Consider the following 54,630-nt stretch of genomic DNA (forward strand, 5'->3'; position numbering starts at 1 on the left):
GACCCCCGCCCCATGACCGCCCCGCCCGCCGACCCTGTCACCTCGCTCTTTGACATGATCGGCAGGGCCGCCTCGGGGGATCCGGTGATGATCCGCAATCTGGTGGCGGTGCTGGGCTCGTTCTCGGTGCGCATCCTGGTGGCCGGCCTGATCCTGGCGGGGACGTTCTGGCTGGCCAAGCGGCTGGCGGGGGTGGTCCGCAGCGGGGTGGCGCGGGTCACCCGCCACCAGCCGGCGGACCCCACCCTGGGCCTGTTCGTGTCCGGGTTGGTCAAGTACGTGATCATCGCCATCGGCCTGATCGCGGTGCTGCAGCAACTGGGCGTCCAGGCCACCTCGGTGATCGCGGTGCTGGGCGCGGCATCCCTGGCCGTGGGCCTGGCCCTGCAGGGCACGCTGAGCAATGTCGCCGCCGGGGTGATGCTGCTGCTGCAACGCCCCTACCGGATCGGCGACCGGGTCGAGCTGAACGGCCGCCAGGGCGTGGTGGCGGGCATGGATCTCTTCAACACCCGCCTGCTCGACTATGACGGCCTGACCCTCTACCTGCCCAACGGCAAGGTGTTCGGCGACATGATCGTCAACATCACCCGGGCGGGCCGCCGGCGGATCGAACTGTCTTTCGACATCGACTACGAGGACGATCTGGACGTCGCCCTGGCCACCTTGCTGGACCTGTCGTCCGCCGACAGCCGGGTGCTGGCCCACCCCGCGCCCTGGGCCCGGGTCACCGGCCTGGTCGACAGCGGCGTCAGCGTCACGGTGCGCTGCTGGACCAGTCCGGACGACTGGCTCGACACCAAGTACGACCTGGTCAAGACGATGAAGGAAGGCCTGGAGGCCGCCGGCCTGACCTTCCCCTATCCGCATCAGGTCAATGTCGAGCGCGCGGCGGTGCGGCCCCCTGCTGCGGCGGCCAAGGCTTTGGCGTCCAAGGCGGCCAAGGATTGATGGAACAGGCGCGGGCTGGACGAAGCGCTCGCGCGCCTACCCCAACCCCGGCGCCGAATACCGCCGCTCCGGCCGCAGCGCGCCGGTGATCAGGAAGAACGCCACCCCCGCCAGCAGCACCGCGCTGGTCGCCACGCTGGCCTCGGGGCCGAAGGCGCCGCCGGTCAGCCACCAGGGCGCGCCTTGCACCGGGGCCAGGTCGACGACCAGGCTGTCGACGGCGACGCGCGCGCCGCTGACGTCCAGGCCAAAACCGACGCCCAGCAGGGTGTTCCAGGCGCTATGCCAGGCGCAGACGCCCCACAACGAGCCTTCCTTGATCGCGTAGAGGCTGATCATCACGGCGAACAGCACCAGATTGACCATGGCCAGGCCCAGTTCGATCGACGGCTTGATATTGCCCGCATGCAGCAGGGCGAAGATCAGCCCGTTGACGACGATGGCGAGGATCAGGCTATGGCGCGAGGCGACCAGCTGCATCAGCCAGCCGCGAAACATGATCTCCTCGGTGGCGCCCTGGACCATGAAGCCGGCGAACAGGGCCAGGATCGGGATGAACAGCGCCGGGCTGGGCGCGCTCCATATGCCGATGCCCTCGATGCGATAGGCGCCCAGGGCCCAGGCCAGGCCGATGGAGGCGATCAGGAAGCCGGCTCCGACCAGCAGGCCGCGGCCGTAGCGGACCAGGGCGTCGCCGTTCAGGCCCAGGGCGGCGGGCGATCGCCGCTCGAACAGCCAGGCCCAGGCGAAGATCATCAGGGCCGTGAAGCCAAAGCCCAGAAGCTGGACCGTCGGGGGCCGCCACTGGGTGCTCAGATCGGCCTGGTGAAAGCCCATCGGCTTGAGCAGGCCAAAGATCGTCAGCAGCTGGCCGGCGATCAGGAAGACCACCATCAGCACGGCGGCGGCGGCGGACCAGGTGCGGCGGTGCCGCGTGGTGCGCGGCGCGTAGAGTTCGATCTTGCTCATGGGGATATCGGCGCCGGGAACGCCTTGCCAATCTTTCAGGACAGGTTGAAGTCGCGGCCATTAGCGACAGGTTTCCCGGAACTTCTATTTAAATATCTGTCACTTGATCGCGCCGGCCTGGGTCGTGGCCGTTGCTGTGCTTTTAGGGCTTCAAGGGCTGTGCGGTGTGGTCGTTGTGGCATTTGCACTCTGGACGCGAACCCGAATCACGCGGCGTGATGATCTCAGGGACGTGCGTTCAGTGAAAAGTCGAGGCGTGGTCATGTCTAGCGTCGAGCAAAGGCCAAGTCCTCCCGTGACTTGGTGGCAACGGCACCCGGTGACGGGTCTGCTGGCGGGATGGGGTCTGATTCTGGCGAGCCTGGCGGGGTGGACCTTCCTGCACTGAAGGGCTGTCGCGCCGGTGGCGCGATGACGGGGATGGCGATCGCGCCGTCCCCGGTCCGGGACGGGGATCAAGGATCCTTCTCCCCCTTGCGGGAGAAGGTGGCGCGCAGCGCCGGATGAGGGGTCGATTGATCTCTCGGGATGGGCGCGCGGCGTTGCGGGATTAGGCTTTGAGGGCGTCGCGACCCCTCATCCGTCAGCCTTCGGCCGACCCCTTCTCCCGCAAGGGGAGAAGGGGGAGCGTGACGCTGGCGCGGGACGCTGACGAGCGTCCGGACAATCGACGCAGCCCCCCAAAAATCTCCCGTATTCTAACCCCACCTCGTCGCGGGGAAGGGCGCAAGGCCAGCGACCGAAGCGGCGGCGGGGTGTGGTCGAGCGGGAAGCTCTCTCGATGGCGGGTAAAGGCCGCCAACCTCTTTTGGTCTCTGGCGGCGGTCGGCCTTGCAGCACAGAAACGACGTGATCAAAACGAGGGTCGGTTAGCAGCAGGCGGGCTGAAAGGTCCGCGGTCCGGTGGAGGCGCTCCTCCATCCGCCCGTCGGGGGCGCGGAGGGTCAGGCGATAACACCGCCCGGCCGGACGCGCTTTCGGATAACGGCGACGCGGAGCGCACGGCTTCGTCGAAACGGTAATCTCTATCTCTCATCCGGGCGAGGCCCGGACGCTCCGCAGCCCTTCCCATCCCTTCAGCGGGTTTCCGCGTGAGGTTGCGGACACTTGCCCCCACCGGACCGCTTCGCGGTCGTCCGCCCCCGGAGGGGGCGGATGAAATCATCTTCCCCCTCCGGGGGAGGAGGGCCGCAGGCCCGGAGGGGGCGAGTCTGGCGGACCCCACGTCCCCTCAACGCAACCTTGCCCTCAGCCCGCATTGCGTTAACGTCTGCTCCAAACAGAACAATGATAACCTAGGGAGTGAGACCATGACGCCAGCCGATGGCGCGTCGCCCCTGCGCGATGTCAGCAAAGTCCCGTTCAAGCCCCTGCCGATGAAGGGCCCCGACGTCAGCGTCGAGCATCGCCCCGACGGCAGCATCGTCATCACCTCCAACCACGCGCCGGGCGAAGGCCCGCGCTCGATCGCCCATCTGCTGGCCCAGAAGGCGGCCGAACATCCTGATCGGCCCTATCTGAAACAGCGCGAGCCGGGCCATGGCCCCTGGCGCGGCGTCACCTACGGCCAGGCCCAGCGCGCGGTCGAGGGGATCGCCCAGTTCCTGCTCGACCAGGGCCTGACCGCCGACGACAGCGTGATGATCCTGTCGGGCAATTCGATCGAGCACGCCCTGATGACCCTGGGGGCCTATGGAGCCGGGGTTCCGGCCGCGCCGATCAGCCCGGCCTACAGCCTGATCTCCACCGATCACGCCAAGCTCAAACACTGTTTCGACAAGGTCGCCCCGCGGGTGGTGTTCGCCCAGAGCGGCGCCCTGTTCGAGAAGGCTCTGGCGACGCTCAAGGCGCTGGATCCGACCCTGACGGTGATCACCGCCGACGGAACCGGTGACGGCGCGCTGAGCTTCGACGCCGTGGCGGCCACCGTTCCCACCGCCGCCGTCGCGGCCGTCCGCGACACCCTGGGCCCGGCCACCGTGGCCAAGTACCTGTTCACCTCCGGCTCGACCGGCCTGCCCAAGGCCGTGCCCCAGACCCACGGCATGATGGCGGGCGTGATCGCCGGCCAGGACGGGCTCAAGCTGGACGAGCCCGAGACCGGCGAGGTGTCCCAGAGCCTGGAATGGATGCCGTGGAGCCATATCTCGGCCGGCAACATCAATTTCAACGCCGTGATCTGGGGCGGCGGCACCCTGCATATCGACGAGGGCAAGCCGCTGCCCGGGATGTTCGAGACCACGATCAAGAACCTCTATGAGGTCTCGCCCGTGGTGTTCGGCTCGGCCCCGATCGCCTTTTCCATGCTGGCCGAGGCGATGGAGAAGGACCCCGTGCTGCGGGCCTCGTTCTTCAAGAACCTGCGCTACATGGCCTATGGCGGGGCGACCCTGTCCAACGACGTCTATACCCGCATCCAGGCCCTGGCCGTCGCCGAAACCGGCCATCGCATCCCGCTGGCCACCATGTACGGCGCCACCGAGACCCAGGGCGTCACCGTCACCCACTGGATCACCGAGCGGGTCGGACTGGTGGGTCTGCCCCTGCCGGGCCTGGCTTTGAAACTGACGCCCAGCGGCTCGAAATACGAGGTGCGGGTCAAGGGCGTGACGGTGACGGCCGGCTATCACAAGGATCCGGACCGGACGGCGGCCGCCTTCGACGACGAGGGCTTCTACTGCCTGGGCGACGCGGCGCGGTTCGTGGATCCGGACGATCCGGCCAAGGGCCTGGTGTTTGACGGTCGGGTCACCGAGGACTTCAAGCTCGACAGCGGCACCTGGGTCAGCGTCGGGGTGCTGCGCCCCGACCTGGTGGCCGCCTGCAGCCCTTATATCGCCGACGCGGTGATCTGTGGGCAGGACAAGGGCTTCATCGGCGCGCTGCTGTGGCCCTCGCCCTCGGGGCTGATGGCTCTGGTCGCCGATCCGGGGCCGGGCACGCCGATGGAGAAACTGGTCGCCTTCCTTCGCGAGCGCCTGGCCGCCTTCAACGCCACGGCCGGCGGCTCGTCGCGGCGGATCAGCCGCTTCACCGTCATGACCGAGCCGCCCTCGATCGACGCCGGCGAGATCACCGACAAGGGCTATGTCAACCAGCGCGCCACGCTGGAGCGGCGGGCGGCCCTGGTCGAGGCGCTGTTCGCCAATCCGCCGGGGGAGGGCGTGATCGAGGTCTAGGGATCAGCCGACGCGCCACTCACCAGGCCAGCCGGGCATGGGCCAGGACCAGGGTCTTGTCCGACAGGCCGGTGGCCATCAGTTCAGGCGGCTTGGCGGCCGGAGGTTGGGCGCCTTGCGGCCAGCCTTCGCGCCGTTCCAGCACCGCCGCCTCGACCCGGCCCGAGGCCCGCGCGGTGAAGCTGAGGGTCACCCCGTTGGGGTCGGGGGCGTAGGCGACCACGGTTGACCAGCCGTCCGGCCGGGTGACCAGGGTGATGGGCCGGCCGTTCAGGCGCGGATCGGTCAGGGCGGTGGTGGCGCGGATCTTCAGGCTCAGCGCCTCGGCCCCGGCGTCAGGCACGACCCGGATCAGCAGGCGATCGCCCGAGCGCTCGGCGGTCAGGACCGGCGGGACCACCTTGGCCAGGCGGGTTTCGGACATCCAGACCGGATCCGGATTGAACGGCGGCAGGGCCTGTTTGCGTGGCGCGGTCCCGCCGTCGGCGATCAGGGTGGCGCGGGTCCAGGCGTCCAGCCGGGGCATGGACGACACCCGCCAGGCCTTGCCGGTCGACGGGTCGGCCAGATAGTGGGCCTCGGTCAGGTTGGGGCGCTGGGGCGAGGCGCCGGGCAGGGCGGCGAACACCGTCAGGCCCGATCCGACGACCAGCAGAGCCGCGACGCCGCGCCAGCTCCAGTCCGACTCGGCGAAGTCGAAGGTCAGAGGCACCAGGGCGGGCGCGGCCAGCAGCACGAACACCGCCAGGACAGCGGGCTCCATCAGACCGACGCCGGCGAAGGTCCAGGCGCCCCAGGCGGCCAGTTGGGCGGTGATCAGCACGGCGAGCAAGCCGATGGCCAGGGTCACGGCCAGGGCCACCCGGCGGTCGCGGGTGCCACCCAGGCCCAACGCCAGGGTGGCGCCGAGGCCGGCGATCAGCAGCGGCCAGGTCAGCATCACGGTGGCGCCGGGGGCCAGGATCTGGGCGGTCAGGGCCAGCAGGAACAGGACCTTCAGGCCGCCGATCCACACGCCCAGCACGCCGATCGGCCCGCCCAGCGCCGCCCAGACCAGCACGGCCACGGCGACGCCCAGGCCCAGGCCCACAGGATCAAAGCCGCCGACCGCGCTGCAGGCGCCGCCCAGGGCCAGGGCGATCAGACTGGGCCAAAGGCGTTGCAGACCCCGGGCCTGGGCCGTGATCACCGCCAGCCCGACCCCGGCGCCGAGGGCGGCGGCGCCCAGCAGCAGCAGGTTGAAGCGGCCCAGCAGGTCATACAGTCGCTGCTCGCTGTCGAGGCTCAGCAGTCGGCCCAGCAGGTGCAGGACCAGGGCGCTGGCCAGCAGCAGCAGCAAGGCGCCGGCGACGCCCCGGGCGATCTGCGTGAGGCTGGTCCCCTTCAGGGTCAGGGCGCGGAAGGCGACAAAGCCGATCATCCCGGCGGCCAGGACCAGGAGACCCCAGCCCACCGCGGTGGAATAGCTGATCAGGAACAGGCCCAGCACGTCGGAATAGATGGCGTTGGGCGTCCGGGCCGGCAGGGCGGCGGCGCTGGCCAGGGCGCGGGCGGTCGGCAGGACCTCGTCGCCGATATGCTGCAGGCTGCCCTGGTCCAGCCGGTCGGGCGTCGACAGCGGCGTGTGGTAGGCCAGCTGGTTGTCGATGATCGCGAAGTTCAGGCCTGGAAGGTCCGCCTTCACCGCATGGGTGAAATCGGTGTCGTTGGGCATTTTCTCATAGACGGTCGAGGCCAGGGAATTGGCCGAGGGCCGCTTGGCCGACCGGCCCATCAGGGCCAGAAGTTCGCCGTTGCCGGGTCCGGTCTGGAACATGGCCGCCCGGCCGGCGTCGCCGCGAGCCTCCATGTTCAGCACCACGCCCACACGGGCCACCAGCGGGTCGCGGGCGAAGAAGGCGTCGGCCCCCAGCAGACCCGCCTCCTCGCCGTCGGTGAACAGGAAGATGACGTCGCGGGCCAGGGGCGGGCCGGCCTTCAGCGCTCGCGCGATCTCCAGCGCCGCCGCCGCGCCCAGGGCGTCGTCGGCCGCGCCGGGCGAATTGGGCACCGAGTCATAGTGGCTCATGATCAGCACGGCCGGCAGGTCGCGCGACTGGCCCGGCAGGATCCCGATCACATTCTGCACGGCCGCGACGCCCAGCACGGTTCCGTCACGCGAATAGGGTCGGGCCCCGTCGCCGGGATGCACCGAGACCTCAAGTCCCAGTTCGCCGATCCGCGCCAGCAGGTGGTCGCGGACCTGGGCGATGGCGGCCGAGCCGATGGGGTGGGGGCGCTGGGCGATGGCGCGGACATCGACCATGGCCCGCACCGCCGAGAAGGCCGTGGCGGGGGCGGAGGCCTCGACCGGTTTGGGCGTCTTCTGGGTCAGGGCCCCCAGGCCCAGGCCCAGCGCCAGACAGATCCAGAAACCCAGTACCCTGATCGCCTTCACGGTCTTCGCCTCGCGCTTCGAATCCCCAGAGCCTTTTAGCTTCACATGGAAACATGTGAAGCGCTCAAAAAGGCTCTAAATCATACACTTAGAGCGCGATTGCCGCCGAAACCGCGTACACTTTCGGCTATCGCGCTCCAGGATAGGGTGCGTCGGGTCGGTCGTGATCGGAAGGCCAAAAGAAAAAAGGGCGACCTGGTTGCCCAGATCGCCCTTCCTTCATCCGAAAGCCGAAGGCCCTGCTCGCTTTGGAGAGCGGGCCCCCGGATCCCCTCCCGGTTAGAACTTCGCCCGCAGCGTCACGCCGTAGGTGCGCGGCGCGCCGAGGAAGGCGTCATAGGTGATGGTGTCCTTGGACGCCACATAGGTGGGGCTTGTGGCGCTGATGCCCGAAGAGCCTTGCAGGGTGCCGTTGAAGGCGACCTGCATATAGTCTTCGTCCAGCAGGTTCTGGCCCCAAAGCTCCACCGTCCAGGCTTCGTCGGCGTCACCCAGACCGATCCGGGCATTGACCACCGTATAGGCCTTCTGGACCTTGGGCGGGAACAGGTCCGAGCCGGTGTTGTAGGACGAAGAGTACTTGGCGCCGACATTGAAGCGCGCTTTCAGGCTGTCGCCGACCCGGTGCTCATAGGTCATCGAGCCCGAGGCCGAATATTCCGGCGCCAGCGACAGACGGCTGCCCGGCAGAAGCGCCAGAGCGTTGGTCGGATCGTTGGGAACCTTCTGGTCGCCATATTCGGTCTTGGCGTAGGTGAAGCCGCTCTGAACCGTCAGGCCGCGCACCGGGGTGAACCACATGAAGTCGGCGTCGACGCCCTGCGAGGTCACTTCGGGGATCGAGCGCACCGCGAACGAGGTGCCCAGGAAGGTGTTGAGCTGGAAGTCGGTGAACTTCTGGTAGAAGCCCGTGAAGTTCAGCAGCACCGAGCGGTTGAAGAGCGTGTTCTTCAGGCCGATTTCATAGCTGTCGACGAACTCGCCGTTGAACGAGGTGTCATAGATCGGCAGCACGCCGACGCCGCCGCTGGGCAGGCCGTTGGACGACTGGGTGCGGTCGAGGTTATAGCCGCCGCCCTTGTAGCCCCGGGCGTAGGACGCATAGCTGAACACTTCCGGCGAGAAGCGATAGGCCGCCTTGATCGTGCCCGACCATTCCTTGTCGGTGCGCGACTGTTCGGTGTGACGCTTGTCGAACAGGGGGTTGGCCCAGGGCAGACACAGATTGCCGACGATGGTCGGGGTGGCCGCCGCGCCGACGATGCTGGCGATGCGAGCCTGGCCCGCCGCGGACAGGGCCACGCCGCAGCCGACGCCGCCGTCCGAGTTGGACTGGTTGGTGGTCAGGTCCTTCTTGTCGATGCTGTAGCGCAGACCAGCGGTGATGCTGAAGGCGTCGGTGAACTGGTAGGTGTTGTTGGTGAACAGGGCGACCGTCTTGGCGCGCTGGTTATAGGAGTCATAGAGACCCTGGCCCGGCGTGAACGTGGTGTTCGGCGCGCGGCCGGTCAGCAGCGAGACGAAGTTGGCGACACCGCCGGGCGCCACCGAGGCTGACAGCAGGCGACCCAGATACTGCTCGTAATCATTGCCATAGAGGAAGTTGGCCTTGGTATCGAGGCGCTCATCGGCCAGGAACGTGCCGACCAGCCAGTCGAGGTTGCCGGTCTTGCCCGCCAGGCGCAGTTCCTGGGTATAGGTGGTGAACTCGCTGTAGTTGGTGCCGTCCTTGTTGCGATAGGCGAGGTCGGCGGTGCTGAAATCGCTGTCCTGGCCGTTGTCGGTGCGCCAGTTGCGGATGGCGGTGATCGAGGTCAGCTCGCCGATCGGCAGGTCGATCTTGCCTTCCAGCGAAATGCCCTTGTCCTCGATCGAGGACGGCGCGCCGCGGTTGGAATAGGCGACGCGGTCGAAGGGCTTGGCGACGGGCGCCACGGCTTCGCCGCCGGCCAGCAGGTTCAGGACGCCCGCCGTCGGGCCAGTGCGGATCTGCACGGCGCCGCAGCAGTTTTCATCACGCTTGGTATAGTCGGCGATCAGCTTGAAGGTGGCCTCGTCGTTGGGGATGAACAGCAACTGGCCGCGGACGGTATAGAAGCCCTGATCCTGATCCTGATCGCGGTCCGTCGGGCCCTTGCCGTTGACGACGTCGATATAGCCGTCGCGCTCGCGCGCCGCGACATACAGGCGACCTGCCAGGGTGTCAGTGCCGAACATCGGGCCGGTCACCGAGGCCGACACGCCGTGGGCGTTGAAGTTGCCGACGGTGGCTTCGGCATTGGCCTTGAAGCCAAACTCCGGCTCCTTGGTGACGATGTTGATGACGCCGGCCGAGGTGTTCTTGCCAAACAGGGTGCCTTGCGGGCCCTTCAGGACCTCGATGCGCTCCATTTCGCCCAGATCGCCGAACGACACGCCGTTGCGGGGGCGATACACGCCATCGATCACGACGCCGACCGAGCTTTCCAGACCGGGATTGTCCCCGACGGTGCCGACACCGCGCACGCGGGCGGTGGTCGAGGCTTCCGATGTCGTCGAGGTGACGGTCAGGCCGGGGGTCAGGATCGTCAGATCCTTGATGTCCTTGACGCCGGTGTCTTGCAGCAGCTTGGCGCCGACGGCGGTCACCACCACAGGCACGTCCTGCAGGTTCTGCTCGCGCTTCTGCGCGGTGACGACGATGCTGTCGACGGTAAGGGTTTCGGTTTCCTGGGCCTGAGCGACGCTAGAGACGGTCAGACCAGCGAGCACGACGGCGGACGCCGTGCCGCAAAGCACCTGGGTAAAGCGCATTTCCTACCTCGGTTCATTATGCCGCCCGCGCTTGCATCGCTGGCGGCTGTTTTTAATTGGTCACCCGAACGATTGTTCGAATGGACACCCCAGAGTTACGGAGCGTCCCGCTGCAATTCAAGTGAAAACCCTTAGATATAAATGGTTCAGCATGGCCTGTTGCCCAGAAGCGACAGCGTTATGCGGCCATTCCGGAAACCGTAAGATTGCGTTCGAGCGCCTTGTCAGACCGCGTCGGGAGGCTCATCTGCGAGCCATGAGACCCTCGTCCGCCTATCGTCCCGATCCGAAGTTCATGACCTTGGGCGGCGACTTCGCCGATCCGGTGGCCGCCGCGGACTTCCCCATGACCCGCCTGCGCTTCCGAAATGATCGCGCGGCGGCGAGCGTGGGGCTGGACGGCCTGACCGATCCTGAGTGGATCGCGACGTTTGGCCGTTTTGAGCCGTTGCCGGACAATCAGCCCCAGCCCCTGGCCATGCGCTATCACGGTCATCAGTTTCGCAGCTACAATCCCGATCTGGGCGATGGGCGCGGCTTCCTGTTCGCCCAGCTTCGCGAGGCGGGGACGGATCGGCTGCTGGATCTGGCCACCAAGGGCTCGGGCCAGACGCCCTGGTCGCGACAGGGCGACGGTCGGCTGACCCTGAAGGGCGGCGTGCGCGAGATCCTGGCGGCAAGCCAGCTGGAAGCGCTCGGCGTCCCGACCTCGCGCGCCTTCTCGCTGGTCGAAACCGGGGAGGACCTGCAGCGCGGCGACGAGCCCAGCCCGACGCGCTCGGCGGTGCTGACCCGCCTGTCGCACAGCCACATCCGCTTCGGAACCTTCCAGCGTCAGGCCTATCTGGAGCGCCCGGACCTGATCACGGTCCTCGTCGATCACGCGGTCGAGACCTACTATCCGCATCTGGCCAATGAACCCGATCGGCCCGCCGTCCTGATGGCGGCGGTGGTCGCCGCCAGCGCCAGGCTGCTGGCCGGCTGGATGGCGGCGGGCTTCGTCCACGGCGTGCTTAACACCGACAACATGGTGATCACCGGCGAGAGCTTCGACTACGGCCCCTGGCGGTTCCTGCCGCGCAATGATCCCAATTTCACCGCCGCCTATTTCGACCACAACGGCCTCTACAGCTTTGGCCGTCAGCCCGAGGCGGTGTTCTGGAACCTGCAGCAGCTGGCCGCCTGTCTGACCCTGGTCACCGACCAGGCGGGTTTGCTGGCGGCGCTGAACGGCTTTTCCGACGCCTATCGCGACGCCCTGCGTGCGGCGATCCTGCGACGGCTGGGCCTGAAATCCCGCGATCCGGCGTCTGACATCGACCTGGTCAGCGCCGCCTTCAAGGCCCTGGCCGGCGGCGGCGAGGCGCTGCGCTGGGAGCCATTTTTCTTCGACTGGTTCGGCGGCGCCGCTTCGGATACCCGCGCCATGGCCGGCCCCCGCGCAGGGCTTTATGGCGAGGAGGCCTTTGTCGACTTCCGGCGGCGGCTGGCGGATTTCGAGCCCGAACGGCCACAGCGCCTGGCGCACCCGGCTTTTGGCCGGGAGGAGCCGGAAGAGTTGCTGATCGATGAGGTCGAGGCTCTGTGGGCCCCCATCGCGGCCGGGGATGACTGGGCGCCGCTGTACGCCAAGCTCGACCGGATCGAGGCCACGCGACAGGCCTATGGTTTCGGGAGCGCGAGCGACGGCGGTGGCTCTAGCAACGCGGTCTGAACTTTTCTGTTCGGGTCCGGAACAATTGTCACGGTTCGGGCTTATTGCTCTACATTCTGACGCTCGCTGAGGCTTTTCGGAGAGACCCCATGCGCTTCTTCCAACCCCTGACCCTTCTGTTCCAGCCGATCATGCTGGTCGGGGCTGTGGCCATGTCGTTCGTCGGCGCCCTGGGTATCCCAGGCTGCGCCCGCGCAATCAGCGAGTGCCTCAACGAGGCCCGCGAGGTCGCCTGAGTCCTGTCGGGTCAGACGGCCCGTCGTTCGCCTCGCTGAGCCGTCAGCCCGTCTTGGACCGGCGCTGACGCGCGCCCCGCCTCGCGAAGCGCGAGCGGGGTCGGTTGTGTCTATCAATAGGCTTCAAGCGGCCAGCGCCGCTTTCAGATCCGCCGCCAGGTCGCCCTTGTCGGCGACCCAGACATCCGCAAGCTTCAACCACTCGGCCATCACCCTGAGCTCCTGGGCGAGGGCGGCAGGCGTCTCGCCATTGGCGACCGGTTCGGCGTGCGTCGCCTGAACCAGGAGGCGGCCCGTCTTGCGGTCGGCCTTGAGGTCGACGCGGGCGGTCAGGACGTCGCCCTGCAGGAATGGCAGCACATAATAGCCGTGGGTGCGCAGATGGGCCGGGGTGTAGATTTCCAGCCGGATGCGGGCGTCGAAGATCCGTTCGGTCCGCTCACGAAACCAGATCAGGTTGTCGAACGGCGAGAGCAGGGCGCGAGCGTCGATCTTTCGGGGCCGCGCCGCGCCCTCGGCCACATAGGCCGTCTGGTCCCAGCCCTCGACCTTGGCGGGGGTGAGCACGCCCATCTCCACCAGTTCGGCGATGCGGGCGCGGCTCTCGGCGGGGCCCATCCGGAAATAGTCTCGCAGGTCGCGTTCGGTGGCCACGCCCATCGCCTTGGCGGCGCGAGCGATCAGCGCGCGGTGGGCGTCCTCGCGGCTCGGCGTGGGCGCATCGCGGATGACGGCGGGCAGCACCTGCTCGGGCGTGCCGTACACCCGCTCGAAGCCGGCCCGGCGCGTGGCGGTGGTCAGCTCGCCGGCCCAGAACAGGCATTCGACGGCGCGCTTGGACTCGCTCCAGCCCCACCAGCCGCCGGGCCCCTTCTTGGCCCCGATCTCCAGTTCGCCAGCCGAAAGCGGGCCGCGTCGGCGGATCTCGTCCAGCGCCTTGGCGATCAGGTCGGGATGGCTGTCGAGAAACCTGGCCACGCCCTTCCAGACGCCGACCCCGGCCCTGGCGTCGTCCATCCGCCAACGGAACAAGGGGTGCAGGTCGCGCGGCATCAGCGACGCCTCGTGACCCCAGTATTCGACCAGGTCAGGCTTTTTCCCCCAGGCGACGTCTTCCAGAAGGGTGCGCGGATAATCGCCCAGTCGCGAAAACAGCGGCAGATAGTGTGAGCGCGACACCACGTTCACCGAGTCGATCTGCAACAGACCCAGGGTGTCGATGGTCGAGAGCACATGCCGCCGGCCCGGCGCGGCGGGGCGCGCCTTGCCAAATCCCTGCGCCGCCAGCGCCATACGCCGCGCCGTCGTGGCGGAGAGTGTCTCGATCATGGCCGGAGTTGAGCATCGGCCAACGGACCTGTGCAAGCGGCCCGCGCCCAGACTTGTCAGCAATCAGGCTTGGCCCTACCCAGGCGCTCATGATCGTCTTGGAAAACGGCGCGGCGCGCCTTGAGCTTTCTCCCGAGGTCGGCGGCGCCGTCACGCGGTTCACCGTGGGCGGGCGAAACGTCCTGCGCCCCACGCCGGCGGGCGCGACCGACGCGCTGGATACGGCCAGCTTCCCCCTGGTCCCGTTCTGCAACCGCATCCCCCAGGGCCGGTTCGCGTTCGGGGGCCGCGCGGTGACCCTGCCGCCGAACCTCGGCGACCATCCCCACGCGCTGCATGGCCAGGGCTGGCGCGCCGCCTGGACGGTCGAGACGGCCACCGGGGCCGAGGCTGTCCTCGCCTATGATCACGCGCCGTCGGACTGGCCCTGGGCCTACCGCGCCGAGCAACGCATCGTGCTGGGCGAGGCCAGCCTGTCGATCGCCCTGTCGGTGACCAATACCGGCGATGAGCCGATGCCCGCCGGCCTGGGCTTCCACCCCTATTTCCCGCGCCGCGCGGGCGAGGTCCTCAAGGCGTCGGTCGACGGCGTCTGGATGATCGACCAGGACGTCCTGCCCACCGTCCTGCACAAGGGCGTCTGGGGCCCCGACTGGGCGCGCGGCGCGGCGGTCGAGGGCCATGACGGGCTGATCGACCATTGCTACACGGGCTGGACCCAGGCGGCCGCGCTGTCCGCGCCGGGCCTGCCGACCACGACGATCACCGCCGCGCCGGAGTGCCGCTGGCTGCACGTCTATGTCCCGCCGGGCGAGGACTTCTACTGCGTCGAACCCTGCGCCAGCCGGCCCAACCCGTTCGGCGCGGGCGAGTCGGGGATGGTGACCCTGGCGCCGGGCCAGAGCCATGCGGTGTGGATGGCGATCGCGGGGTGAAGCCGACGGCCGATAGCGCCACGTGAATGGCTTAAAACGAGGGAAGATCGTCATTGTCGCCCCGACCTCGCCGGGCCAGACGTCGAGCCTGGAGGTACGACATGGCTCTTGAACTCAGGCCCAACTGCGAATGCTGCGACAAGGACCTCCCGCCGGCCTCGGGCGAGGCCCGGATCTGCACCTACGAGTGCACCTTCTGCAACGACTGCGTTGAGCAGGTCCTGCGCAACGTCTGCCCCAACTGTGGCGGCGGATTTGTCCCCCGGCCGATCCGGCCGTCAAAGGACTTGCGGCCTGGTCTGGGCCTGCCCAGCCGGCCGGCGAGCACCCAGCGACGCAGCCTGTCCTATTCGATGTCCGAAGTGAGAGCCTTCAGCGCACAGCTGGCCGGCACGCCGCCCGCCGAGCGATGACCTCAGGCTTCTGGCGTTGAGTTCAAGGTCCGGTTTCGGGCGCGAGTCTTATTTCTGGACTCGACCCATTGCGGCCGTTCGGAAATAGGCGCCGCCTTTGATAACCGTCATCCCGGGCCTTGTGCCCGGGACCCCTCTATCCGCCGCAGGTGCGGGAGTGGCGGATCGCAAGCGATCCGCTTGTGCTTCACGCGCCCTCTGAACGAGGGGTTCCGGGCACAAGGCCCGGAATGACGGGATTTATTAAGGGCGGCTAGGGGGCGCCATCCGCCCCGAACAGACCCTCGCAAGGTCCGTTATCCGCGCCCTCAGCTGATCCCCGCCGCCGCCTTCAGGCGCCGGACCATGTCCATCGACATATAGCCGTCGGCCGGCAGGTCCCGGCTGCGCTGCCAGTCGCGCAGGGCCTTGCGGCTGCCCGCGCCGATCACCCCGTCGGGCGGACCGGGATCGAAGCCCAGGCGGGCCAGGGCGATCTGGGCGGCCATGCGGTCGGACAGCGACAGCGGCGCGTCGACGGGCCAGGTTCCGACCAGAGGTCCGCCGCCGGCGAAGCGATCGGCCAGCAGGCCGATGCCCAGGGCGTACGAGGTGGAGTTGTTGTACTTGCGGATGGCGAAGTGGTTGGGCAGGGCCAGGAAGGCGGGTCCCGTCGCTCCGGCCGGCAGGATCAGGCCCGCCAGCGAGGCGGCGTCGGCGCTGGTCCAGGGCAGGCCGTCAGCGCGCTTGACGCCCTTGGCTTCCCACCAGGACGGCAATTCGCGCGGACCTTCGGCGAGGCCGTAATCGAAGCCCGGAGGCAGGATCACTTCCTTGGCCCAGCCGACGCCGGGCTTCCAGCCGCCCTTGGCCAGCAGATTGGCCGCGGAGGCCAGGGAATCGGCGTCCGAGCCCCAGATGTCGCGCTTGCCGTCGCCATCGGCGTCGACGGCGGTGGTGCGGTAGTTGCTGGGCAGGAACTGGGTTTGACCCATGGCCCCGGCCCAGGAGCCCTTGAGCTGGTCGCGGGTGGTCTCACCCGAATCGATGATCTTCAGGGCCGAGATCAGCTCGCCCTCGGCCCATCCGCGTCGGCGGCCGTCGGCGGCCAGGCTGACCATTGAGCGGACCACGTCGAAATTGCCCTGGATCTTGCCGAAGGCCGATTCCATCGCCCAGACGGCCAGCAGGATGTCGCGCGGCACGCCGTACTGGCGTTCGATGTCGGGCAGGAAGGCCAGTTCGGTGCGCTTGCGGCGACCCAGGGCGACGCGGTCGTCGCTGACGACGCCCTTGAGGTAGTCGCCCACAGGCTTGGAGAATTCGGGTTGGCGGCCATCGAGGCTGATGACCCGGGCGTCAGGCGTCACGCCGCCCAGTTCTCGCTCCAGGAAGGGGCGGCTCAGGCCTGCGCCCTCCGCCCGAACCATGAAGTCGCCCAGCCAGGTGTCGAAGCTCAACTCGCCCGGCGGAACGGGCGTGGCCGTCGGCGGCGAGTCCTGGGTCTGGGGACTGACCGCCGCGACGGGCGTCGTCATGGCCGCACTGAGCGGTGTCAGCGGTCCCTGCGGAGAGGTGTCCGCGCAACCGGCGAGCAGGAGAATGAGAAAAAGGCTACGATCCATTCGGACAAGCTAGCGGCATCCGCGTGAAGTCTTCAATCACAAGGCCGACAGAGCGGTGAAGTTTCCCGGCGCCGTTCGGTCAGATTGTATCGCCTGAGGGTGAAGGTCCGCATTGACTCCGGCGGCGCCCTTGCCTATACGCCCACCCTCCGAAACACCCGGATGTTCTGGCCGCCCCTTTGGCGATTCCGAACCTCTCCGCTGAATATAGAGACGGTCATGAAGGTTCGTAGCTCGCTGAAGTCGCTGAAGTCGCGTCACCGCGACTGCAAGTTGGTGCGTCGCAAGGGCATCATCTACATCATCAACAAGACCGACCCGCGCTTCAAAGCCAAGCAGGGCTGATGATGCTGAAGCCTTCCCTCTTCGGGATCGAAGAGGACAAGAAGGCTTCATCTCCAAGGAGAAGAGCGTGACGGGCGCCGAAACCGGCATCCACTTTCAGCTGTCACGCTCTGTCGATGGGCCCCGGGCGCTGCTCTGGGACGTCGGCAATGTCATCGTGCGCTGGAACCCGCGCACGCTCTTTGCGAAGATCTTCAGGGAGCCCGCCGAACTCGACGGGTTCCTTTCGCATGTCTGCACCATGGACTGGCATGGCGAGACCGATCGCGGCCTGTCCTTCGCCGACAACATCGCCCGCCTGACGCCGCAGCATCCGCACTATGCCGAGCAGATCGCCGCCTGGTGGGGCCGCTGGCCGGAAATGTTCTCGGGGACCATCGCCGAGACGGAAGGCGTGATGGACGATCTGGCCGCGCGGGGCGTCCCGCAGTTTGGCCTCACCAACATGTCCAGCGAGACCTGGCCTGACGTCCAGGCGATGAGTCCGGTGTTCCGACACTTCCAGGATGTGATCGTTTCCGCCGAGGAGCAGGTCATCAAACCCGAGCGGCGGATCTACGAGATCGTGCTGGAACGCACGGGTCTGGCGCCGCGCGACCTGCTGTTCGTCGATGACAACGCCGCCAATATCGCCGCCGCCGACGCGATGGGTTTTCACACCCACCTCTTCACCGATCCGGCGGCCCTGCGGCCGATGATCCAGGCGCACGGCCTGCTTTAGCCCCGGTCCGAAAAGGAAAGCGCGACGCGGGCGCAAAACCGGTTCCCACTTTTGCCGGCCGCGCCTATGGTCCGCGCCCAATTCCACCCCTGCCTGAAGAGCTTTCCGTCATGGCCGACGACGCCGCCCACGCCGACATCCTCAACTCCACCGCCCAGGGCCAGCTGAAGAGCATCATTGAGCGCATCGAGCGCCTCGAGGTCGAAAAGGCCGAGGTCGCCGAACAGATCAAGGAAGTCTATCTCGAAGCCAAGGGCAACGGCTTCGACGTCAAGATCCTGCGCAAGGTGGTTCGCATCCTCAAGCAGGACCGCGCCAAGCGTCAGGAAGAGGACGCCATCCTCGACCTGTATCTGTCGGCGGTCGGCGCGATCTGAGGTCTTTATCCTTGGCCGGCGCGCGAACGCGCGCCTCGGGATTTTTGCGGGGTGCGGTTTGGCGCGGCTTGGGGAATAGTTCCCGTCGATGCGCGCCAAGCCCCCCGATCCTCGTGCCCAGGCCAAACGCTCCGCCCTGAACGCGCTCAAGCGCGCCAGGCGGGCGGCCGAGAAGAGCGGGATCGCCCTGTCCGATTGGGAGGGCGAGTTCCTGGGCTCGGTCACCGAGCGGGTCGAGACCTATGGCCGGGCCTTCGCCGATCCCGAAAAGGGCGGCCGGGACCAGGCCCTGTCGGCCAATCAGGCCATCAAGCTGAAAGAAATCGTCGCCAAGGCGAAGGGCGAAAAGAAGCCCATGAAGCGCGGGCGGGGCTTTGGCAGGCGCGAACGGCCTGGGCCCGCCGAGGTTGAGGCTGACGCCGACGACTGAAGCATTTTGCGGAAAAGTGGACGCCGGTTTTCCGCAAAAACGATGCGAAAACAAAAACCTGGAGCAAGGCGCGTGAGTCCTATTTCACGCGCCTTGCGCTAGGGCGCGATGGGTGTTGGTCGTGACGCAATCGTTGCGCAGGAACCCTTCGGGGGGACGCCGTGTTAAGTGTCGTGCTGCGCCCGACTTGGCCAGACGGTAACCATCGGCCTTCGAACATGTCCCCTGAAAATCTTACTGAAAAACAACGTTCGTCGAACCTTGTTAAGGTGTTGGTAACCGGCCGAGGCCGACACTAGGCCGCTCCAGTTACAGCTTAACTGAAACATAGAACGCTCGTCCGGTGGGGGCGACGTTTACCTCTTGCGCGCGTGGACCCTGATCTGCATCGGCGCTGGAATAACGCTGACAGTAAGGGACAGGCGCCAATGGCGACAACTTATGAATATCTCTTGCGAAGAAAGGCGGACCTAGAGGTCCGCATGGTTGAAGCCCAAAAGCGCGCCCTGGCGCCCTTTGAGGGTGAGCTGCGGGCGATCAGCCTGGCCCTGGGCGCCATCGAGCGCGCGGGTCTCGGCGAGGACCGTGTCACCGGGGAGCATGCCTCGTTCGCCAACGCCGCGCCAACCAAGCGCGGGCGGCGCAGCCGTTCGACCGGCGATATGATCCTGATGGCTCTGCAGCGCGGCGGCGCCGGCCGGGCCGTGTCTGAAATCGCTGAACAGCTTGAACGCCGCTGGAACCGGTCCGTCCCGGTGGCGACGATCACGCTGGAACTGCAGCAGCTCGAACTGGACGGTGTGGTGACACGCGGTCCGGCGGGTTGGAGCCGCGCGGCGGGCGCGGCCGCTGGCGATACGCCGTCAGCTGAAGACGGCGATATCGCCCAGGTGGCGTGACCCTAGGCCTGGCGGGGCGCCTGGCGGGGCGCCTTCCAAGGCTTGATCAAGGTTTTCAGACGTTGATCGCGCGAAACGGGGCGCAGGACGATGATCATCAGCCAGCCTCCTTCATATCCACATCGATGCCCTGCTCTCGCACCTTGCGATAGAGCGTGGATCGGCCGATGCCGAGACGGCGGGCCACTTCGCTCATATGGCCGGCATAGACGTCGATGGCGTGCTGAATCAGATCGCGTTCGATGTCTTCCAGAGTTCGCAGATGGCCGCGGTCATCCAGAATACGCACCGGCGCGTCGGCCGGGGCGCTGAGCATGGCTGCATGGGTGGCCTGCAGCACCGCCGGCAGGTCGGGTTGGCCGGCGGCGGGCGGCAGGGCCTCGATCGGGGCCGCAAGCCCCGAGATCGCCGGGAAGTCATAGGGCTGCAGATAGGGCGCATCGGCCAGAACAATGGCGCGATAGACCGTATTTTCCAGCTGGCGGACATTGCCGGGCCAGTCAAAGGCGGTCAGCAGGGCCAGGGTTTCGGGCGACGCGCCGATGACGCGCTTGCCCTCTTCCACGTTGAAGCGGCGGATGAACGCTTCGACCAGGGCCGGGACGTCCTCGCGACGTTCGCGCAGGGACGGGGCCTCGATCGGAAAGACGTTCAGGCGATAATAGAGGTCCTCGCGGAACCGGCCCTGGGCCACGGCCTGGGCCACGTCGCGATTGGTCGCGGAGACGATGCGTACATCGACCTTCTGCGAGCGCTTGGAGCCGATCGGGTCGATCTCGCCCTCCTGCAGGGCGCGCAGCAGTTTGACCTGCATGTCCAGCGGCAGCTCGCCGACCTCGTCGAGGAACAGGGTGCCGCCGTCAGCTTCCTTGAACTTGCCCAGATGCTTGTCGGTGGCGCCGGTGAAGCTGCCCTTCTCGTGGCCGAACAGGATCGACTCGACGAGGTTCTCGGGGATGGCGCCGCAGTTGACGGCCACGAAGGGCTTTCCGGCGCGGTCGGAGCTGCCGTGCACGGCGCGAGCGATCAGCTCCTTGCCGACGCCGCTTTCGCCGGTGATCAGGATCGGGATGGCGCTCTTGGCGGCGCGCTCGCCCATCCGCTTGACCAGGGTCATGGCCGGCGAGGTTCCGATCAGGTCGGCGAAGGTGGTCTTGCCGCCGGCCCGCTTGGTCAGGCGCTCGACCTCGCCCTTCAGGTCGCCCATCGACAGGGCGTTGCGGATCGACACGGTGATCCGTTCGGGGCTGGCGGGCTTGATGAAGAAGTCGGTGGCCCCGGCCTGCATGGCCTTGACCACGGTGTCGACGCCGCCGCTGGCGGTCAGCACGATCACGGGCTGGGTAAAGCCGCGGGCGCGCATTTCCTTCAGCGCGTCCTGGCCGCACAGGCCCGGCATCACCAGGTCCAGCAGGATGACGTCGACGGGCGCGCCGGAGGCCAGATGGGCCATGGCCGCGTCGCCGCTCTCGGCGTGCGACACGACGAACCCGTCGCGTTCGAGCACGGCCTGGATCAGGCGACGTTGAGTCGGATCGTCATCGACGACGAGAACCGTCTTGGACATAGGAAAACACCCATCATAACCGGCCGCGTCCAACGTGGGACAGGGCTCTTGTTGGTTCAGAGTGATACAGCAGGGGTGTAAAGACCGGGTTTCGGAGACGTGTCCGGGGCCTTAACGGACGCGCTTAACAGGGTCTCAACAGAGCGCCCCGCCGGGCGGTTGCCAGGCGCGCGGTTTGGCGATCATTGTTACGCCATGATCGACGACGCCGCCCTTCGCGCCCTGGCGCTGGACCTGCCCGAGGTTGAAGTGGGCGGCGACCCTTACGCTTTCTCGGTCGGCGGCAAGGGTCTGACCTGGGCCTATCTCGCGCGATCGGCGCCCAAGGCCAGGCGCGAGCGGGTTGCGGGTGTGATCGCCATCCGCTGCCGGATCGAGACCAAGGAGCTGCTGATCGAGGCCGCGCCGGATCGCTTCTTCACCGACGACCACTATCGCGGCTATCCGGCGGTGCTTGTCCGGCTGGCGCAGATCGACGAAGCTGAGCTGGGCGGACTTTTGCGCGAAGCCTGGCGGATCATGGCGCCCAAGGCGCTGCGCCGCCGAATCGAGTCGGTTGAGGGCGCCGAGACCTAGGTCGCGATCGGAGAGTCGATGTTTGTCGGACACTATGCCGCCGCGCTCGCCGCCAAGGCCGCTGAGCCCCGCGCGCCACTTTGGGGCTATGTGCTGGGCTGCCAGGCGCTGGACATCGGCTGGAGTGTGCTGGTGATGACGGGCGTTGAGCGGTTGCGGGTGGATCCGTCCCTGCCGGGCAGCGCGCTGATCCTGGATCACATGCCCTACACGCACAGCCTGCCGGCCGCCGTGCTGTGGTCCGTCGCGGTCGGACTGGTCCTGACCGTTCTGCTGAAGCTTCCGCGCTGGGCCGGGGTGATGGTCGGGCTGACCGTTTTCTCGCACTGGGCTACGGACTTCCTGGTTCACAGGCCTGATCTTGAGCTGTGGTTCGGCGGCGCCAAGGTGGGCCTGGGATGGTGGAACTACCCTGTGGCTGAACAGGCGCTGGAGATGGGTCTTCTGGCCATGGCGGGTTCAGTGTGGGGCTGGCGACGCGCGCGGGAAGGGCGGGCGTGGTGGCCGGCGCCGCTGTTCCTGGCCGCTTTGCTGACACTGCAGGTGTTCGCCATGCTGTCGCCGGCCGAGGTCGATCCGGTCGTTTTCGGCGGCAAGGCCTTGGCCGTCTATCTGGCCTTGGGCGCGGCGGCGTGGCTGACAGAGTTGAAGTCCGCGCGGTCTTGATCATTGCGCTCGGGCGGCCGTGGGCCATATCCCTGTGATCATGAACGCGCCCTTCAAGACCGCCGCCCTTCCCGAATGGAACCTCGCCGACCTCTATGCGGGCCGGGACGATCCGCGCATCGAGACCGACCTGGTCGCCGCCAAGGCCGCCAATGACGAACTGGCCTCCCTGGAGGGGCTGTTTCTGCAAGCGCGGGCCGAGCCCGAGCGCCTGGGTCTGCTGATCGATCGTGGCGTCCGGCTCTATGAGCAGGCCACCAACGGCCTGTGGAGCGTCGGGGCCTATGCGGCCATGGCCGCCTCGGTGGCGCGCGACGATCCGGCCTGGTCCAAGTTCGAGGCTGATCAGCGGGCCCGTTCGGCCGCGATCGCCGCCGACAGCCTGTTCTTCGCCCTGGAGCTCAACAGACTGGAGGACGCCGAGATCGCCGCGGCCCTGAAGGCCTGTCCCGCCGCCCAGCGCTGGGTCCCCTGGCTGCGTCGGGTTCGGCTGTCGCGACCCCACGAGGTGTCGCCCGACCTGGAACATTTCATCGTCGATCGAAGCCCGGCCGTCGCCAACTGGGTGCGGCTCTATGACGAGACCCTGGCCCGGCTGCAGGCCAAGGTCGGCGACGAGACCCTCACCCTGCCCGAAACCCTCAATCGTCTGTCGGACGCCGACGTCACGCGCCGCAAGGCCGCCGCCGACGGTCTGGCCGCCGCCCTGGCCGAGCGAGTTTCCACCCAGGCCCTGGCGCTCAACACCCTGGCCTTCGAAAAGCAGGTGGAGGACCGCTGGCGGCGGTTCAGCGATCCGGCCCAGTCACGCCACCTGTCCAATGAGGTCGACGCCGACGCCGTCAACGCCCTGGAGGCGGCGGTGGTCGAGGCCTATCCGCGGCTGTCGCATCGCTACTATGCCCTGAAGGCCAGGATCATGGGCGTCGAGGCGCTCGACTACTGGGACCGCAACGCCCCGCTCGACGCCGTCACGCCCCGCACCTATGGCTGGGACGAGGCCCAGGCCGTGGTGCTGGAAAGCTTCGAGACCCTGGCGCCGAAGTTCGCCGACGCCGCGCGCACCTTCTTCACCCAGCCCTGGATCGACGCCCGCCCCCGGGCCGGCAAGCAGTCTGGGGCCTATGCCCATCCGGTGACGGCCGATCGTCACCCCTATGTGTTCATGAACTTCATGGGCGAGCGGCGCGATGTGCTGACCCTGGCCCACGAACTGGGTCACGCCGTCCACCAGACCCTGTGCGCGCCGCTGGGCACCCTGCTGGCCGACACGCCCCTGACCCTGGCCGAGACCGCCTCGATCTTCGGCGAGGGTCTGGTGTTCGATCGCTTGCTGGCCGAGGCGACGCCCGACGATCGCCGCAAGCTGCTGGCCGGCAAGATCGAGGATGGCCTCAACACCGTGGTCCGCCAGATCGCCTTCCACCGCTTCGAACGGCGCTTCCATGAAGCCCGGCTGGAGGGCGAGCTGTCGCCCGAGCAGATCGGCGGCCTGTGGCTGGAGGCTATGGGCGAGAGCCTGGGTCCGGCGGTGAAGTTGAACCCCGGCTATGAGCACTACTGGGCCTATGTCAGCCACTTCTGCCACGCGCCCTTCTATGTGTACGCCTATGCGTTTGGGGATCTGCTGGTGCGCGGCCTGATGGAAAAACGCCGCGAGGACCCGGAAACCTTCGCGCCGCTCTATGAAGCGCTGCTCGCCGCCGGTGGGACCCAGACCTATGTCGAGGCGCTCAAGCCGTTTGGCCTGAATCCGCGTGAAAAGGCGTTCTGGGCGGCGGGGTGTGCGCAGCTGGAGCGGCTGGTGGACGAGTTTGAGGCGCTGGTTGGAAACTAAATCTCACTTCTCATCCCGGCCGCAGCGCAGCGGAGAGCCGGGACCCAGGGCCACCGCATCGGGCTTTGCCCCTGGGTCCCGGGTCGGCCTTCGGCCGCCCGGGATGACAAGATTATTGGGTCTTTGAATCATGGCTGACGACACCCGCGACCCCGAACGCGACCGCCTCTCCGGCCGCCTGACCCGCTTCGCCAAGGTCGGCGCGGGGCTGTCCGGCGCGGCCGTCAGCTATGGCGCCAACAGCCTGTTTAGCGGCGACAGCGCCGACGCCCGCAACGCCAAGGCCCTGCGCGCGGCGCTGGGCGGCCTGAAGGGGCCGCTGATGAAGGCGGCGCAGATGTTCGCCACCGTGCCCGACCTGCTGCCGCCGGAGTTCGCGTCCGAACTGGCCGAGCTGCAGACCAACGCTCCCGCCATGGGCTGGCCGTTCGTGCGCCGCCGGATGGCCGCCGAGTTGGGGCCGGACTGGCAGTCCAGGTTCCAGAGCTTCGAGCACGAGGCCTGCGCGGCCGCGTCTCTGGGCCAGGTGCACCGCGCCGTGGCGCCCGACGGCCGGGCCATCGCCGTGAAGCTGCAATATCCCGACATGCAGAGCGCGGTCGAAAGCGATCTGGGTCAGCTGAAGACCCTGTTTGCTTTGTTCAAGCGGATGGACGGCTCGATCGACCCGACCCAGATGATCGTCGAGATCGGCGACCGTCTGCGCGAGGAGCTCGACTACGGTCGCGAAGCCAAGCTGATGGCGCTGTATGGCGGCTTCTTCTCGGGGCGCGACGATATCCGGGCGCCCGAGCCGGTGCCGTCGCTGTCGACCGGCCGCCTGCTCAGCATGACCTGGATGGACGGGCAGGGACTTCTGGCCTTCAAGGACGCGCCGCAAGACACCCGCGACCGCATCGCCGCCCTGCTGTTCGAGGCCTGGTGGAGCCCGATGACCCATCTGGGAATCATCCATGGCGACCCGCACCTGGGCAACTACACCTTCGGCGGGCCGCAGGGCGGTGATGGCGCGGCGCATCTGAACCTGCTGGATTTCGGCTGTATCCGCATCTTCCCGCCGCGCTTCGTGGCCGGGGTGGTGCGGCTCTATCGCGCCCTGTCCAATGACGACCGGGCCGAACAGTTCGAGGCCTATCGCAGCTGGGGCTTCGCCAATCTCAATGACGACCTGGTCGATACGCTGAACGTCTGGGCCCGGTTCATCTATGGGCCGCTGCTGGACGACCGCGTGCGGACCGTCGCCGACGATACGCCCCCGGGCGAGTACGGCCGTCGCGAGGCCTTCAAGGTGCGCCAGGCCCTGAAGGAGAAGGGGCCGATCACCATCCCCCGCGAGTTCGTGTTCATGGACCGCGCCGCCATCGGCCTGGGCGCGGCCTTCCTGCATCTGGGCGCCCGCCATAACTGGAAGGCGCTGTTCGAGGCGTCGCTGGAGGGCTTCTCTGAGGAAGGGCTGGCCCAGCGGCAGGCCGCGGTGCTGGCGGCGGCGGGGGTGGTCTAGGCGCCGCTTTCGGTGTGAACTTGCGTCAAACGGCCACGGGAGATCCAAGCCATGACCCTGCAGTCCCAGGTGCAGCTGAAGATCCGTAAGCCGGTCGCCCAGGTGTTCGACGCGGTGGTCGATCACCAGAGGATGGCGGGCTATTTCATCGAGGTCGGCAGCGGTCCGCTGGTCGCCGGCTCGACGGTGACGTGGAAGTTTCCCGAGTTGGACGAGTCGTTCCCTGTGACCGTCGTCGAGGTCGCGCCGCACGAGCGCCTGGTCTTCGAGTGGGGCTCGGCGACCGGCGGCGATAACCGGGTCGAGTTCGTCTTCAAGCCGCTGAACGGCGAGGAGACCATGGTCCAGGTCAGCGAGTCCGGTTGGCCTGACACGGCCGCAGGCGTGAAGGCCTCGCAGGGCAACGCCGGCGGCTGGATGTTCATGCTCTCGGCCCTCAAGGCCTGTCTGGAGTATGGGATCAACCTGCGCGCCGGCGGCTTGTTCTAGGGCGCATGGTCCTCGTCCTTCGACAGGCTCAGGATGAGGACCATGGTCGAGGCCGGCATTCAAACCTCATCCTGAGCTTGTCGAAGGACGAGGTTTGGCCACCAGAGCATTTACCCCTCGTACTCGTCCAACAGCCTCTTCAACCGCTCGCCCTCGGGCTTGAGCACCAGGAAGTAGCGCCCGGTGTTCCAGCCGGCGCTGGCGGCCAGGGCGGCGCCGAACACCAACAGCATCTGCCCCATGTCGCGATCGCTGGTCTTGCCGACGTCGTGAAGCTGGTTCACGGCAAACAGCATGGGGACCAAGAAGACGGGCAGGCTCATCCAGAAGATCCGGCAATTGGTCCGCGCCGCGCGGTTCGAGGCCAGCATGGCCGCCAGGGTCTCGCGCACCGGCGATCCGCCCTCGCCGCGCCGACGCCGCATCAGCACGCCGGTGATCAGCAAGGCCGCCAGAACGATCCAGCAAACCGCCAGCATGCCCACCGCGCCCCATTCGCGGCCGAGGTCCGTCCCCCCATTCAGCACCGATCGCGCGGCGATGGCGGTGAACAGCGTCATCGCGGCTGCGGGGATCACGAACAGCAGCAGGTCCGCGCGACGGCGGGCTTTCAGAGTGCGCATCAGTTCCTCCATCAGAAAGGTCTGGGCCCTGGCGTCGGGCGTGTTGGCGTCCGAGCGCCAGGCCCGTTCGAGACGTTCAAAGTCCATGGTCGCGGTCCTCCACCAGGCTGGCGATCCGCTGCCGGATCCGGGTCAGGCGGGCCCCGACATTGGTCTCACTGAGGCCATGCAGTCGGGCGATATCCCCGTAGCTCACGCCGTCGAGCGACAGCAGAATCAGCGACCGGTCCACCGGCGGCAGAGTGCGGATCGCCCCGTACAGCCGGTCCAGCAGCCCGGCCTCTGGCTCGGCGCTGTCCAACTGGGCGCGCAGGGCCATCTCGGCCTCGATCGCCTCGCGCCGCCGACGACGGCGGGTTTCGCCGCGTTTCCAGGTCAGGGCGGTGTTGTGGGCCACCCGGTAGACGAAGGTCGCCGCCGCGCTACGATCCTGAAAGCGGGGGAGGGCGCTCCAGACCGCCAGCATCAGCTCCTGCATCAGGTCATGCTGGTCTGCGGGTTCGGCGAAGGCGCGGCTGATCCGGCGCAGGGCGCCCAGATGGGGCGCCAGCCAGTCGGCGAACGCCACGTCCCCCCGTCGCTTCTGATGCTGATCCGCGGCCATGGCCCATCCCGTGTTCGAGAAGGTTAGACGCCGCTCGCTCCTCTGTCCTTACAGGGCCGTCCTTACACGTCGTCAGGGAAGGGTTCCGCTTTGTTCAAACGGTCGTTAGGATTTGTCCCATGTCCGACGATCTCACCGACGCCCAAACCGCCGCCATTCCCGAGGGCTTCAGCCAGCTGAACTGGTCGCGCGGCTTTGGCCGCCAGATCGGGCCCTTGTTCGAGCAGCGCGGCGGGCCCGGCGATGCGCGCCTAGCCTTCCGGGTCGAGGAACATCACACCAACGGCCTGGGCAACTGCCACGGCGGCATGCTGATGAGCTTCGCCGACATGGCCTGGGGCAGGATCATCTCGCTGCAGAAGTCCTACTCCTGGGTCACCGTGCGGTTGATGTGCGACTTCCTGTCGGGCGCCAAGCTCGGCGACTGGGTGGAAGGGCAGGGCGAACTGATCGGCGAGGAGGACATGGTCTTCACCGTCCGCGGCCGGATCTGGTCGGGCGATCGCACCCTGATCACCGGCACAGGCGTCTTCAAGGGCCTTAGCCCCCGCAAGCCGCGTCCCGGCGAACTGGCCTTCAAGGACGAAGGCTGAGCATGGCCGACGATCAGACCCCCGCCCTTCCCGCGCCGCTGGCCGGCTTTGATGGCGCGCCGCCGCCGGCCCCGGCCTGGTTCGAGGCCGCGATCGCCCAGGCGCCCGAGCGCTCGGTGCTGTCGGTCGACGGTGTCGATATCGAGCTCCTGACCTGGGGCGAGATCGGCAAGCCGGGCTTGTTGTTCCTGCATGGCAACGGCGCCCACGCTGACTGGTGGAGTTTCATCGCGCCGTTCTTCGCGAAACACTGGCGGGTGGCGGCGATTTCCTGGGCCGGGATGGGCGGCTCGGGCTGGCGCGAGGCCTATTCGGCCCAGACCTTCGCCGCCGAGGTCTTTGCTGCGGTCGAGGCGGCGCAGCTGGAGGCGGGCGGCGTCAAGCCGATCCTGGTGGGCCATTCGTTCGGCGGCTTTCCCACCCTCTATTGCGGCGTCGAGCATGCCGACCGCCTGCGCGGAATCATCATGGTCGATTCCAGCATCCAGCCGCCCGAAAAACGTTGGAAGGGCCCGCCCAACCGCCCGGGCTTTGGCAACAAGGTCTATGCGACCCTGATCGAGGCCCTGGCGCGGTTCCGCCTGGCGCCGCCGCAGGGCTGTGAAAACCTTTACATTGCTGACTTCATCGCCCGCCGGTCGCTGAAGGAAGTCGAGGGCGGCTGGACGTGGAAATTCGACCCCGCGATCTGGCAACGGTTCTCGATGCCGGACCTTGGCGAACTTCTGACCCGCGTCGCCTGCCCTGCCGCTCTGATGTGGGGGGAGCGGTCAAACCTTATGCATGCTGAAACCTTGGACTATATGATCGATCAGATGCCCAAGGACGTACTGCTCGTGCCCATTCCGGACGCCGACCACCATGTGATGATCGATCAGCCCCTGGCCTTCGTGGCCGGGCTGCGTGGCCTGCTCGCCGGCTGGCGATGACTCGACCGTCCGAGCCTGGTTCCAGCGTCCCGGACGGGATGGTGATGGTCTACATGCCCGACCGGGGCGTGGGCGACTTGATGTGGCACCTGCCCACCCTGCGGGCCATCGCCGCCCGCGCCCTGGAGGGTAAGGTGCTGCTGGCCGCTCGCCCATCGAGCCGGGCGCGCGACCTGCTGGCCGGTGAGCCTTGCGTGGAAGCGGTCGACTATCTGGACTATCGCGCAGGAACCTTTCGGCGGCAGGTCGAGATTTTCGACTTCTACAAGCTGTGCCGCCGGCGCCGGCCTCGGTCGGTGTGGATCCTGGAAAAGATTGATCCTCCCGCGATCGGCGCAGCCCTGGCCGGCGTGCGCGAGCGGCGCGGCTTTGGTCTGGGTCATGGCCAGGAGCGCTGGCTGACCCACGGCCCCTATCTGCCCCGCGCCCTGCGGCCGGCTCACCGGATCGACAAGCTCGCGGCGTTCGAGGAGGCGCACGGCCTGAAGGTCGCCAGCCGCGAGCCGGCCCTGACGCCCGTGCCGGCGGCGCTGGAAGCCGCTCTCCAGCGCTTCGGCGACTTGCCGCGGCCCTGGGTCGTCTATGGCGTCGGCGCCAGCGAGCCGCGTCGCTGCTGGCCACTTGATCGCTTCACAAGTCTGAGCGCAGCGTTGTCGGATCTGGGCGGCGCCCACTTCTGGCTGGGCGGCCCGAGCGACAGCCCGGCTGTCGAGGTGGAACTGGCGCGCGCCGACCGCGGGACCATTAATGTCAATGTCTGCGATCTGAAGCTGGACGTCGGCGCGGCCCTGTTGTCGCGCGCTGATCTTTTCATCGGCAACGATTCCGGCCCGCTCAATCTCGCCGCTTCGGTAGGCATTCCGGCGATCGGCCTGTTCGGCGCCAGCCCGCCTCTGGAGTATTCGCGCTTCCTGCGGCCGATCGTCGGGCGCGGTAGCGGTATGGCAAGCCTTTCGGTTGAAAGTGTCACAGGCATAGCCCGCTTGAGCCTTTAGGCCTGCTGTTGTAAGCGGCGGGACGACTTTTCTTCTCCAACGAGGACGACGACATGGCCGGCGACTACCACCGCGGTGAAATGGATATCCACGAACAGGCCGCGACCTTCGAGGCGTTCGGCAAGATGTCCAAGTGGGGCTCGCTGGCGATCGCGGTCCTGCTGCTGACCATCACCCTGTGGTTCTGCACCTCGGCGGGCTTCCTCGGCGGCTTGATCCCGGGAGTTGTCCTGGCCGTTCTGGGCGTGGTGTTTCTGCGCGAAAAGCCCGCTTCCGCACACTGACACCGGTGGACATCGGCATAATTTCTCCCTGACGCGCGCGTAACGCCTCGACAAGAGGCAAGACTATCCCCTAAACAGCAGCGCAAGCTGACTGGGATAGCAGCGCTCTGGGAGAGGTATGCCGATGGCCGTCATCGCCGTGACGAAAGAAACCCGCGGGGGTGAAACGCGGGTCGCCGCCACGCCTGAAACGGTGAAGAAACTGACCGCCGCCGGCTTCTCGCTGGTGGTCGAGGCGGGCGCCGGCGTGGCCGCCGCCTATCCGGACTCCGACTACGAAGCGGCCGGCGCCAAGCTCGTAAAGACCGCCAAGGCGGCCATCACCGGCGCCGACATCCTGTTCAAGGTCCGCGCGCCCGAAGCCGCCGAGATCGCGGCGCTCAAGAGCGGCGCGATCGTCGCCGCCGCGCTCAATCCGTATCAGGATAAAGAGACGCTGGACGCCCTGGCCAAGGCGGGCGCCAGCGCCATCGCCATGGAATTCATCCCGCGCATCACGCGGGCCCAGGTGATGGATATGCTGTCCAGCCAGGCCAACCTCGCCGGCTATCGCGCCGTGATCGAGGGGGCGGAAGCCTATGGCAAGGCTCTGCCGATGATGATGACCGCCGCCGGCACGATCGCCGCCGCCAAGGTGTTCATCATGGGGGTCGGTGTCGCCGGCCTGCAGGCCATCGCCACAGCCCGCCGCCTGGGCGCGGTGGTCACCGCCACGGACGTTCGTCCGGCCACCAAGGAACAGGTCGAGTCGCTGGGCGCCAAGTTCCTCGCCGTCGAGGACGAGGAGTTCAAGAACGCCCAGACCGCCGGCGGCTACGCCAAGGAAATGTCGAAGGAATATCAGGCCAAGCAGGCCGAGCTGGTCTCCGCCCACATCGCCAAGCAGGACATCGTCATCACCACCGCCTTGATTCCTGGCCGGCCGGCGCCCAAGCTGGTCAGCGCCGAGCAGGTAGCCTCGATGCGTCCAGGCTCGATCATCGTCGATCTGGCCATCGAGCAGGGCGGCAATGTCGTCGGGGCCAAGCTGGGCGAGACGGCGGTCACCGCCAACGGCGTCAAGATCCTGGGCATCCCCAATCTGCCCGGCCGTATCGCCACGGACGCCAGCGCGCTCTACGCCCGTAACCTTCTCGCCCTGTCGGGTCTGTTCCTGAACAAGGAGGGGGGCTTCGCGCCCAACTTCGAGGATGAGATCCTCAAGGCCGCCCTGGTCACTCAAGGTGGCGAGATCGTCCATCCTTCGCTGAAGACCGCCTAGCAAACCGCATCGAAAGGGAGGCTCCCATGGAAGCCGTCGACCCCACCGTGTTCCGTCTGGCGATCTTCGTGCTCGCCATCTTCGTGGGCTATTACGTCGTGTGGAGCGTGACGCCCGCCCTGCACACGCCGCTGATGGCCGTGACCAACGCCATTTCCTCCGTGATCATCGTCGGGGCCCTTCTCGCCGCCGCCGCTCATGGCGGTTCGGGCGAAGCCGTCACCGGCTCGGTCTGGATCTCCAAGGGGGCCGGCGCCCTGGCCGCAGCCTTCGCGGCGGTCAATATCTTCGGCGGCTTCCTCGTCACCAACCGGATGCTGGCCATGTACAAGAAGAAGGACAAGGCCAAGTGAGCGGCTTCGCCACCCTGACCCTGGCGGCCCTGATCGTACTGATCATCGCCGCCGGCGTCTCCATGGTGCTGCCCCGCAAGAAGGCCGCCGGTAATGGCGCGGCCTTCGCGCCGGCCTTCCTGCTGATCGCGATCGGCCTTAGCGCCAACGCCATCGGCCTGCAGGCCGGGACCAGCGCCGCCGCCGACATCCTTCGCTGGCTCTCGCCCTTTGCCGTTGGCATGGGCGTGGCCCTGCTGCTCGCCAATTTGCGCGCCGAAAAGGCGCCGCCGTCCGGGGGGACCTCCGAATGAACGCCAATCTCGCCGCCATCCTCTACATCGTCTCCGGGGTTCTGTTCATCCTGGCTCTTCGAGGCCTGTCCAGCCCGGTCACCAGCCAGGCGGGTAACCGCAACGGCATGATCGGCATGGCCATCGCCGTCGGCACCACCCTGGCCACTCTGTGGAGCCAGGGCGCCTTGGACGTCGTCACCCTGGGTCTGATCATCGCCGGCGTCGCCGTCGGCGGCGGGGTCGGTGCGGTGATCGCCCGCAAGGTGCCGATGACCTCGATGCCGCAGCTGGTCGCCGCCTTCCACAGCCTGGTCGGCATGGCCGCCTGCCTGGTGGCGGTCGCCGCCATCTACACCCCCGCCGCCTATGGCATCCTGGGGGCGGACGGCCACATCCACCTCAACAGCCTGATCGAGCTGTCCCTGGGTCTGGCCATCGGCGCCGTCACCTTCACCGGCTCGGTCATCGCCTTCGCCAAGTTGAACGGCAATATGGGCGGCGCGCCGATCCTGCTGCCGGCCCGCCACGCGCTCAATATCGCCCTGGCCCTGGGCATCGTCGCCCTGGTCGCGGTGCTGGTGGCCTCGGGCGGCGCGGCGATCTGGGCCTTCTGGGGGATCTTCGCCCTGGCCCTGATCATCGGGATCACCCTGATCATCCCGATCGGCGGCGCCGACATGCCGGTCGTGGTGTCGATGCTCAACAGCTATTCGGGCTGGGCGGCGGCGGCTTTGGGCTTCACGCTCGAGAACACGACCCTGATCATTACCGGGGCCTTGGTCGGCTCATCGGGCGCGATCCTGTCCTACATCATGTGCAAGGCGATGAATCGCTCGTTCATCTCGGTGATCCTCGGCGGCTTCGGCGCCGCCGACGCCGTGGCCGGTCCCGGCGGCAAGGCGGAGACCCGTCCCGTCAAGCAGGGCAGCGCCGACGACGCCGCCTTCATCATGAAGAACGCCAGCAAGGTGATCATCGTGCCCGGCTACGGCATGGCCGTCTCCCAGGCCCAGCACATCCTGCGCGAAATGGCCGACAAGCTGAAGGAGGAAGGGGTCGAGGTGAAATACGCCATCCACCCCGTCGCCGGCCGCATGCCGGGCCACATGAACGTGCTGCTGGCCGAAGCCCACGTTCCTTATGATGAGGTGTTCGAGCTGGAAGACATCAACAGCGAATTCTCGACGGCAGACGTAGCCTTCGTGATCGGCGCCAATGACGTCACCAATCCGGCCGCCAAGACCGACCCGACCAGCGCCATCTACGGCATGCCGATCCTGGATGTCGAAAAGGCCCGAACGGTTCTCTTCATCAAGCGCGGCATGGCCTCGGGCTATGCCGGGGTCGAGAACGAGCTGTTCTTCCGGGACAACACGATGATGCTGTTCGGCGACGCCAAGAAGATGGTCGAGGGGATCGTGAAGGGGTTGTGAGCCTTCCGCCTCTCGACTGATGCAGATGAAGCAAAGGCCTCAGGTGATCCTGAGGCCTTTGTTGTTTTCGGTTTTGGGGTGTTGCCGAACTCACCGTTGGGCCGTCTCGACGGGAACGGCTCGGGCGGCGACTTTCAGGGCCTTGCGTTGCGAGGACGAGAGCTGGCGATCGACTTCCAGGCGGACCGCGACCCGGCAGTCGTTGAACGACATGTCCAGCTGGTTGTTGCGGGCCTTGGCGCTGCACAGGTTTTTGGAGGCGGTCTCGACGCGGGCCTTGAATACGGCGGCTTGGGCGGGGTTGGACAGGGTCAGGTCACCGACCGGGATCCGGGCTTGCAGTTCGCCGGCGTTGGCCGCTTGGGTCAGGCCCAGGACCGGAATGGCCGCGAGGCTTAGGCTGGCGACGGTGGTGAGGCTCATGATGAACTTGCGCATTTGAAGACTTCCCTCTTTTTGGCGCTTCAGTGCGCCCCATGTCCAAGGGTTTACTTTCGAGTGCTTCTGAAGTCCCGTTACGTCTCAGTCATGACGTCGAATTCAGAGAGTTACGCGGAGTTAATTCTCTAAATTTGTGGCAATGTTCATTAAGGCTTTGATCTGCCCTCGCCGGCCTTTGGCTCGGCGCGACAGGGTGTCGCAGGCCCCTGGAGGCGATCCAGACCATTATATCGTCGCGATAGAGCGCTTTTCCCGTCGTATCATTTGTTTGGCGCGAGAGATGAGTGGATGCTTCTGGCTAGGCCAAGCAGTGTTGAGTTTCGGCGGCCTGGCCCCGCGCCATTTGGGCGCGCATTGGCGATCCATTTGTTGAGAACATTTGTATAGCGGGCGCTTCGGCGGCGGCTTTGCGCGTTTCATCTGGGTGGAGTGCCGGATTGGCGACGCGACATGGCGCATCAAGAGGCCCGGCTACGCCCGCCTTTGGCTGGGCTGGGCCAGGCCAAATCCGCCGATTCATGATCACGAAAGGTCGATATGGGATCCACAGCGCCCTCGCTCGGTCCTTTAGGCTGACCGATCGCCCTCGAGGACGCGGATTGTTGACGACCCAGACCCTTGCTGCTCGGCCGCCCTATTCTCGTATCTGCTTCATTGCCCTGGTGGGCGTCATCGCCATCCTGGTCGCACTGAACGCGGGGGCGGCCTTGCAGGCGCAGGCGGAAGAGTCTGCCAATTCCGCCCTCCCGGTGATCGAGGCTCCGGTCTTCGAGGTCCAGCCGCCACCGCCGGCTTTTGTTTTCGACACCCCTTTGCCGGGTCGCGAGGTCAATTCGCCATTCGGCTTGCGCCAACTGCCTTGGGAAGAAAACGGCCGTCTCCACGAGGGCGTCGATATCGCCGCGCCGGTCGGATCGCCGATCAAGGCCGCGACGGACGGTGTGGTTGTGCGCTCGGGCGTCAGCGGCTCCTACGGCCGCTATGTGGAGATCGCCCACAAGGATGGCTTCCGCACGATGTACGCGCATCTGGGGGCCGCTGCGCGGGGTGTGAAGCCCGGGGTCTATGCCGAGCGAGGCCAGACCATCGCCTATGTCGGCAATAGCGGCCGCTCGACCGGCGCCCATCTGCATTTCGAGCTGCGACGCCGGGGCAAGCCGCTGAACCCCGCCTTCTTCCTGGGCCGGACCTTTGCTGAAGCTGAGGATCTGCCGCTGCGGGCCGCAGGGCGCGTATCGCGCAAGGTGCGGATGGCCACGGTGTCGGCCTGGCCCGAGGGCATGAAGGCGGCCCGCACCAAGGGTGGCCGCGCGAGGGCGGCAGCTAGCGACAGCTAAATAAGGACTTCGACGCGTCACATTCGATCGGTAAGCTGACGACCATGCTCAAGGTCCTTGGTCGCGGTTTCGCCAGTGTCGCTCTCTTCTTCGTCGCCTTTATCGTCCTGGGCGGCGCAATGAGCGCTTCCGGGGCGCCGCGCCCGCGGGGCCTGATGGTCCAGATCGAACCCGGCCGAAGCCTGCGCCTGGTTTGTGAGGGCCCGAAAAGCGATCGCCCGGTTGTCTGGCTGGAGGCCGGCGCCTTTGGCTTCGCCGCCGACTGGGGCGCGACCCAGGAGGCCCTGACCGCCGCCGGCTGGCGCTCCTGCGCCTATGACCGGGCGGGCATGGGCTATTCTCCGCCCGGACCGGCGCCGCGTGACGGCCTGGCCATCGTTTCAGACTTCGAAAAGCTGGTCGCCGCCTCGGGCGAGCCGGGCCCCTATATCCTGGTTGGCCATTCGATGGCGGGCCTGAGGCTGCGCCAGTATGCGGGCCATAATCCGGGGCAGGTGGCGGGGCTGGTGCTGGTGGACGCCGCGACGCCCGAATCGGCGTCCAACCCTCGCATGGCGGGCTTCATCAAGGCCTTCTCCGCGGCGTCGCGCTGGGCGGCGCGGAGCGCGTCTGTCGGGCTGTTCAAGCCGCTGGCGCTGACCGGCCTGGGCGACAAGATCGGACTGCCGGCCCAGGCCAAGGCGGAAAAGCGCTGGGCCTTCGCCGATGGCCGGCACAATCGCACCGCCGCCGCCGAGGTCGAGCTGTGGCCGCAATCCTCGGCCCAGGCCGAAGCCCAGCCGTCCTATGATCCTAAATGGCCGCTGGCCGTGGTCACCGCCGGGCCCGTGAAAGGCCATGAGGCCTGGAAAGCCCTGCAGGCGGCCCCCGCCGAGGCGTCGCGCCATGGCATGGTCGACCATGTCGAGGCCGCAACCCATACCCGGCTGTTGGGCCAGGCCTTCGCCGACCATATCGTGCGGGCCGTGGCCTTCGTCGCCCAGGCCGACAAGGGATAGCCGACAAGGGATAGGGCGGCCGATCGCGTCGCCGATCGCGTCAGAGTCCAGAAACGACGAAGGCCGCGCGGCAAGCCGCGCGGCCTTCAAGTCTTCAGCACGACAGGCGGTTGAGCCTACCGGGCGCCGACCGGCTTCTTCGGCATCGGGATCAGGCCTTCACGCTGGGCGCGCTTGCGGGCCAGCTTGCGGGCGCGGCGAACCGCTTCGGCCTTTTGACGGGCGCGCTTTTCCGACGGCTTCTCATAGTGCACGTGCCGCTTCATTTCGCGGAACGAGCCTTCGCGTTGCATCTTCTTCTTCAGGGCCTTGAGGGCCTGATCGACGTTGTTGTCGCGGACGAAAATCTGGACCAGGGGTCTCTCTCCATTCGACGGCCCGACCAATGTCCCGAGTCCCTCTCAGGGGCCGGGCGGGCGAACAAAACCTGATAAACCCGGAAGGGGGGCTTCCGGGAAACGAGGGGCGGCTGATAGCAGAGCGAATAGGCTCTGTCCATGCGCGACGCGGCCTAAACCACGGTGTAGACTCGGATTCATGAGCAAAAGCGCGCCAAGCGGAAACGAGAACGGAAGCAGCTGGGCCGACGAGGCCGAGCAACGGGTGCTGGACGAGGCCGTGCGCCTGGCGCCGGCGACGGGCTGGAACGCCCGTCTGACCGAGCGCGCAGCCCAGGCGGCGGGCCTGTCGCCGGGCGAGACCCAGTTGCTGCTGCCCGAAGGGGCGCGAGATCTGGCCGCCCTGCTGTCGCGGCGCCATGACGCGGCGGCGCTCGACAGGCTGGCCATCCATGATCCGGGCGCGATGAAGATTCGCGAGAAAATCCGGGCCGGCGTCGTCGCCCGACTCGACGCCGTGGCGGCCGACAGCGAGGTCATGCGCGCCCTGGCCGCCTTCATGGCCTTCCCGACCAACCTGGCTTTGGCCCTGCGTCTCACCTGGGAGAGCAGCGATGTGCTGTGGCGTTGGGCTGGTGACACCGCCACCGACGAGAATCATTATTCCAAGCGCGCCATACTGTCGGGCATCCTGGTTTCGACGATGGTCGTCGACAGGGCCTCGGGCCGCGAGTCGGCCCTGGCTCACCTGGACGCCCGCATCGACAACGTCATGGCCTTCGAGAAGTGGAAGGCCGGGATCAAGCCGATGGACCTGGCCAGGGAGCTGGCTGTGGCCCTGGCGAAGGTGCGGTACCGGTGAGGACACCCTTTCCCTTTGATGGGGGAAGGGAGAAGGCATGGGTTTCCGGCTTCACGCGATCACTCGCTGAAGGGATGGGAAGGGCCGCGGAGCGTCCGGGCCTCGCCCGGAATATTGAGTTTTAAGTACCGTTTCGACGAAGACGAACGCTCCGCGCAGCCGTTATTCGGAAGCATCGCCGGGATTGGCGGGGTTTTAACCCGCTCCGGTAGCTAGGCCCCCGACGGGCAGGGTGTTGGCGCACCCTGGACCGCATGAGCGATTTCAGCCCATGCCTGTCGCACTCTTCGAACCTTGGCCGCCTGGGTTTTCGTCCCGATGTTGCAGGGAACCTGTCCAGATCTGTCGCCAAGGCGGTCACTCAAGACCCCCGATGAGCGCTACCCGCTCGACCACCCCTGCCAGTCGCAACGGTCGCCGTACGTGCGCCCTTCCCGTGCTGTCAGGTGAGATTGATTATGCGGCCGGTTTGAACGCGGAGCATTGGCGCGCTCGTTTTAGTTTCAGAGCGTTGAATGGGTTGAGGTTTGTTTCGGAATCGACGGGGATAAACTGCGCCCAATCCCCGTACCTTTCGTCATTCCCGCCTTCAAATGAGAGGATACACCGGTACCGACAAAGCCGGTCGCCAGCGCCGGAAGCGAACATTTCCATCGTCTGTTCGGGGTGAAGTCGGACCTAAATCCCTCCCCCTTGATGGGGGAAGGGAGTCCCCATGGCGGGAATCCCTCATGCCGCCGCAGGTGCGGGAGGGGCCCCGGGCGCGCGCCCTTCGCCGGCGTCTCACGGGTCAGCTGAACCAGGGGGGACGCCACAAGGGCGGGAATGACGGTTGGGTTTGGGGGCGGGGACGGGCGGTCGCCTTGACCCGGCCGGCAGGCGCGGTTACCCGCTTGGGCCTGCCGAAGCGATGCGAGCGCGCTGGCTCTCGGCCAGTCCTGTACCGCGCCTCTGTTGGTGAAAGTCAGCGATGATATCTTCGCCCATCGAGACTCTCGGCCGTCAGCGCAAGCTGATGCGATTGCGCGCCCGGCGTTCGATGCGCACGGCGGCTGTCGTGGCCGCCGCCGTCGCGGCGGGCGCCGCCGCGGTGGGGTTCGCCAAGCTCTGTGACGCGGCCATGTCCACGCATGAGCGTCTGGTCGCGTGGATGCCCTGGCTGGGTCCGGTGCTGCTGGTCATCGGCATGCCCCTGTGCGTGGCCCTGATGCGGCGCCTGGCGCCGGCGGCGGCGGGCAGCGGCATTCCCCAGGTGATCGCCGCCGGCGAGATCGGTCGCGGCCGGGATCGCAGCGGTGAAAAGATCCATGACGAGCGGGTCTCCATCCGAACCGCCCTGGTCAAGATCTTCCTGGCGGCCCTGCTGCTGGTCTGCGGCGGATCGATTGGTCGCGAGGGGCCGACGGTCCAGGTGGTCGCGGCCATAATGGTGTTCCTGACCGGCTGGCTGCGCGGTGGCCCGGCCCGGCGCACCCTGCTGGTGGCGGGGGGCGCGGCGGGCGTTTCGGCCGCTTTCAACACGCCGATCGCCGGCATCGTCTTCGCGGTCGAAGAACTGGCGCGCGGCTTTGACAAGCGCGCCAACACCGTCGTGATCCTGGCCGTGGTTTCGGCCGGTGTGGCGGCCTATGCCCTGGGCGGCAACTACGCCTATTTCGGCAACATGTCGGGCGCGGCCGGCTGGAACGCCTGGATCAGCGCCGCGATGATCGGCGTTGTCTCGGGACTGGCCGGTGGCCTGTTCTCCCGTCTGATGGTGGCGGTGCTGGTGGGTGAAAACCCGGTTCGCCGCTGGAAGGACGCCCGCCCGATCCGCTTCGCCCTGATCTGCGGCCTCGTGGCGGCGGCCGCGGCGATCCTCAGCGGTGGCGTGACCTATGGCGCCGGCTATGCCGAGGCCAAGTCGCTGCTGTTTGGTCACTATGCTTCGGGTTGGGGACTGGCGGCCGGCAAGTGGGTGGCGACCCTGTCGGCGGCGGCGAGCGGCGCCCCGGGCGGCATCTTCGCCCCCTCCCTGGCCACCGGCGCCGGGCTGGGCGCGCTGTTTGCGCATGTGGCGCCTTGGGCGGGTGAGCGCGAGGCGGTGACCCTGGGCATGGCGGGCTATCTGTCCGGCGTCGTCCAGGCGCCCCTGACCAGCGCCATCATCCTGATGGAGATGACCCGCGATCCGGGTCTTGTCGGTCCGCTGCTGCTGTGCTCGGTGATCGCGCGCCGCTGCTCGGAGGCGATCTCGCCCACGCCGCTCTACCACGCCCTGACCCGCGCCTGGACCCGCCCACGCAGACGCGCCACCGAGGCCGCCGCGACGGGGGGCGCGTCTGGCGTCGCCGGAGAGTCTGTCAAATGAGGTTCAAGGTTCTGGCGCGCTAACGGGGTGTCGCCCGCGCCGCGATCGCCGTGAGCGTTCCGCTACCTCGCCAACGCCCGCTCCACCGCCGCCAGAGCATGCAGCTTTGTCGTGTCGAACACCGGCGCGGCGCTGTCTTCCTGGCTAACCAGCAGCATGATCTCGGTGCAGCCCAGGATCACCGCCTGCACCCCGCGGTCGACCAGCCGGGCGATCACGTCGCGATAGACCTCGCGCGAGGCGTCCAGCACCTGACCGGCCACCAGCTCGCGATAGATGATGTCATGCACCGCCTTGCGGTCGTCGGCCCCGGGGACCAGCACGTCCAGGCCGTGACGCTTCTCCAACCGGCCGCGATAGAAGTCGTGCTCCATCGTGAAGGCGGTGCCCAGCAGGCCGACCTTTGAGAAGCCGGCGGCCTTGATCGCTTCGGCGGTGGGGTCGGCGATATGCAGCAGGGGGATCTGGACCGCCGCCTCGATGGCGTCGGCCTCGCGGTGCATGGTGTTGGTGCACAGCACCAGGAAATCGGCGCCGCCGGCCTCCAGCGCCCGGGCGGCGTCGGCCAGGCGGCGCGAGAGTTCCGGCCATCGACCGGCGTGCTGCAGGGCCTCGATCTCGGCAAAGTCGAACGACCACATCAGGGTGCGGGCCGAGGCCACGCCGCCCAGCCGTTCCCGCACGGCCTCATTGATCAGCCGGTAGTACTGGGCCGAGCTTTCCCAGCTCAGGCCGCCGATCAGGCCGATGATCGCTTGCTGGGTCATGGGAGGCTCCTCGGATTTGTCCTTCTCCCCTTGCGGGAGAAGGTGGCGGCCGTAGGCCGGCGGATGAGGGGTTGATAAGCCTGTCGGAGAGGCTCGCGCGACCCCTCACCCGGCCCTTCGGGCCACCCTCTCCCGCAAGGGGAGAGGGGAAAGTTCAGTCCTTCAGCGGTCGCAGGCGGTTCACGTGGCCCATCTTGCGGCCGGGGCGGGCCTCGCCCTTGCCATAGAGGTGCAGGCGGGTCTCGGCCTCGCCGGCCAGCTTCTTCCAGGCCTCGACCTCGGCGCCCAGCAGGTTGGTCATTTCCACATGGGCGTGCGGCTGGGTGGGGCCCAGAGGCCAGCCGGCCACGGCGCGGATATGCTGCTCGAACTGGTCGACCTCGCAGCCGTCCTGGGTCCAGTGGCCGGTATTGTGGACGCGCGGGGCGAACTCGTTGACCAGCAGCTTGCCGTCGGCCAGCTCGAACAGTTCCACCCCGATCACGCCCACATAGTCCAGGGCCGTGAGGATCTTGAGGGCGATGGTCTCGGCCTGGTCGCGGGTGGCCGCAGTGACCTTGGCCGGGGCGACCGTGCGCTTGAGGACGCCGCCCTCGTGGTGATTTTCCGCCAGCGGATAGCAGGCGATCTCGCCGTCGCGGCCGCGGGCGGCGATCACCGAAAGCTCGCGCCCGAAGTCGGCCGGGGCCTCCAGGATGGCGGCCTGCCGGCCGATCTTGTCGAACGAGGCTTCGGCGTCGTTGGCGCGCTGGATCCAGGCCTGACCCTTGCCGTCATAGCCTTCGCGGCGGGTCTTGAGCAGCGAGGGCGCGCCGATCCTGGCGACGGCGGCGGCCAGGGTCTCGGCGTCTTTCACGGCGGCGAAGGCCACGGTGGGCACGCCGATTTCGGCCAGAAAGCTCTTTTCGATCACCCGATCCTGGGCGGCGGCCAGGGCCTTGGCGCCCGGCGAGACCACGGCCCCCAGGGCGGTCAGTTCGGCGACGGTGTCGGCCGGAACGTTTTCGAACTCATAGGTGATGACGTCGCAGGCCTCGGCCAGGCGCTTGAGCGCCCAGCGATCGTCATAGGCCGCGACGATCTGGCGGGCCGCGACCCGGCCGGCGGGGCTGTTTTCCTCGGGATCCAGGATCACCACGTCAAAGCCCAGCCGCGCGGCGGCCAGGGCCAGCATGCGGCCCAGCTGGCCGCCGCCCAGGATGCCGAGGGTCGAGCCCGGCAGCAGGGGGCCGGACAGCGCTGGAGAGTTGGCGTCGCCCATGCCTAGTCCTCGACGCTTTCGGCGACGCTGTCGGTCATGGCCTGACGGAAGACGGCCAGGCGCTGGGCGAGGGCGGGATCGGAAAGGGCCAGGATCTGGGCGGCCAGCAGGCCGGCGTTCTTGGCTCCCGCCTCGCCGATGGCCAGGGTGGCGACGGGAATGCCGCCGGGCATCTGGACGATGGAGAGCAGGCTATCCAGTCCGCTGAGGGTCTTGGACTGCACCGGCACGCCCAGCACCGGCAGGTTGGTCATGGCCGCGGCCATGCCCGGCAGATGGGCGGCGCCGCCGGCCCCGGCGATGATCACCTTGAAGCCCTGATCCTGGGCGCCGGTGGCGAAGTCGTACAGGCGCTGCGGCGTGCGGTGGGCCGAGATCACCTTGGCCTCATAGGCCACGCCCAGGCTGGCCAGGGCGTCGGCCGCCCCCTTCAGGGTGGGCCAGTCGGAGCGGCTGCCCATGATGATGGCGACGGGCGGCGTGGTCGCATTTGGCATCGGCGTCGAGGTCCCTTGAAGTCGGCGCGCGGGGCTCGCCGGCGAGGGCGAGGTTTGAAGCCGCCCGGTATGCGCGTGGATCACGCGAGCGCAAGTCCAAAACGCTTTGCACGCCCCGGAATGAGGCGCCGCAACGTCCGGGCCTGCGGCCAAAGCGCGAGCCGATTGCGTCGAACCGCGTTCCCGTTAACACTTGGCCAAGCTGTGCAAGAAACGATTCCCCAGGTCATGAAGATTTCCGGCGCCCGGACCGAACCCTTCGCCGCCATCCGCAAGCGCGCCCTGGCCCGGGCCGGCGCGCAGGTGGCGCATCGCGAGATCGCCTCGCCGGACAGCGCGGCGTTTCTGGGCCTTGGCGAGGCGGACCTGACGCCGCAGGTGCAGGAAGCCCTGTCGACCCTGATGACCGAGATCGACGACCTGCGGGCCGAGGTCTCGCGGCTGAAGCTGCGGCTCAACGAGGCCCAGGGCCTGGCCGATCAGGACGTTCTGACCCCGGTTCTGAACCGCCGCGCCTTCCTGCGCGAGATCAAGCGCGTGGCGGCCTTCGCCCAGCGTTACGGCTCGCCCGCCAGCCTGGTGTTCTTCGATCTCGACGGCTTCAAGACCGTTAATGACCGCTTTGGCCACGCGGCGGGCGACGCGGCGTTGCAGGCCGTGGCGCGCCGTCTGTTGGCCAATGTTCGGGAAAGCGACGTTGTCGGACGGATGGGCGGCGACGAGTTCGCCGTCTTGTTGGCCCAGGCCGACAAGGAAACCGCCCTGTCCAAGGCCGCCAGCCTGGCCGCTGCGGTTCAGGACACCCCCGTCGAATTTGGCGAATGGTCGGCGCCGCTGCACATTTCCTGGGGCGTGCGCGAGATCGAGCCGGGCTCTGATCCCGAGGCCGCCCTGGCCGAAGCCGACGCCGCGATGTTCGTCCGCAAGCGCCGCCGGACCATAAACATCTGATCTGACGGTTATTTAGAAGTTTGGAGGCGGTCTCTTTTCAGGAGGGAGGGCCTCTAAAGCATCGTGCGGAAAAGTGGACGCCGGTTTTCCGCAAAAACGATGCGAAAACAAAAACCTAGAGCATCGTGCGGAAAAGTGGACGCCGGTTTTCCGCAAAAACGATGCGAAAACAAAAACCTAGAGCAAGGCGCGTGAGTCCGATTTCACGCGCTTTGCTCTAGGCTGTAGCGTCCCTCAACGCATCCCTGAGTCTTGCGACGTTTTGCGCAGAGACTCATAACGGGCCCACGCTCTAAATCTTTAACGGTCAGGTAAGGAATACCGTCTGGACTGCTCCAGATGTGTGGGGGCCGAAGATGCAGCGTATTCTGGTTGCGGAAGATGATCCCATACTGGCGATGATCTACGAGATCACGCTGAGCGAGGCGGGGTTCGAGGTGCTGGTGTGCCGGGATGGCGTCGAGGCGCTGGACGCCCTGGACGGGTTCGCGCCGGATCTGGTGATCACCGACTTTTACATGCCGCGTATGACGGGCGGAGAGCTGATCCGCGCGGTTCGTGAGCGCCGCGGCGCCCTGACCGCCACCCTGCTGGCCTCGGCGATCGATCCCTGGCGTTTGCGCGCCGACGAACGCGCCGACGCCCGTCTTGAAAAGCCGATTACACCGGCCCGGCTGCTGAGTGGCGTCAGGGCCCTGGAAGCCCTACACGCCGCCTGACTCCGGGCTCGGCGTCAGGCGATAATGTCGGGCATCAGCATGTCTTCGAGACGGCCGATCTTGTCCCTCAACGCCAGCTTCTTCTTCTTCAGGCGTGCGATCTGCAGCATGTCGGGCTGAGGGCGCTCTTCCAGCGCCTGAACAGCGGCGTCCAGATCCTGGTGCTCTTCGCGCAGGATCGACAGCCGACGCTCGATCGCCATGTCGGATTCGTCCGAGGGATCGTCGTCATTGATCGACGGTTCATCGGTCATGGAGGGTTCCCTTCGGCCGGCCCGCGATCCTGATAGATAGCAAAGGCTGCCGACCCGTAAAGAGGGTCACGATAAGGCGCCGGCCAGCCGTTCCAAAGCGGAACGCCGTGGCGGGTCGCCGGAGGCGGCGGCGGCCTCGACGAGGCTTTCCAGAACGTCCCTGGGCGCAGCCGGGGGACCGGTCAGGGCTTCCAGGCTTTCCAGCAGCACCCGCTCGCCGCGCAGCTCGACGGCCTTGACCGCCTCGCGCAGGTCTTCGCGGGCGCTGTCGGCGATATCCGGGCTGCTGGGCTTGAGCGCGCGGCGTACGCCACGCAGCGGCGCCCCGATCTCGGCGTCCCAGCGGCGCATCAGCAGGGCGCCGGCCTTGGCGTCGACCGCGCGGCCCTCGCCCGCCGCCCAGGCGGCCCACAGCAGATAGGGCACGTTCTGGCCGTGACCGTCCTGCAGGTTCAGGCAGGCGTCCGCGACATCCTGTCGCGCATAGACTTCCAAGGCCCAGTCCCAGAGCTTCATGGCGTTAACCTTCACCCGTTTCGGCGCTCTTGTCGGTGATCGACGCGATGTCCTCGCCCCAGCGTTTCACGGGCCGCCAGTTGAGGTCGAACAGGTCCAGCACCCGGCCCACCGACTGGTCGACCATGTCGGCGATCGTCTCGGGCTTGGCGTAGAAGGCCGGCAGGGGCGGGGCGATCACCGCGCCCATCTCGGCCAGCCTGGTCAGGGTGCGCAGATGACCCAGATGCAGCGGCGTTTCCCGCACCATCAGGGCCAGGGTCCTGCGCTCCTTGAGCACCACGTCAGCGGCGCGGGTCAGTAGCGAAGACGTTACGCCGCTGGCGATTTCGCTCATGGTCCGCACCGAGCACGGGGCGATGATCATGCCCAGCGTGCGGAAGGAGCCTGAGGCGATGGCGGCGCCCACATCCGAGGCGCGATGCACCACATCTGCCTTGGCATTGACCTGCGCGATGGAAAGATCGGTCTCCTGCGACAGGGTCAGGACCGCCGATTTCGACATCACCAGATGGCTTTCGACATCCAGATCGCGACAGGCGTCCAGGGCCCGCAGACCATAGACCACGCCCGAAGCGCCTGAAATTCCGATGATCAGTCTTGGGCGATCGCGGGTTTTCGAAGGGTCAGGCATGGTGAATCTTCGTCCGTCATGGGAGCAAGTCGCGCGAGGTCAAGCGCCACTACGTGCAACGATATGTGATCTGACAGCCGGACGCACCGGGTGTTCACTCTTCTCGTCAACAGCAAGGAGCCGACAGCCATGGCCATCGAATCCCGTATCCGCGAACTGGGGTCCCGTCACGAGACGCTTGATCGCTCGATCCAGGAGGAGACCAAGCGTCCCGCGAGCGACGCTGCGCGACTTACGGAGCTCAAACGGCGAAAACTGAAGCTGAAGGAGGAGATCGAGGGTCTTCGATCTCGACTGCACTGACTCAGCCCTGATTTAGAGAACATGATACGGCCGCTTCCATCGGGAAGCGGCCGTTTTCATAAGTACAGCGGCTTTCGAGGCGTCTAGTCCTCGTCGTCCTCGTCCTCGTCGTCGGCCACATAGGTCGACTTGCCGAACACGTCTTCGGCCTTCGGCTCGGCGCGCGACTTGCGGTAATCGGCTTCTTCGTCTTCCTCGGGCGTTTCGACGACGCCGGTCTCGGACGCGGGGCGCAGGGTCGGATCCTCGGGCAGGATGCCCTTCTTCAGATCGTCCTTGGCCTTCTTCTCGGCGGCCTTCTTGACCAGGGCGTCCAGCTCGAGCTGGCCGATCAGGCCCAGGGTCACGGGATCGACCGGCTTGATATTGGCCGCGTTCCAGTGCGTGCGGTGGCGCACTTGGTCGATGGTCGACTTGGTGGTGCCCAGCAGCTTGGAGATCTGGGCGTCGGTCACCTCGGGGTGGTGACGCAGGAACCAGGCGATGGCGTCCGGACGATCCTGACGGCGCGACACCGGGGTGTAGCGCGGGGCCTTCTTCTGCGGCTTCAGCAGTTCAGCGTGGCGGCTGACCTGGGCCTTCATGCGATAGGCGTCGTTGGCTTGCGCCTTGTCCAGCTCTTCGCGGGTCAGCTGGCCGTTGCCGATCGGATCGGCGCCGCGGATGTCGCGCGCCACTTCGCCGTCGGCGATGCCGCGCACTTCCAGCGGGTGCAGATTACAGAAATCGGCGATCTGCTCGAAGCTCAGCGACGTGTTGTCCACGAGCCAGACGGCCGTCGCCTTGGGCATCAGGATGTCGGACATGCGGTCCTCCAGAAATGACGGCGCCCGGCCTTTCGGCCGGGCGGGATGATCAGCGGCGACGTATAATCTGGTTCCGTGGAAAAGGGAACGGGGGATGCAGGGGAAGTCGCCGCCAGGCCCGCGACGCGGACCCGGCGGCTCATCCGGGATCGGGTCTAGAACTGCATATTGGCGCCGATGAACACGGTGCGGCCGCTGGTGGTGTAGTTCCACAGGCGGTGAGCGCCGGCTTGGCCGAAACCGTTGTTGAAGCTGTTGACCTGTTCCTCGCGCTCGTCCGACAGGTTGACGGCGTCCAGCGACAGGCGGATCCGCGGGGTCAGCTGATAGAAGGCCGCCGCGTCGATATAGGTGGTGGCGTTGAAGGCTCCGCTGTCGATCGTGTAGTCCGAGCGATAGTTCGACGAGATCCGCCCGCCCCACTTGGCCGTTTCGTAATAGAGCGTGACGTTGTGGTTCAGGTCGGACATCCCGTAGATCGCCCCCTTCTGGTTCTTGCCGTTGACGAGGTTGGTCGTCTCGGAATCGATGAAGGTGACATTGGCGACTATGCCCAGGTTCTTCAGCGGGCCGGGCAGGAAGAAGAAGTCGCTCTGGGCGCTCAGCTCCACGCCGGTCAGCTTGGCGTCGTTGAGATTCACCGAGCGGGTATAGGACGCCACGTTGGTTGAGCCGGTGACGCCCGGATACAGGCCCTCGGCCAGACCGGTGCTGGCATAGCTGACATTGGTGGTGGTTTGGGTGCTGACCAGACCGTCGATGTTCTTGTGGAAGACGCCGGCCGTCAGCATGCCGACACTGCCGAAGTACCACTCGGCCGCCAGATCGAACTCGTCGGAGGTGTAGGGGTCAAGATTGGGGTTGCCGGTCGACACCGTCACCGTCGAGCCGTCCACGCTGATCGAGCCGTTCATGGCATAGGCGCCCAGCGACGGGCGGTTGATGTTCTGGGCGGCGGCGGCGCGGATCTGCACCTTGTCCGACAGTTCCAGCACGGCGTTGAAGGCCGGCAGGACGCCGGAATAGGTCTTCTTGGCCGTGGTGGGGGTGTTGACGCCCTTGACCGCCATGACGCCCGACGAGGTCAGTTCGGTGCTGTAGCTGCGCAGGCCCGCATTGCCGCGCAACGGCTTGCCAAACAGGGTGGTCTTCCAGTCCAGCTGGGCGTAGCCGGCGGTGGTGTCTTCCTTGACCTCATAGATCCCCTTGGGCGCGCCCAGGGTGCGGGTGACGCCGTAGTGGGCCAGGGCCTTGTCCCAGTCGACGATCAGCCAGGACTGGTCATCATGCTGGCTGAAGATCTTGTAGTAGCTGTCGACATGGTCATCGAGCGTGCCCTTTTCCCAGGCCGACTTGTTGAGGTCGTCTGTCGCCTGCTGGTAGCCGGAGTTGCTGAAGCCGCGATAGGACAGGCCGGCCTTCAGGGTCAGGTCGTCATTGAACGCATAGGCCCCGTTGAATTCGGCGTTCTTCAGCTCGGTGGTCTGATAGGTGGCCGAGAAGTCGATCTCGTGGGCGCGGTAATTGTTGGGATCGGTGGTGTTCCACTTGTAGGTGTTGTGCGCGCTGTCGCCGCGATAGTCGGTGATCAGGCCGCCGAACGCCTCGGTATAGAACTTGTCCGAGATCGGGATATCGTAGTCCGAGGTCTCCTGGCCGATATGGCCGTCCAGGGTCAGCTTGTCGGAGACCTGCCATTCGCCGGTCAGCACGACCTGATCGAAGGTGTTCTCGGTCTGCTGGCGGCGGGTCTCGGTGGCGAACACCGTATTGTCGACATCGGCGTAGATGATCGAATTGTACTGGTCGTACTGGATCGAGTTGAGCACGGAGGCGGCCGTGACGACGCCCGAGTGGGGCACCGTGCCGCCCAGAACGGTCGAGCCGACGCTGGCGCGGGTGGCCAGATGGTTTTCGCTGCGGTCGTTGGTGAACTTGCCGTGCAGCGCGTCGAGCGTGACGGTGACGTTCTCGACCGGGCGCCATTGCACGGCTGTCGTGACCCCCAGGCGCTCCTGGTCCGAACCCCAGACCGACAGGCGGTTGCCGCGCTGGAAGATCAGCTCGCCGTTCATGGCCTTGGCCTGATCCGCCGCGCTCAGCTTGACCACATTGGCGGCCAGGGCCTTCTGGGTGCCGGCGCCGTAGGTGTTGTAGCCCTGCTCTTCGGTCTGGCGCTTGGAATAGGCCACCGACACCAGGACGCCGAACTTGTCGTCCCAGTTCTTGCTGAACATCGCCGCGCCGCGCGGCTGGAAGTCCTTGGTGGACGAATTGGTGCCGCCCTGGAAGGACAGGGCCACTTTCTGGCCCGCATAGTCGAACGGCTTGGCGGTGTAGAGGCCCACCGTGCCGGCCATGCCGCCTTCGTCCTGCTCGGCCGAGAAAGACTTGCGCACGTCGACCTTCGAGAACAGTTCCGAGGCGAAGATGTTGAAGTCGAACGCGCGGTCGCGCGAGGTCTGGCCGCGGCTGTCCATCGGCGAGTCGACATTGCCCAGCACTTCCATGCCGTTCAGCTGGACGCGGGTGAAGTCGGGGCCCAGGCCGCGCAAGCTGACCCGGCGGCCTTCGCCGCCTTCGCGGTTGATGGCCACGCCCGGCAGGCGTTGCAGCGACTCGGCCAGGTTCAGGTCGGGGAACTTGGCCATGTCTTCGGCGACGATCGAGTCGGCGACGATGGCGGAGTCTTTCTTCAAGGCCCGGGCGGCGCCCAGCGACTTGCGAAAGCCGTTGACGACCACGGCGTCAACGGCGTCGGCTGAAGCCTCGGCGGGCGCGGCGACATCGGCGGCGTGGGCCGCGCTGGCGAACATGGCCAAGGCGATAGCGGTCGACGCGGCGCTCATGACGAGCGCCTTTCTGGTGGATGACATGTAGGTCCCCTGCACTGTCGCCGGAAGGACAGGCCCCAGCTGGGCGTCCGGCGGATGCTCGGGCGTTAGCGGCCTTTCGTGACTGCACCCACTCGGATCGATAACGGCTCGATGACAGCGAAGCTGTCCGATGGTCGAAAAAAGTTCTGCGCAAGCGGAGCCATACGCCGCCGGGCGCGTTTGACTGTCGAATAGGGGAACTTGGCCATGACGGAACAGACCTTGAACACGACCTTTGAACGCGAGCTTGTCGGCCTGATTCCGCATCTGCGCGCCTTTGGTCGCTCGCTTTGCGGCAGCGCCGCCCAGGGTGATGATCTGGCCCAGGACGCTCTGGCCAAGGCCCTGGCTTCACGCGAGTCCTTTCAACCGGGCACCAACATGAAGGCCTGGACCTTCATGATCCTGCGCAATGTCTTCTATTCCGAAAAGCGACGCTCCTGGCGCAGCTGCGAGCTCGACCCCGAGGTCGCCGAGCGCACCCTGGTGTCAGTGTCCAACCCCACGGCGGCTCTGGAGCTCGACGAGGTTCGCCGCGCGATGGACATGCTGCCGGCCGACCAGCGTGAAGCGCTGATCCTGATCGGCGCGGCCGGCATGTCCTATGAAGAAGTCAGCCTCGTCACCGGCGCCGCCCTGGGCACGATCAAGAGCCGGGTCAGCCGGGCCCGCGATCGCCTGGCCCTGATCCTGGCCGAGGGCCATATCTCTGAGGACCATCAGCCGGCCCATGCGGCCATGGGCTCGATCTTCCAGCAGATCGATGAGTATCGACTCGCCCGTTGCGCCTGACAGATCCACGGCGATAGGGAAGGGTAGTTGAGGGGCCGTGCGGTCGGGGCCGTGCGAACAGTATCGGGGCCAGAGGTCGTTGGGGCGTCCACAACAAACATCCGTTGATCGGCGGATCGTCGGCTTCGATGAGCCGCATCATGCCGCGTGAGCCGTTTCAGCCGCCGGCCGGCTGGCGCACGTCCAGTGAGGGCATGGCCCGTCTCTTTCAGGCGACTGACTGGGCGGCGACGAAACTGGGGCCCGTCGAAACCTGGTCACCCAGTCTGCAACTGGCCGTCGACATTATTCTGGCGTCCGCCTTTCCCATGGCGCTGCGTTGGGGGCCGGATTTCGTCCTGCTCTACAATGACGGCTATCGGCCGTTCCTGGGCGAGAAACATCCGGCGGCTCTGGGTCAACCCGCCGCCGAGGTGTGGTCGGAGGTCTGGGGTCAGATCGAGCCGGCGCACGTCGCGATTCTGACGCGCAAGGCCCCCTCGATTTTCGCCGAGGACATGCTGATGCGGATCCAGCGCCACGGTGCGCGCTGGGAGGATGCGCGCTTCACGCTCGGCTACAGCCCCATCTATGATCCGATGGCGCCCACCGGGGTGGGCGGCATCTTTGTGACCGCGGTGGAGACCACGGACCGTGTCGCGGCCCAGGCCAAACTCGCGGCCAGCGAAGCGGAGTTCCGCTCCTTCGCCCAGGCGGTTCCCAACCACGTGTGGGCCGCCTCGGCCGAGGGCGACCTGCACTGGTTCAATGACCGGGTCTATGAATACAGCGGTGTCGAGGTCGGAACCCTCGACGGCGTGGGCTGGATCCAGATGGTTCATCCCGAGGATCGGGACGAGGCCGGCGGTCGCTGGGAAATGGCCCTGGCTTCAAGCGAGGTCTATCAGGTCGAGTTTCGTCTCAAGCGCGCCGATGGCCTTTACCGGTGGCATATCGCCCGCGCCGTCCCGACGCGCGACGTCGACGGCAAGATTGTGCGCTGGATCGGCACCAATACCGACATCGAGGATCAGAAGGTCACGGCCGCCGCCCTCGCGACGTTGAACGCCACCCTGGAGCAAAGGGTCGCCGAGCAGGCCGCCGAGCGCGATCGCCTGTGGCAAACCTCGCAGGACCTGCTCACCGTGCTGGATGGCGAGGGCGTGTTGCGCGCCGCCAATCCGGCCTGGCTTTCGGTGCTGGGCTGGCGGCCCGATCAGGTGGTCGGTCGCTCCTATCTCGATTTCATCCATCCGGACGACCATCAGGCCGGCCAGCTCGCCCTGGGCCAGGCCCTGGATCGCCCGCTGCCGGCCTTTGAGTGTCGCTGCTTGACCCAGGATGGACAGGTCCGCTGGATCGACTGGGCCGCCGCGCCCGAGAAGGATCGCGTCTACGCCACCGGCCGAGACGTCACAGCCGCGAAACTGGCCGAGGCGGAACTGGCCGCCGTTCAGGACGCCCTGCGCCAGAGCCAGAAGATGGAGGCGGTCGGCCAGCTGACGGGCGGGATCGCCCACGACTTCAACAACATGCTGGCGGTGGTCGTCGGGTCGCTGGATCTGCTGTCACGCCGCCTGTCGGGCGGCGACGCCCGCGCCCAGCGCTATCTGGACGCGGCGGGCGACGGCGCGCGCCGCGCCGCCCTTCTGACCCAGAGACTGCTGGCCTTCTCCCGTCAGCAGCCGTTGCAACCCAAGCCGATCGACGCCAATCGCCTGGTGGCGGGGATGTCGGATCTGCTGCGCCATTCGATCGGCGCGGATATCCGGCTTGAGACCGTCTTGGCGGGCGGGCTGTGGATCACCGCCGCCGATCCCAATCAGCTCGAGAACGTCATTCTCAACCTGGCGGTCAATGCCCGTGACGCCATGCCCGACGGCGGGCGGCTGACCATCGAGACCCAGAACGCCCATCTCGACGAGCGCTACGCCGCGGCCCATCTGGGCCTGGCGGCGGGCCAGTACGTGCTGATCGCCGTCACCGACACCGGCGGCGGCATGCCGACCGAGGTCATCGAGAAGGCGTTCGATCCGTTCTTCACGACCAAGGCGGTGGGCAAGGGCACAGGGCTGGGGCTCAGCCAGGTCTATGGCTTCGTCAAGCAGTCGGGCGGCCATGTGAAGATCTATTCCGAGCCCGGGGTTGGCACGACTCTCAAGATCTATCTGCCCAGGCTGCACGGCGCCGATTCCGTCGACGCCGTGGAGGGCGCCGCCCCGGCCCTGGCGATGGGCGACAATCGCGAGCTCATTCTCGTCGTCGAGGACGAGCCCGCGGTGCGCCAGTTCAGCCTCGACGCCCTGGACGAGCTCGGCTACCGGACCCTTGAGGCCGACAGCGCCGCCGCCGCCCTTCGCCTGATCGAGGCTCATCCGGAGATTGTGCTGCTGTTCACCGACGTGGTGATGCCCGAGGTCAACGGCGCCCGGCTGGCCGAAGAGGTTCGGCGACGGCGACCCGACATCAAGGTGCTGTTCACCACCGGCTATACCCGCAACGCCGTGGTCCATAACGGCGTGCTGGACGTGGGCGTCGAGCTGATCGGCAAGCCCTTCACCCTCGAGGCCCTGGCCGCCAAGCTGCGCGCGGTGCTGGAAGCCGCCGCGACATAGGGCCAGAGGCCCGTCAGGCGACCAGCACCACCTTGCCCACATGCTCGCCCGCTTCCAGGTGCGCATGGGCCTTGGCGGCGTCCGCCAGCGGGAAGGTGGCGTCGATGATCGGCTTGATCTTTCCCGCCGCGATCCACGGCCAGACGACGCGCTCGATCTCGCCGGCCAGGCGGGCCTTCTCGTCGGCCGAGCGCGGGCGCAGGGTCGAGCCGGTGATCACCGCGCGTTTCTGCATGATCGCCATCACCGGCACGTCCAGCACCGGCCCCGCGAGGGCGGCGATATAGACGATGCGGCCGCCGGTGTTGAGGGCGTGCAGGTTCTTGTCGAAATAGCTGGCCCCGACCATGTCCAGCACCACATCGACGCCGCCGGCCGCCCGGGCGATCTCGGCGAAGTCCTCGGTCTTGGCGTCGACGGCGATGTCGGCGCCCAGGGCCAGAGCCTGGGCCTTCTTGTCGGCGCCGCGGCCGGTGGCGATGACCCTGGCCCCCGCCGCCTTGGCCATGGTGATCGCCGTTGTCCCGATCCCGGACGTTGCGCCATGGATCAGCAGGGTCTCGCCCGCCTTCAGCGCGCCATGCTCGAACACATTCGCGTAGACGGTGAAAACCGTCTCGGGCAGGGCGGCGGCGTGGACCATGTCGAAGCCGTCGGGGATCGGCAGGGCGTGGCGGGCGTCGACCACGGCATATTGCGCATAGCCGCCGCCGCCCAGCAGGGCGCAGACCTTGTCGCCGATGGCCCAGCGGGCCGCGCCCTCGCCAAGGGCGACCACCTCGCCGGCGACTTCCAGGCCCAGGGTGGCGGGCGCGCCGGGCGGCGGCGGATAATATCCCAGGCGCTGCAGCAGATCGGGCCGGTTGACGCCGGCGGCGGCCACCTTGATCAGGATCTGACCGGGTCCAGGAACGGGACGGTCAAGCTGGGCGGCGATCAGGGCCTGGGCCGGTCCCTTGCCGCCCTCAATGGCGATCGCGGTCATGGTGTCCGACATGTTGGGTTTCCTCAGGCTTGCCTTGCGGCCTTGGTAGGCGTCTCATGAAGGATCGAAAAGGGTCATTCACAAGTCGTGGGAGCCAGCCGATGTTCGAGGAACCTGTTGAGGCGCGTGCTTTCAATCGTGGCGCTCTGACCGAGACGATCCACGAGGATCTGGAGATCTATGGCGTCGCCGAGCTGGAGGAGCGAATTGAGGCCCTGCAGGCTGAAATTCTCCGCACGCGGGCGTTTCTGGACAAGAAACGCGCCGGCCGCGACGCGGCCAATGCGCTGTTTGGTCGCCTCGACTAGCAATTCATTTACCGTAAGCACGGTCTAAGGCGGTAAGCCGCCTGGGCTCTGAGCGTATCGAGGTTCGAGGGGGTGGGTCGCGAAACGGGACGACGCCTGTTGGCACGAGGGTTGCAGCCTCGATCCCAGGCGAGACGTTCTCGCGGCCTTTCGAAGGGGCATTGAGTACCTATGACCGATTTGAGCGTTTCCCCAGCGGCGCCTTGGCGCGCGGGTGTCATCCAGGACTTCGCGAAGTCGGAGCTGTTTGACCGTACGTTCGACGAAGGGATGCTGCTGGTCGAAGAGACCGCCGGCTATCTCGACGGCGCCGGTCGCCATGACAGCAAGATCCTGTCGCGCAACGCCGCCCTGGCCTACGCCACCGAAAGCATGCGCCTGACCACCCGCCTGATGCAGGTGGCCTCGTGGCTGCTGGTGCAGCGCGCGGTGCGCGAAGGCGAGATGGCCGCCGAGGCCGCCTGCGCCGAAAACTATCGTCTGGCCGAAGAGATCGCGGTGGTCGGCGCGGCGATCGAGGAACTGCCCTACGGCCTGGTCAATCTGCTGCAGCGGTCCGAGCGGCTGTACGAGCGCGTGCGTCACCTGGACAAGCGCATGTATGTCGAAGTCGCCGCCGAGGACGCCCCGCGTCCCGTCCAGGCCCAGTTTGACCGCCTGACGGCGGCGTTCGGCGGGTAAAGCCCATCCATCATCGCAACAAAAAGCCCGCCCTCAGCAGAG

The 54,630-nt window shown here is 67.0% G+C and carries 54 protein-coding genes; 35 read left to right on the forward strand and 19 right to left on the reverse strand.

Features of this window, described 5'->3' with window-relative positions:
- Window positions 1-12 precede the first annotated feature (12 nt).
- A complete protein-coding gene (locus ACW18B_RS05690) occupies window positions 13-951 on the forward strand; it encodes a mechanosensitive ion channel family protein (protein WP_492050272.1) in 939 nt (312 codons plus the stop codon).
- Between the two features lie 36 nt (window positions 952-987).
- Here ACW18B_RS05690 and ACW18B_RS05695 read toward each other — a convergent pair whose 3' ends face one another.
- Window positions 988-1,920: a CPBP family intramembrane glutamic endopeptidase gene (locus ACW18B_RS05695; protein WP_492050274.1), complete on the reverse strand. Its 933-nt coding sequence runs from the start codon at window positions 1,918-1,920 to the stop codon at window positions 988-990.
- A gap of 1,310 nt (window positions 1,921-3,230) precedes the next feature.
- Between ACW18B_RS05695 and ACW18B_RS05700 the strand changes: the two genes are divergently transcribed.
- The gene (locus tag ACW18B_RS05700) at window positions 3,231-5,099 is read left to right on the forward strand and encodes an AMP-binding protein (protein WP_492050276.1); all 1,869 of its coding nucleotides are present in this window, start codon (window positions 3,231-3,233) and stop codon (window positions 5,097-5,099) included.
- A 19-nt stretch (window positions 5,100-5,118) separates the two neighbouring features.
- Here ACW18B_RS05700 and ACW18B_RS05705 read toward each other — a convergent pair whose 3' ends face one another.
- Both ACW18B_RS05705 and ACW18B_RS05710 read right to left on the reverse strand, forming a co-directional pair.
- Window positions 5,119-7,536 carry a M20/M25/M40 family metallo-hydrolase gene (locus tag ACW18B_RS05705; RefSeq protein WP_492050278.1) on the reverse strand — a complete coding sequence of 806 codons (2,418 nt, stop codon included), beginning with the start codon at window positions 7,534-7,536 and terminating at the stop codon, window positions 5,119-5,121.
- A 279-nt stretch (window positions 7,537-7,815) separates the two neighbouring features.
- Window positions 7,816-10,329 (reverse strand): TonB-dependent receptor, encoded by a 2,514-nt coding sequence (locus ACW18B_RS05710; RefSeq protein WP_492050280.1) that lies wholly within the window; start codon window positions 10,327-10,329, stop codon window positions 7,816-7,818.
- A gap of 256 nt (window positions 10,330-10,585) precedes the next feature.
- On the opposite strand from ACW18B_RS05710, the gene ACW18B_RS05715 reads away from it, so the two are divergent.
- Window positions 10,586-12,043: a protein adenylyltransferase SelO gene (locus ACW18B_RS05715; RefSeq protein ID WP_492050282.1), complete on the forward strand. Its 1,458-nt coding sequence runs from the start codon at window positions 10,586-10,588 to the stop codon at window positions 12,041-12,043.
- A gap of 89 nt (window positions 12,044-12,132) precedes the next feature.
- Window positions 12,133-12,279, forward strand: coding sequence for a hypothetical protein (locus ACW18B_RS05720; protein ID WP_492050284.1), 147 nt, complete (start codon window positions 12,133-12,135; stop codon window positions 12,277-12,279).
- A gap of 123 nt (window positions 12,280-12,402) precedes the next feature.
- Here the strand turns inward: ACW18B_RS05720 and ACW18B_RS05725 are convergent, their stop codons facing one another.
- The gene (locus tag ACW18B_RS05725; RefSeq protein WP_492050286.1) at window positions 12,403-13,608 is read right to left on the reverse strand and encodes a winged helix-turn-helix domain-containing protein; all 1,206 of its coding nucleotides are present in this window, start codon (window positions 13,606-13,608) and stop codon (window positions 12,403-12,405) included.
- 89 nt (window positions 13,609-13,697) lie between these two features.
- On the opposite strand from ACW18B_RS05725, the gene ACW18B_RS05730 reads away from it, so the two are divergent.
- Window positions 13,698-14,543 (forward strand): aldose 1-epimerase, encoded by an 846-nt coding sequence (locus ACW18B_RS05730; RefSeq protein ID WP_492050288.1) that lies wholly within the window; start codon window positions 13,698-13,700, stop codon window positions 14,541-14,543.
- A 101-nt stretch (window positions 14,544-14,644) separates the two neighbouring features.
- The gene (locus ACW18B_RS05735; RefSeq protein WP_492050290.1) at window positions 14,645-14,956 is read left to right on the forward strand and encodes a DUF1272 domain-containing protein; all 312 of its coding nucleotides are present in this window, start codon (window positions 14,645-14,647) and stop codon (window positions 14,954-14,956) included.
- 308 nt (window positions 14,957-15,264) lie between these two features.
- Here ACW18B_RS05735 and ACW18B_RS05740 read toward each other — a convergent pair whose 3' ends face one another.
- Window positions 15,265-16,560 carry a lytic murein transglycosylase gene (locus tag ACW18B_RS05740; RefSeq protein WP_492050291.1) on the reverse strand — a complete coding sequence of 432 codons (1,296 nt, stop codon included), beginning with the start codon at window positions 16,558-16,560 and terminating at the stop codon, window positions 15,265-15,267.
- Between the two features lie 219 nt (window positions 16,561-16,779).
- Here ACW18B_RS05740 and ykgO point away from each other — a divergent pair, with 219 nt between their 5' ends.
- The 5 genes from ykgO (at window position 16,780) to ACW18B_RS05765 (ending at window position 19,332) form a co-directional block, all read left to right on the forward strand.
- A complete protein-coding gene (ykgO, locus tag ACW18B_RS05745; protein WP_492050293.1) occupies window positions 16,780-16,905 on the forward strand; it encodes a type B 50S ribosomal protein L36 in 126 nt (41 codons plus the stop codon).
- Between the two features lie 100 nt (window positions 16,906-17,005).
- Complete coding sequence (locus tag ACW18B_RS05750; protein ID WP_492051622.1) at window positions 17,006-17,626, forward strand: HAD-IA family hydrolase; 621 nt, start codon at window positions 17,006-17,008, stop codon at window positions 17,624-17,626.
- Between the two features lie 110 nt (window positions 17,627-17,736).
- The gene (gene gapR / locus ACW18B_RS05755) at window positions 17,737-18,003 is read left to right on the forward strand and encodes a nucleoid-associated protein GapR (RefSeq protein ID WP_492050295.1); all 267 of its coding nucleotides are present in this window, start codon (window positions 17,737-17,739) and stop codon (window positions 18,001-18,003) included.
- An 88-nt stretch (window positions 18,004-18,091) separates the two neighbouring features.
- On the forward strand, window positions 18,092-18,433 hold the full coding sequence (locus ACW18B_RS05760; protein ID WP_492050297.1) for a hypothetical protein: 342 nt from the start codon (window positions 18,092-18,094) through the stop codon (window positions 18,431-18,433).
- A gap of 482 nt (window positions 18,434-18,915) precedes the next feature.
- Complete coding sequence (locus tag ACW18B_RS05765; RefSeq protein ID WP_492050299.1) at window positions 18,916-19,332, forward strand: hypothetical protein; 417 nt, start codon at window positions 18,916-18,918, stop codon at window positions 19,330-19,332.
- A 97-nt stretch (window positions 19,333-19,429) separates the two neighbouring features.
- Here the strand turns inward: ACW18B_RS05765 and ACW18B_RS05770 are convergent, their stop codons facing one another.
- Window positions 19,430-20,899 (reverse strand): sigma-54-dependent transcriptional regulator, encoded by a 1,470-nt coding sequence (locus ACW18B_RS05770; protein ID WP_492050301.1) that lies wholly within the window; start codon window positions 20,897-20,899, stop codon window positions 19,430-19,432.
- Window positions 20,900-21,094: 195 nt separating this feature from the next.
- On the opposite strand from ACW18B_RS05770, the gene ACW18B_RS05775 reads away from it, so the two are divergent.
- The 5 genes from ACW18B_RS05775 (at window position 21,095) to ACW18B_RS05795 (ending at window position 25,968) form a co-directional block, all read left to right on the forward strand.
- A complete protein-coding gene (locus ACW18B_RS05775; protein ID WP_492050303.1) occupies window positions 21,095-21,475 on the forward strand; it encodes an MmcQ/YjbR family DNA-binding protein in 381 nt (126 codons plus the stop codon).
- A gap of 18 nt (window positions 21,476-21,493) precedes the next feature.
- Entirely contained in the window at window positions 21,494-22,141 is a 648-nt protein-coding gene (locus ACW18B_RS05780) for a hypothetical protein (protein ID WP_492050305.1), read from the forward strand.
- 40 nt (window positions 22,142-22,181) lie between these two features.
- The gene (locus tag ACW18B_RS05785) at window positions 22,182-23,978 is read left to right on the forward strand and encodes a M3 family oligoendopeptidase (protein ID WP_492050306.1); all 1,797 of its coding nucleotides are present in this window, start codon (window positions 22,182-22,184) and stop codon (window positions 23,976-23,978) included.
- Between the two features lie 130 nt (window positions 23,979-24,108).
- Window positions 24,109-25,479: an ABC1 kinase family protein gene (locus ACW18B_RS05790; RefSeq protein ID WP_492050308.1), complete on the forward strand. Its 1,371-nt coding sequence runs from the start codon at window positions 24,109-24,111 to the stop codon at window positions 25,477-25,479.
- 51 nt (window positions 25,480-25,530) lie between these two features.
- On the forward strand, window positions 25,531-25,968 hold the full coding sequence (locus tag ACW18B_RS05795; RefSeq protein ID WP_492050310.1) for an SRPBCC domain-containing protein: 438 nt from the start codon (window positions 25,531-25,533) through the stop codon (window positions 25,966-25,968).
- Between the two features lie 110 nt (window positions 25,969-26,078).
- Here the strand turns inward: ACW18B_RS05795 and ACW18B_RS05800 are convergent, their stop codons facing one another.
- Both ACW18B_RS05800 and ACW18B_RS05805 read right to left on the reverse strand, forming a co-directional pair.
- Window positions 26,079-26,678, reverse strand: coding sequence for a hypothetical protein (locus ACW18B_RS05800; protein WP_492050312.1), 600 nt, complete (start codon window positions 26,676-26,678; stop codon window positions 26,079-26,081).
- Complete coding sequence (locus tag ACW18B_RS05805; protein WP_492050314.1) at window positions 26,668-27,195, reverse strand: RNA polymerase sigma factor; 528 nt, start codon at window positions 27,193-27,195, stop codon at window positions 26,668-26,670. Before ACW18B_RS05805 ends, ACW18B_RS05800 begins: the two co-directional genes overlap by 11 nt.
- Window positions 27,196-27,314: 119 nt before the next feature.
- Between ACW18B_RS05805 and ACW18B_RS05810 the strand changes: the two genes are divergently transcribed.
- From ACW18B_RS05810 to ACW18B_RS05845, 8 genes are all read left to right on the forward strand, one after another.
- Entirely contained in the window at window positions 27,315-27,788 is a 474-nt protein-coding gene (locus ACW18B_RS05810; RefSeq protein WP_492050316.1) for a PaaI family thioesterase, read from the forward strand.
- Window positions 27,789-27,790: 2 nt separating this feature from the next.
- A complete protein-coding gene (locus ACW18B_RS05815; RefSeq protein ID WP_492050318.1) occupies window positions 27,791-28,717 on the forward strand; it encodes an alpha/beta fold hydrolase in 927 nt (308 codons plus the stop codon).
- A 44-nt stretch (window positions 28,718-28,761) separates the two neighbouring features.
- The gene (locus tag ACW18B_RS05820; RefSeq protein WP_492050320.1) at window positions 28,762-29,712 is read left to right on the forward strand and encodes a glycosyltransferase family 9 protein; all 951 of its coding nucleotides are present in this window, start codon (window positions 28,762-28,764) and stop codon (window positions 29,710-29,712) included.
- 53 nt (window positions 29,713-29,765) lie between these two features.
- On the forward strand, window positions 29,766-29,996 hold the full coding sequence (locus ACW18B_RS05825; RefSeq protein WP_492050322.1) for an aa3-type cytochrome c oxidase subunit IV: 231 nt from the start codon (window positions 29,766-29,768) through the stop codon (window positions 29,994-29,996).
- Between the two features lie 118 nt (window positions 29,997-30,114).
- On the forward strand, window positions 30,115-31,257 hold the full coding sequence (locus ACW18B_RS05830) for a Re/Si-specific NAD(P)(+) transhydrogenase subunit alpha (protein ID WP_492050324.1): 1,143 nt from the start codon (window positions 30,115-30,117) through the stop codon (window positions 31,255-31,257).
- Between the two features lie 26 nt (window positions 31,258-31,283).
- Entirely contained in the window at window positions 31,284-31,610 is a 327-nt protein-coding gene (locus tag ACW18B_RS05835; protein WP_492050325.1) for an NAD(P) transhydrogenase subunit alpha part 2, read from the forward strand.
- Entirely contained in the window at window positions 31,607-31,903 is a 297-nt protein-coding gene (locus tag ACW18B_RS05840; protein WP_492050326.1) for a hypothetical protein, read from the forward strand. Before ACW18B_RS05835 ends, ACW18B_RS05840 begins: the two co-directional genes overlap by 4 nt.
- Window positions 31,900-33,318, forward strand: a complete 1,419-nt coding sequence (locus tag ACW18B_RS05845; RefSeq protein WP_492050328.1) for an NAD(P)(+) transhydrogenase (Re/Si-specific) subunit beta — start codon at window positions 31,900-31,902, stop codon at window positions 33,316-33,318. Before ACW18B_RS05840 ends, ACW18B_RS05845 begins: the two co-directional genes overlap by 4 nt.
- A 90-nt stretch (window positions 33,319-33,408) precedes the next feature.
- On the opposite strand, the gene ACW18B_RS05850 is transcribed toward ACW18B_RS05845, so the two are convergent.
- The gene (locus tag ACW18B_RS05850; protein ID WP_492050330.1) at window positions 33,409-33,756 is read right to left on the reverse strand and encodes a UrcA family protein; all 348 of its coding nucleotides are present in this window, start codon (window positions 33,754-33,756) and stop codon (window positions 33,409-33,411) included.
- Between the two features lie 605 nt (window positions 33,757-34,361).
- Here ACW18B_RS05850 and ACW18B_RS05855 point away from each other — a divergent pair.
- Both ACW18B_RS05855 and ACW18B_RS05860 read left to right on the forward strand, forming a co-directional pair.
- Window positions 34,362-35,096: a M23 family metallopeptidase gene (locus ACW18B_RS05855; protein WP_492050332.1), complete on the forward strand. Its 735-nt coding sequence runs from the start codon at window positions 34,362-34,364 to the stop codon at window positions 35,094-35,096.
- A gap of 44 nt (window positions 35,097-35,140) precedes the next feature.
- The gene (locus ACW18B_RS05860) at window positions 35,141-36,094 is read left to right on the forward strand and encodes an alpha/beta fold hydrolase (RefSeq protein ID WP_492050334.1); all 954 of its coding nucleotides are present in this window, start codon (window positions 35,141-35,143) and stop codon (window positions 36,092-36,094) included.
- A gap of 116 nt (window positions 36,095-36,210) precedes the next feature.
- On the opposite strand, the gene rpsU is transcribed toward ACW18B_RS05860, so the two are convergent.
- A complete protein-coding gene (rpsU, locus tag ACW18B_RS05865; RefSeq protein ID WP_085953736.1) occupies window positions 36,211-36,450 on the reverse strand; it encodes a 30S ribosomal protein S21 in 240 nt (79 codons plus the stop codon).
- A 181-nt stretch (window positions 36,451-36,631) separates the two neighbouring features.
- Between rpsU and ACW18B_RS05870 the strand changes: the two genes are divergently transcribed.
- Both ACW18B_RS05870 and ACW18B_RS05875 read left to right on the forward strand, forming a co-directional pair.
- Complete coding sequence (locus ACW18B_RS05870) at window positions 36,632-37,294, forward strand: COQ9 family protein (protein ID WP_492050336.1); 663 nt, start codon at window positions 36,632-36,634, stop codon at window positions 37,292-37,294.
- Window positions 37,295-38,264: 970 nt separating this feature from the next.
- A complete protein-coding gene (locus ACW18B_RS05875; RefSeq protein ID WP_492050338.1) occupies window positions 38,265-39,644 on the forward strand; it encodes a chloride channel protein in 1,380 nt (459 codons plus the stop codon).
- A gap of 62 nt (window positions 39,645-39,706) precedes the next feature.
- Here the strand turns inward: ACW18B_RS05875 and ACW18B_RS05880 are convergent, their stop codons facing one another.
- The 3 genes from ACW18B_RS05880 to purE all read right to left on the reverse strand — a co-directional run bounded on the left by ACW18B_RS05880 (window position 39,707) and on the right by purE (window position 42,169).
- On the reverse strand, window positions 39,707-40,411 hold the full coding sequence (locus tag ACW18B_RS05880) for an aspartate/glutamate racemase family protein (RefSeq protein WP_492050339.1): 705 nt from the start codon (window positions 40,409-40,411) through the stop codon (window positions 39,707-39,709).
- A 154-nt stretch (window positions 40,412-40,565) separates the two neighbouring features.
- Entirely contained in the window at window positions 40,566-41,672 is a 1,107-nt protein-coding gene (locus ACW18B_RS05885) for a 5-(carboxyamino)imidazole ribonucleotide synthase (RefSeq protein ID WP_492050341.1), read from the reverse strand.
- Between the two features lie 2 nt (window positions 41,673-41,674).
- Complete coding sequence (gene purE / locus ACW18B_RS05890; RefSeq protein WP_492050343.1) at window positions 41,675-42,169, reverse strand: 5-(carboxyamino)imidazole ribonucleotide mutase; 495 nt, start codon at window positions 42,167-42,169, stop codon at window positions 41,675-41,677.
- 228 nt (window positions 42,170-42,397) lie between these two features.
- On the opposite strand from purE, the gene ACW18B_RS05895 reads away from it, so the two are divergent.
- Together ACW18B_RS05895 and ACW18B_RS05900 are read left to right on the forward strand one after the other, a co-directional pair.
- Window positions 42,398-43,120 (forward strand): GGDEF domain-containing protein, encoded by a 723-nt coding sequence (locus ACW18B_RS05895; protein WP_492050344.1) that lies wholly within the window; start codon window positions 42,398-42,400, stop codon window positions 43,118-43,120.
- Between the two features lie 356 nt (window positions 43,121-43,476).
- Window positions 43,477-43,839: a response regulator gene (locus ACW18B_RS05900; RefSeq protein ID WP_492050346.1), complete on the forward strand. Its 363-nt coding sequence runs from the start codon at window positions 43,477-43,479 to the stop codon at window positions 43,837-43,839.
- 14 nt (window positions 43,840-43,853) lie between these two features.
- Here ACW18B_RS05900 and ACW18B_RS05905 read toward each other — a convergent pair whose 3' ends face one another.
- The 3 genes from ACW18B_RS05905 to ACW18B_RS05915 all read right to left on the reverse strand — a co-directional run bounded on the left by ACW18B_RS05905 (window position 43,854) and on the right by ACW18B_RS05915 (window position 45,243).
- Window positions 43,854-44,075: a YdcH family protein gene (locus ACW18B_RS05905; protein ID WP_492051624.1), complete on the reverse strand. Its 222-nt coding sequence runs from the start codon at window positions 44,073-44,075 to the stop codon at window positions 43,854-43,856.
- A gap of 84 nt (window positions 44,076-44,159) precedes the next feature.
- Window positions 44,160-44,609 carry a TIGR02444 family protein gene (locus ACW18B_RS05910; protein ID WP_492050348.1) on the reverse strand — a complete coding sequence of 150 codons (450 nt, stop codon included), beginning with the start codon at window positions 44,607-44,609 and terminating at the stop codon, window positions 44,160-44,162.
- A 4-nt stretch (window positions 44,610-44,613) separates the two neighbouring features.
- The gene (locus tag ACW18B_RS05915; protein WP_492050350.1) at window positions 44,614-45,243 is read right to left on the reverse strand and encodes a UbiX family flavin prenyltransferase; all 630 of its coding nucleotides are present in this window, start codon (window positions 45,241-45,243) and stop codon (window positions 44,614-44,616) included.
- Window positions 45,244-45,372: 129 nt separating this feature from the next.
- Between ACW18B_RS05915 and ACW18B_RS05920 the strand changes: the two genes are divergently transcribed.
- Window positions 45,373-45,546 carry a YdcH family protein gene (locus tag ACW18B_RS05920; RefSeq protein WP_492050351.1) on the forward strand — a complete coding sequence of 58 codons (174 nt, stop codon included), beginning with the start codon at window positions 45,373-45,375 and terminating at the stop codon, window positions 45,544-45,546.
- Between the two features lie 83 nt (window positions 45,547-45,629).
- Here ACW18B_RS05920 and ACW18B_RS05925 read toward each other — a convergent pair whose 3' ends face one another.
- Window positions 45,630-46,352 carry a DUF1013 domain-containing protein gene (locus ACW18B_RS05925; RefSeq protein ID WP_492050352.1) on the reverse strand — a complete coding sequence of 241 codons (723 nt, stop codon included), beginning with the start codon at window positions 46,350-46,352 and terminating at the stop codon, window positions 45,630-45,632.
- Between the two features lie 155 nt (window positions 46,353-46,507).
- A complete protein-coding gene (locus ACW18B_RS05930; protein WP_492050354.1) occupies window positions 46,508-49,228 on the reverse strand; it encodes a TonB-dependent receptor in 2,721 nt (906 codons plus the stop codon).
- Between the two features lie 207 nt (window positions 49,229-49,435).
- Here ACW18B_RS05930 and ACW18B_RS05935 point away from each other — a divergent pair, with 207 nt between their 5' ends.
- A complete protein-coding gene (locus ACW18B_RS05935; RefSeq protein ID WP_492050356.1) occupies window positions 49,436-50,020 on the forward strand; it encodes a sigma-70 family RNA polymerase sigma factor in 585 nt (194 codons plus the stop codon).
- A gap of 128 nt (window positions 50,021-50,148) precedes the next feature.
- Window positions 50,149-52,614: a PAS domain-containing protein gene (locus ACW18B_RS05940; RefSeq protein WP_492050358.1), complete on the forward strand. Its 2,466-nt coding sequence runs from the start codon at window positions 50,149-50,151 to the stop codon at window positions 52,612-52,614.
- Window positions 52,615-52,627: 13 nt separating this feature from the next.
- On the opposite strand, the gene ACW18B_RS05945 is transcribed toward ACW18B_RS05940, so the two are convergent.
- The gene (locus ACW18B_RS05945; protein WP_492050360.1) at window positions 52,628-53,611 is read right to left on the reverse strand and encodes an NAD(P)H-quinone oxidoreductase; all 984 of its coding nucleotides are present in this window, start codon (window positions 53,609-53,611) and stop codon (window positions 52,628-52,630) included.
- 89 nt (window positions 53,612-53,700) lie between these two features.
- Between ACW18B_RS05945 and ACW18B_RS05950 the strand changes: the two genes are divergently transcribed.
- The gene (locus ACW18B_RS05950; RefSeq protein WP_492050361.1) at window positions 53,701-53,907 is read left to right on the forward strand and encodes a DUF1192 domain-containing protein; all 207 of its coding nucleotides are present in this window, start codon (window positions 53,701-53,703) and stop codon (window positions 53,905-53,907) included.
- Between the two features lie 171 nt (window positions 53,908-54,078).
- Window positions 54,079-54,588: a protease adaptor protein RcdA gene (gene rcdA, locus ACW18B_RS05955; protein WP_492050362.1), complete on the forward strand. Its 510-nt coding sequence runs from the start codon at window positions 54,079-54,081 to the stop codon at window positions 54,586-54,588.
- Window positions 54,589-54,630: the final 42 nt, after the last annotated feature.

This window comes from Caulobacter sp. FV2ps19 (assembly GCF_058681035.1).

Bases quoted from the DNA above. Each gene is read 5' to 3' on its own strand.
- ACW18B_RS05915 (WP_492050350.1), bottom strand. From the start codon at position 45,243: ATGCCTGACCCTTCGAAAACCCGCGATCGCCCAAGACTGATCATCGGA.
- ACW18B_RS05815 (WP_492050318.1), top strand. From the start codon at position 27,791: ATGGCCGACGATCAGACCCCCGCCCTTCCCGCGCCGCTGGCCGGCTTT.
- ACW18B_RS05695 (WP_492050274.1), bottom strand. From the start codon at position 1,920: ATGAGCAAGATCGAACTCTACGCGCCGCGCACCACGCGGCACCGCCGC.
- ACW18B_RS05875 (WP_492050338.1), top strand. From the start codon at position 38,265: ATGATATCTTCGCCCATCGAGACTCTCGGCCGTCAGCGCAAGCTGATG.
- ACW18B_RS05950 (WP_492050361.1), top strand. From the start codon at position 53,701: ATGTTCGAGGAACCTGTTGAGGCGCGTGCTTTCAATCGTGGCGCTCTG.
- ACW18B_RS05885 (WP_492050341.1), bottom strand. From the start codon at position 41,672: ATGGGCGACGCCAACTCTCCAGCGCTGTCCGGCCCCCTGCTGCCGGGC.
- ACW18B_RS05780 (WP_492050305.1), top strand. From the start codon at position 21,494: ATGTTTGTCGGACACTATGCCGCCGCGCTCGCCGCCAAGGCCGCTGAG.
- ACW18B_RS05895 (WP_492050344.1), top strand. From the start codon at position 42,398: ATGAAGATTTCCGGCGCCCGGACCGAACCCTTCGCCGCCATCCGCAAG.
- ACW18B_RS05825 (WP_492050322.1), top strand. From the start codon at position 29,766: ATGGCCGGCGACTACCACCGCGGTGAAATGGATATCCACGAACAGGCC.
- ACW18B_RS05735 (WP_492050290.1), top strand. From the start codon at position 14,645: ATGGCTCTTGAACTCAGGCCCAACTGCGAATGCTGCGACAAGGACCTC.
- ACW18B_RS05830 (WP_492050324.1), top strand. From the start codon at position 30,115: ATGCCGATGGCCGTCATCGCCGTGACGAAAGAAACCCGCGGGGGTGAA.
- gapR (WP_492050295.1), top strand. From the start codon at position 17,737: ATGGCCGACGACGCCGCCCACGCCGACATCCTCAACTCCACCGCCCAG.
- ACW18B_RS05810 (WP_492050316.1), top strand. From the start codon at position 27,315: ATGTCCGACGATCTCACCGACGCCCAAACCGCCGCCATTCCCGAGGGC.
- ACW18B_RS05920 (WP_492050351.1), top strand. From the start codon at position 45,373: ATGGCCATCGAATCCCGTATCCGCGAACTGGGGTCCCGTCACGAGACG.
- ACW18B_RS05805 (WP_492050314.1), bottom strand. From the start codon at position 27,195: ATGGCCGCGGATCAGCATCAGAAGCGACGGGGGGACGTGGCGTTCGCC.
- ACW18B_RS05760 (WP_492050297.1), top strand. From the start codon at position 18,092: ATGCGCGCCAAGCCCCCCGATCCTCGTGCCCAGGCCAAACGCTCCGCC.
- ACW18B_RS05730 (WP_492050288.1), top strand. From the start codon at position 13,698: ATGATCGTCTTGGAAAACGGCGCGGCGCGCCTTGAGCTTTCTCCCGAG.
- ACW18B_RS05860 (WP_492050334.1), top strand. From the start codon at position 35,141: ATGCTCAAGGTCCTTGGTCGCGGTTTCGCCAGTGTCGCTCTCTTCTTC.
- ACW18B_RS05870 (WP_492050336.1), top strand. From the start codon at position 36,632: ATGAGCAAAAGCGCGCCAAGCGGAAACGAGAACGGAAGCAGCTGGGCC.
- ACW18B_RS05740 (WP_492050291.1), bottom strand. From the start codon at position 16,560: ATGGATCGTAGCCTTTTTCTCATTCTCCTGCTCGCCGGTTGCGCGGAC.
- ACW18B_RS05850 (WP_492050330.1), bottom strand. From the start codon at position 33,756: ATGCGCAAGTTCATCATGAGCCTCACCACCGTCGCCAGCCTAAGCCTC.
- ACW18B_RS05690 (WP_492050272.1), top strand. From the start codon at position 13: ATGACCGCCCCGCCCGCCGACCCTGTCACCTCGCTCTTTGACATGATC.
- ACW18B_RS05945 (WP_492050360.1), bottom strand. From the start codon at position 53,611: ATGTCGGACACCATGACCGCGATCGCCATTGAGGGCGGCAAGGGACCG.
- ACW18B_RS05820 (WP_492050320.1), top strand. From the start codon at position 28,762: ATGGTCTACATGCCCGACCGGGGCGTGGGCGACTTGATGTGGCACCTG.
- ACW18B_RS05710 (WP_492050280.1), bottom strand. From the start codon at position 10,329: ATGCGCTTTACCCAGGTGCTTTGCGGCACGGCGTCCGCCGTCGTGCTC.
- ACW18B_RS05720 (WP_492050284.1), top strand. From the start codon at position 12,133: ATGCGCTTCTTCCAACCCCTGACCCTTCTGTTCCAGCCGATCATGCTG.
- ACW18B_RS05715 (WP_492050282.1), top strand. From the start codon at position 10,586: ATGAGACCCTCGTCCGCCTATCGTCCCGATCCGAAGTTCATGACCTTG.
- ACW18B_RS05765 (WP_492050299.1), top strand. From the start codon at position 18,916: ATGGTTGAAGCCCAAAAGCGCGCCCTGGCGCCCTTTGAGGGTGAGCTG.
- ACW18B_RS05800 (WP_492050312.1), bottom strand. From the start codon at position 26,678: ATGGACTTTGAACGTCTCGAACGGGCCTGGCGCTCGGACGCCAACACG.
- ACW18B_RS05725 (WP_492050286.1), bottom strand. From the start codon at position 13,608: ATGATCGAGACACTCTCCGCCACGACGGCGCGGCGTATGGCGCTGGCG.
- ACW18B_RS05880 (WP_492050339.1), bottom strand. From the start codon at position 40,411: ATGACCCAGCAAGCGATCATCGGCCTGATCGGCGGCCTGAGCTGGGAA.
- ACW18B_RS05910 (WP_492050348.1), bottom strand. From the start codon at position 44,609: ATGAAGCTCTGGGACTGGGCCTTGGAAGTCTATGCGCGACAGGATGTC.
- ACW18B_RS05835 (WP_492050325.1), top strand. From the start codon at position 31,284: ATGGAAGCCGTCGACCCCACCGTGTTCCGTCTGGCGATCTTCGTGCTC.
- ACW18B_RS05930 (WP_492050354.1), bottom strand. From the start codon at position 49,228: ATGTCATCCACCAGAAAGGCGCTCGTCATGAGCGCCGCGTCGACCGCT.
- ACW18B_RS05795 (WP_492050310.1), top strand. From the start codon at position 25,531: ATGACCCTGCAGTCCCAGGTGCAGCTGAAGATCCGTAAGCCGGTCGCC.
- rcdA (WP_492050362.1), top strand. From the start codon at position 54,079: ATGACCGATTTGAGCGTTTCCCCAGCGGCGCCTTGGCGCGCGGGTGTC.
- ACW18B_RS05940 (WP_492050358.1), top strand. From the start codon at position 50,149: ATGAGCCGCATCATGCCGCGTGAGCCGTTTCAGCCGCCGGCCGGCTGG.
- ACW18B_RS05775 (WP_492050303.1), top strand. From the start codon at position 21,095: ATGATCGACGACGCCGCCCTTCGCGCCCTGGCGCTGGACCTGCCCGAG.
- ACW18B_RS05790 (WP_492050308.1), top strand. From the start codon at position 24,109: ATGGCTGACGACACCCGCGACCCCGAACGCGACCGCCTCTCCGGCCGC.
- ACW18B_RS05935 (WP_492050356.1), top strand. From the start codon at position 49,436: ATGACGGAACAGACCTTGAACACGACCTTTGAACGCGAGCTTGTCGGC.
- ACW18B_RS05785 (WP_492050306.1), top strand. From the start codon at position 22,182: ATGAACGCGCCCTTCAAGACCGCCGCCCTTCCCGAATGGAACCTCGCC.
- purE (WP_492050343.1), bottom strand. From the start codon at position 42,169: ATGCCAAATGCGACCACGCCGCCCGTCGCCATCATCATGGGCAGCCGC.
- ACW18B_RS05845 (WP_492050328.1), top strand. From the start codon at position 31,900: ATGAACGCCAATCTCGCCGCCATCCTCTACATCGTCTCCGGGGTTCTG.
- ACW18B_RS05770 (WP_492050301.1), bottom strand. From the start codon at position 20,899: ATGTCCAAGACGGTTCTCGTCGTCGATGACGATCCGACTCAACGTCGC.
- ACW18B_RS05900 (WP_492050346.1), top strand. From the start codon at position 43,477: ATGCAGCGTATTCTGGTTGCGGAAGATGATCCCATACTGGCGATGATC.
- ykgO (WP_492050293.1), top strand. From the start codon at position 16,780: ATGAAGGTTCGTAGCTCGCTGAAGTCGCTGAAGTCGCGTCACCGCGAC.
- ACW18B_RS05925 (WP_492050352.1), bottom strand. From the start codon at position 46,352: ATGTCCGACATCCTGATGCCCAAGGCGACGGCCGTCTGGCTCGTGGAC.
- ACW18B_RS05700 (WP_492050276.1), top strand. From the start codon at position 3,231: ATGACGCCAGCCGATGGCGCGTCGCCCCTGCGCGATGTCAGCAAAGTC.